We start from the raw sequence: 57,671 nt of genomic DNA on the forward strand, positions 1-57,671 counted from the left end.
CTGTATCTGCGGCTCGTCCGGATGGACAAGCCGATCGGCAGCCTGCTGCTGCTGTGGCCGACGCTCAACGCACTGTGGATCGCGTCCGACGGCCATCCGCGCTGGCCGCTGCTCGTGATCTTCTCGCTCGGCACGCTGCTGATGCGCTCGGCCGGCTGCGCGATGAACGACTATGCCGACCGCGATTTCGACCGTCATGTGAAGCGCACGGCCGACCGGCCGCTGACTTCCGGCAAGATCCGCGCGTGGGAAGCGATTGCGATCGCCGTGGGGCTGGCTTTCATCTCGTTCCTGCTGATCCTGCCGCTCAACACGCTGACGAAGCAGCTGTCCGTCGTCGCGCTGTTCGTTGCGGGCTCGTATCCGTTCATGAAACGCTTCTTCGCGATTCCGCAGGCGTATCTCGGCATCGCGTTCGGCTTCGGCATCCCGATGGCGTTCGCGGCCGTGCAGGACACGGTGCCGGCGATCGCGTGGGTGATGCTGGTCGCGAACATTTTCTGGTCGGTCGCGTACGACACCGAATATGCGATGGTCGATCGCGACGACGACATCAAGATCGGGATCCGCACGTCCGCGCTGACGTTCGGCCGCTTCGACGTCGCGGCCGTCATGCTGTGCTACGCGGTGACGCTCGGCATCTACGTGTGGATCGGCGTGACGCTCGGCTTCGGCCTCGCGTACTGGGCCGGTTGGGCGGCGGCGGTCGGCTGCGCGCTGTATCACTACACGCTGATCAAGGGCCGCGAGCGGATGCCGTGCTTCGCGGCGTTCCGCCACAACAACTGGCTCGGCGGCGTGCTGTTCGCCGGGATCGCCGTGCATTACCTGCTGGCGGGCAACTGAACGAAGGTGTGTGTCGGCGTGCCTAGCCAACAAAAAAGCGGCCAGTTGGCCGCTTTTTTTTCGTCCGGTACCCGAGCAGCAGGCACCGCCGGCGCGCTTACGCGCGACCGAGCTCGTCGCCCATTTCCTTCGCACGCGCTTCGGCCGCAAGCGCGCCGCGCACGATCGCATCCTTCACGCCTTGCGCGTCGAACGACGCGAGCGCGGCGGCCGTCGTGCCGCCCTTCGACGTCACGCGCTCGCGCAGGACGCTTGCCGGCTCGCCCGATTGCGCGGCGAGTTGCGCGGCGCCCGTGAACGTCGCGACCGCGAGTGCGCGGCCCTGTTCGTCGTTCATGCCGAGTTGACGCGCGGCTTCCTGCAGCGCCTCGATGAAATAGAACACGTACGCGGGACCGCTGCCCGAAATGGCCGTGACGGCGTCGAGCTTCGACTCGTCGTCGAACCACACGATCTCGCCGACCGCGCCGAGCACGTTCGATGCGAGTTCGCGGCCTGGCGCGTCGACGCCCGGCAGCGCGGCGAGGCCCGTCACGCCCATGCCGACGAGCGCGGGCGTGTTCGGCATCGTGCGCACGACGCGTGCGTAGTCGCCGAGCCAGCGCGCGAGATCGCTGCCGCGGATGCCGGCCGCGATACTGATCACGAGCTGCGACGTCAGATGCGGCGCGAGCGCCTGCGCGACGTCCTTCAGCACCTGCGGCTTCACCGCGAGCACGACCGCGTCGTAGTCGGCGAGCGTCGCGTCGACGGTCGCGCCGGTGCGCACGCCGAACTGCCGGGCGGCGCGCGCGCGCACCTCTTCGTTGACGTCGATGGCATACAGGCCGTCAGCGGCAACGCCGCGCTTGATCAGGCCGCCGATCAGGGCCGCGGCCATGTTGCCGCCGCCGATGAATGCGATTTTCATGATGTCCGATTGAACGAGTGAGTGAACGGTAGGGCGGAAAGGGCGCGGCATTCAGTGCGCGTAATCGCGCGCGCCGAAGATCGCGGTGCCGACGCGCACGATCGTCGCGCCTTCGAGCACGGCCGCGTCGAGATCGGCGGACATGCCCATCGACAGCGTGTCGAGCGGCAAGCCGTCGGCACGCAACATGTCGAACAGCGCACGCAGCGCACGATGCGGCACGCGTTGCGCGTCAATATCGCCGGCCGGCTCGGGAATCGCCATCAGGCCGCGCAGCCGCAGCGACGGCAGTGCGGCGACCGCGCGCGCGACTTCGGCCACGTCGGCCGGCGCGACGCCGCTCTTCGACGCCTCGCCGCTGATGTTCACCTGCACGCACACGTTGAGCGGCGGCAGGTGCGCGGGGCGCTGTTCCGACAGGCGCTGCGCGATCTTCAGCCGGTCGACCGAATGGACCCAGTCGAAGCGCTCGGCAACCGGGCGCGTCTTGTTCGATTGCAGCGGCCCGATGAAATGCCATTCGAGGTTCGCGCGTAGATCGGCGAGCGCGTCGATCTTGTCGATCGATTCCTGCACGTAGTTCTCGCCGAATGCGCGTTGTCCGGCCGCGTACGCGGCGCGCACGTCATCGGCGGGAAACGTCTTGGACACGGCGAGCAGCGACACGGTGGCGGGATCGCGGCCGGCCGCGCGGGCGGCGTCGGCGATGCGGCGATGGACGGATTCGAGACGGGCGGCGAGATCGGACATGACGGGCACGGAAGCAGGCACGGAAGCTGGCATGTAGCGGATGCGCCGCGGCGCGCGACGCATCGATCCGCCCATTATACGGACGCCGCGCGCGAGGCCCAGCGCCCTCCCGTCATTCGCACGAGCAGTCCCTATCCGTACAGCAGATGCTCGACGAGCTGGATCCAGTGGGCGACCGGAATCTGCGTGCCGCTCTGCAGGTGCGCGATGCAGCCGATGTTGCCGGAGACGATCATCTGCGGTTCGAGCGCTTGCAGCTTCAGCAGTTTCTGCTTGCGCAACCGGTACGACAGCGACGGCTGCGTCAGCGAATAGGTGCCGGCCGACCCGCAGCACAGATGGCTGTCGGCCGGCAGCCGCACGTCGATGCCGAGCGTCTCGAGCAGGCGTTCGACCTTGCCGCGCGACTGCTGGCCGTGCTGCAGCGTGCACGGCGGGTGGTACGCGACCGTATGGATCGCGCGGCGCCGCGCGAGCGTCGCGAGCTCGGCCTCGAACGCGAGCAGCACGTCGGAGATGTCGCGCGTGAGCGACACGATGCGCTGCGCCTTCTCCGCGTAGGCCGGGTCGTCGCGCAGCAGGTGCGCGTATTCGAGCACCGTCGCGCCGCAGCCCGACGCGTTCATCACGATGGCCTCGACGCCCTGTTCGACATGGGGCCACCACGCGTCGATGTTGCGGCGCGCGTCGTCGAGCGCTTCGTCGTGATAGTTCAGATGCAGGCGGATCGCGCCGCAGCAGCCGGCATCGGGCGCGACGACCGTCTCGATGCCGAGCGCGTCGAGCACGCGTGCGGTCGCGATGTTGATGTTCGGCAGCATCGACGGCTGCACGCAGCCGCCGAGCATCAGCATCTTGCGCGGATGCGTGCGGTGCGGCCATTCGAGCAGCCGCGTGCGCGGCGGCACCTTGTCGCGCAGCCGTTTCGGCAGCAGCGGACGCACGTGCTGGCCGAGCCGCATCACCGGCGAGAACAGCGCGGCGTTCGGGACGACGCTCGCGAGCACGCGGCGCACGAGACGCTGCTGCACCGGGCGTTTCACCTGCGCCTCGACGTGCTTGCGGCCGATCTCGACGAGCCGGCCGTACTGGACGCCTGACGGGCAGGTCGTCTCGCAGCTGCGGCACGTGAGGCAGCGGTCGAGGTGCTGCTGCGTGCTGCGCGTGACGGGCGCGCCTTCGACCATCTGCTTGATCAGGTAGATACGGCCGCGCGGGCCGTCGAGTTCGTCGCCGAGCAACTGGTAGGTCGGGCAGGTCGCGGTACAGAATCCGCAATGCACGCACTTGCGCAGGATCGCGTCGGCCTCGTCGCCGTCGGGCGTGTTGCGGATGAAATCGGCGAGGTTCGTTTGCATCGTCAGAGGTCGGGGTAGAGCCGGCCGCGGTTGAAGATGCGCGCGGGATCGAACGCGGCCTTCAGCCCGCGGTGGATTTTCATCATCGGGGCGGGGAGCGGCGTGAACACGCCCGCGCTGCGATCGTACGCGTCGCCCGCGCGGAACAGCGTCGCGTGGCCGCCGGCCTGCTTCGCGCTCATCCGTACGGTCTGTGCGTCGGCGTCGGTGATCCACCAGCGCTGCGCGCCGCCCCATTCCATCAGCTGGGTGCCGGGCAGGTGCATCGGTTCGGTGATCGACGGCAGCGCGAGGCGCCACAGCGCATAGCCGGGCGGGATGCCGTTGAAGAACGGGTCGGTATGCTCGCGCAGGCCGGCCCAGAAGCGCTCGGCCTCCACCGCGTCGACGACTTCGCCGCCGAGCAGCGTCTTCGCGGATTTCACGGCTGCTTCGGCGCCCGACAGGCGCAGCACGAGCGTGCCGTTGCGCCATCCGCTCGCGCTGACGGGCAGCGGATGGCCGCCCCATTCGTTGAGCTTGCGCACCGCGTCGGTCGCGGTCATCTCGAACTTCAGCGTGACTTCGGCGACGGGCATCGGCAGCACCTTGATCGACAGGTCGAGCATCAGCCCGAGCGTGCCGAGCGCGCCGGCCATCAGTCGCGACACGTCGTATCCCGCGACGTTCTTCACGACCTGTCCGCCGAAACGCAGCATTTCGCCGCGGCCGTTCATCAGCGTGACGCCGAGCACGAAATCGCGCGGTGCGCCGCAAGTGGCGCGGCGCGGGCCGGCCAGGCCCGCCGCGATGCAGCCGCCGACGGTGGCCGCACGGCCGAAGTGCGGCGGCTCGAACGGCAGCATCTGGCCGCACTCGGCGAGGACGGTTTCAAGCTGCGCGAGCGGCGTGCCCGCGCGGACCGTGACGACGAGTTCGGCCGGGTCGTACGACACGACGCCCTGAAACGCGCGCGTGTCGAGTATTTCGCCCTCGAGCGCCTGGCCGTACCAGTCCTTGGTGCCGCCGCCGCGAATCCGCAGCGGCCGGCCGTCGGCACTGGCGGCGCGGATGCGCTCGGCCCATCCGGCGACGATGTCGTCCTCTTCCATGTTCTGTCGCTGCCTCGACTTGTTGTTCGGTCGATTGTACCGGGGTGGCGCGATTCCACATCGCGACTATCCCTAAGCCCCGTATTGCCGGCCGCATGCTTGCGCGGTCGCGCGAACGACCGACGCGGGCGTCGCCGTCCGCCGCGGCCCGGCCGCCGGCACGGGCCGCGTAGTGCGCGATGCTCAGAAGCGCGGCAGGTCGGGGTGCGGCAGCAGGCCGCCGCGCACGTGCTGGCGACCGTACTCGGCGCAGCGTGCGCGGGTCGGGATGCCCTTGTCCGGGTTCAGCAGCCCCGCCGGATCGAAGGCGCGCTTGACCGCGAAGAACGCATCGCGCTCCTGCGGCGAGAACTGGACGCACATCGAATTGAGCTTTTCGATGCCGACGCCGTGCTCGCCCGTCACGCTGCCGCCGAATTCCACGCAGCATTCGAGGATTTCCGCGCCGAACTGCTCCGCGCGGTGCAGTTCGTCCGGATCGTTCGCGTTGTACAGGATCAGCGGATGCATGTTGCCGTCGCCCGCATGGAACACGTTGATGCAGCGCAGCCCGTAGCGCGTTTCGAGCTGCTCGATGCGCGCCAGCAACGGGCCGATCGCGCGGCGCGGCACGGTGCCGTCCATGCAGTAATAGTCGGGAGAAATGCGTCCGGCGGCCGGGAACGCGTTCTTGCGGCCCGACCAGTAGCGCAGCCGCTCCTGTTCGTTGCGCGATACCTGGATGCGCGTCGCGCCGTGTTCGCGCAGCACGGCAGTCATCCGCACGATCTCTTCCGCGACTTCCTCCGGCGTGCCGTCCGATTCGCACAGCAGGATCGCCTTCGCGTCGAGGTCGTAGCCCGCGTGCGTGAACGCCTCGACGGCCTGCGTGGCCGGCTTGTCCATCATCTCGAGCCCGGCCGGGATGATGCCCGACGCGATGATCGCGGCGACGGCCTCGCCGCCCTTGACGACGTCGTCGAAGCTGGCCATCACGAGCTGGGCCGTTTGCGGCTTCGGGATCAGCTTCACCGTGACCTCGGTGACGATCGCGAACATCCCTTCGCTGCCGATCATCACGGCGAGCAGGTCGAGGCCCGGCATGTCGAGCGCGAGCGAGCCGAACTCGACGATCTCGCCGTCGATCGTCACTGCGCGCACGCGCATCACGTTGTGCACGGTCAGCCCGTATTTCAGGCAGTGGACGCCGCCGGAATTCTCCGCGACGTTGCCGCCGATCGTGCACGCGATCTGCGACGACGGATCGGGCGCGTAATACAGGCCGTACGGCGCGGCGGCTTCCGAGATCGCGAGGTTGCGCACGCCGGGCTGCACGGTCGCCGTGCGCGCGTAAGGATCGACTTCGACGATACGCGTGAAGCGCGCAAGCGACAGCACGACGCCGAGCGCGATCGGCAACGCGCCGCCCGACAGGCTCGTGCCCGCGCCGCGCGGCACGATCGGCACTTCCATGCGCCGGCAGATCTGCACGATCCGCTGCACCTGCGATTCCGTTTCGGGCAACGCGACCGCGAGCGGCAGGCGGCGGTACGCGGACAGGCCGTCGCATTCGTACGGCGCCGTGTCTTCGTCGCGATACAGCAGGCAGTGCGTCGGCAGCACGGCCATCAGCGCCTGCACGACTTCACGCTGGCGCTGCGCGCGTGCCGCGCTCGACAGTTCGACGGGAGCGTTCATGGGGTCTCCTGCGGCAGGCGGCATGGTGTCGCGCCGCCGTGTCAGCACGTGAAAATCTTGCCCGGATTCATCAGGTTGCGCGGATCGAGCGCGAGCTTGATCGCACGCATCGTGTCGATCGCATTGTCGCCGTGCTCCTTGGGCAGGAAGCGCATCTTGTGCAGCCCGACGCCGTGCTCGCCCGTGCAGGTACCGCCCAGGCGCAGCGCGCGCTCGACGATCCGGTCGTTGATGCGCTCGGCTTCGGCGAGTTCCTCGGGCTTGTCGGGGTCGATCAGGATCGCGACGTGGAAATTGCCATCCCCGACGTGGCCGACGATCGGGCAGGGCAGCGACGACGCGCGCAGGTCGACTTCGGTTTCCTCGACGCACGCGGCGAGCTGCGAGATCGGCACGCACACGTCAGTCGTCACCGCACGGCAGCCGGGTTTCAACTGCAGCATCGCGAAATACGCGTTGTGGCGGGCGGCCCAGAGCCGGCTGCGGTCTTCCGGGCGGGTTGCCCATTCGAAGCCCTGGCCGTCGTTCTGGCCGGCGAGCGCCTGCACGAGCTCGGCCTGTTCCTTGACGCCGGCCTGGGTGCCATGGAATTCGAAGAACAGCGTCGGCGCTTCGGTGAGCGTCAGGTTCGAATGGCGGTTGATCGAGCGCACGGCGAGCGCATCGACGAATTCGACGCGCGCGATCGGCACACCGATCTGGATCGTCTCGATCACGGTGCGCACCGCGTCGCCCATCGACGGGAACGTGCAGACCGCGGCAGATACGGCTTCGGGCAGCGGATGCAGGCGCAGCGTGATCTCGGTGATCACGCCGAGCGTGCCTTCGGAGCCGACGAACAGGCGCGTGAGGTCGTAGCCGGCCGACGACTTGCGGGCGCGCGAGCCGGTTTTCACCACGCGGCCGTCGGCGAGCACGGCGGTCAGGCCGAGCACGTTCTCGCGCATCGTGCCGTAGCGCACGGCGTTGGTGCCCGATGCGCGCGTGGCGGTCATCCCGCCGATGCTGGCGTCGGCGCCCGGGTCGATCGGGAAGAACAGGCCGGTGTCGCGCAGCGCTTCGTTGAGTGCCTTGCGCGTGATGCCCGGCTCGACCGTCACGGTCAGGTCTTCGGCGTTGATCGACAGCACGCGGTTCATTTCCGACAGGTCGAGCGATATGCCGCCGCGTACCGCGAGCAGGTGGCCTTCGAGCGACGAGCCGGCGCCGTACGGGATCAGCGGGACGCTGTATAGCGAGCACAGCGACACGACTTCGCGCACGTCGTCCGCGCTGTGTGCAAACACGACGGCGTCGGGCAGTTGCGGGTCGAACGGCGATTCGTCGCGGCCGTGGTGCGCGCGGACGGCTTCGGCAGTCGACACGCGCTCGCCGAAGGCGGCGCGCAGCGCATCGAGCATGGCGGGGGGAACGGGGCGGCGTGTGGCGGCCGGCTGGGCAGGGTGATTCACGTACGTCTCCTTGTCGATCCGGGTGAGCGTGTTGGCGCCGGCCCGGCTCCCGTGCTGCAGGGTTTCGGCCCATTCTACGCTGTAACGCCCGCTGCGCCCGCCGCTGCGGGCTGCGATAATCGCGTTCGAACGCAACCGGGCCGCGTCGCGGCCGCGCACGAGAGGACATTCGCATGGGCAACCGCTTGAGCAAGATCGCCACGCGCACGGGTGACGATGGCACCACCGGACTCGGCGACGGCCGGCGCATCGGCAAGGACGACGCGCGGATCGCCGCGATCGGCGACGTCGACGAACTGAACTCGAACCTCGGCGTGCTGCTCGCCGAGGCACTGCCGGACGACATCCGCACGGCGCTCGTGACGATCCAGCACGACCTGTTCGATCTCGGCGGCGAATTGTGCATTCCCGGCCATGCCGTGCTCGACGACACGCATCTCGCGCGTCTCGACCGCTGGCTCGCCGACTACAACGCGACGCTGCCGCCGCTGAAGGAGTTCATCCTGCCGGCCGGTTCGCGCGCGGCGTCGCTTGCGCACGTGTGCCGGACCGTGTGCCGCCGCGCGGAGCGCTCGATCGTCGCGCTCGGGCGCACCGAGACGCTCAATGATGCGCCGCGGCGCTACGTGAACCGGCTGTCGGACCTGCTGTTCGTGCTGGCGCGCGTGCTGAACCGCACCGGCGGCGGATCGGACGTGTTGTGGGAGCGCGGCCGCGTCCGCTGACGTTTTGCCCCTTTGGCGCACTGCGACAATTTGTCCAGGGAGCATCGATTTTTTAAAATGTATTGTGTGTGCATGTTTAACGGAGAACGAACATGACCCACATCACCGCTGACCAGATGGCTCGCGTGAAGGCCACTGCCCCTGTCCTCGCCGTGCACGGCGCGACGATCACGAAGCACTTCTACCAGCGCATGTTCGCGCGCCATCCGGAACTGAAGAACCTGTTCAACCAGACGCACCAGAAGACGGGTAGCCAGCCGGAAACGCTCGCGAAGGCCGTCTACGCGTACGCGGCGAACATCGACAATCTCGGCGCGCTCGGCGGTGCGGTGTCGCACATCGCGCACAAGCACGCGAGCCTTAACATCCGCCCCGAGCATTACCCGATCGTCGGCGAGAACCTGCTGGCGTCGATCGTGGAAGTGCTGGGCGACGCGGTCGATGCCGACACGCTCGAGGCGTGGCGCGTCGCGTACGGCCAGCTCGCGCAAATCCTGATCGGTGCCGAGGCCGACCTGTACGCGGGTGCCGCGTGGAGCGGGTTCCGCCCGTTCAAGGTCGAGCGCAAGGTGCGCGAAAGCGACGAGATCAAGTCGTTCTACCTGACGCCGGCCGACGGCGGCGCGGCGCCGATGTTCGAGCCCGGGCAGTACATCACGGTGAAGCGCTTCGTCGGCGACCTCGGCGTCGACCAGCCGCGTCAGTACAGCCTGTCCGACGCGCCGCACGGCAAGTGGCTGCGCATCTCGGTGAAGCGTGAAGCCGGCCAGCCGGAAGTCATTCCGGCCGGCAAGGTGTCGACGCTGATGCATGACGGCGTGGAAGAGGGGGCGATCGTGGAGGCGACCGCGCCGATGGGCGAATTCTCACTGAAGCGTGGCGTCGAGACGCCGGTGGTGCTGATCTCCGGCGGCGTCGGCATTACGCCGATGATGTCGATGGCGTCGGCGCTGATCGCCGAGGGCAGCAAACGCGAAGTGCGGTTCGTCCACGCTTGCCGCTCCGGCGCGGTGCACGCGTTCCGCGACTGGCTGAACGATACGGTGCGCGACCATGCGAACGTCAAACGCGCGGTGCTGTACGAGCGGGTCGGTCCGAACGATCGCGCCGGCATCGACCACGACCAGGAAGGGCGCCTCACGCCGCAACGCGTGCAGCAATACGCGCTGGTGCCGGACGCTGATTACTACATCTGCGGTCCGATCGGGTTCATGAAGGCGCAACGCGACGCGCTCGTCGCGCTCGGCGTCGCGCCGGAACGCGTGAATACCGAAATCTTCGGCTCGGGCGCACTCGAGTGATGCGTTGACGCCGATTCCCCAGGAACGGAAAAGCCCGGCATGAGCCGGGCTTTTCCGTTTGTGCCTGCGCCGACAGGCGCCGCGGGGTCAGTTGCCGCTGCCGCGCGCCACGCGCCGCGCCTTGACCGATTCCGCGAGCCCTTCGAGAACTTTCACGCTGTCGTCCCACGCAATGCACGCATCGGTGATGCTCTGGCCGTAGGTCAGCTCGCAGCCTTCCTTCAGGTCCTGGCGCCCCTCGACGAGATGCGATTCGATCATCACGCCGACGATCCGCTCGTCGCCCGCCGCGATCTGGCGGCCGATATCCGCGCACACCGGGATCTGGTTCTCGTGCTTCTTCGAGCTGTTCGCGTGGCTCGCGTCGATCATCAGGCGCGCGGCGAGGCCGGCCTTGCCGATGTCTGCGCACGCGGCGTTCACGCTGTCGGCGTCGTAGTTCGGCGCCTTGCCGCCGCGCAGGATCACGTGGCAATCCTCGTTGCCGGCCGTCGACACGATCGCCGAATGGCCGCCTTTCGTTACCGACAGGAAATGGTGCGGCTGCGATGCGGCCTTGATCGCGTCGACCGCGATCTTCACGTTGCCGTCGGTGCCGTTCTTGAAGCCGACCGGGCACGACAGCCCCGACGCGAGCTCGCGGTGAACCTGCGATTCCGTCGTGCGCGCGCCGATCGCCCCCCACGAGATCAGGTCGGCGATGTACTGCGGGCTGATCATGTCGAGGTATTCGGTCGCGGCCGGCAGCCCCATCTCGTTGATCTGGAGCAGCAGCTCGCGCGCGGTGCGCAGCCCTTCGTTGATCTTGAAGCTGTTGTCGAGGTGCGGATCGTTGATGAGACCCTTCCAGCCAACCGTCGTGCGCGGTTTCTCGAAGTACACGCGCATCACGATTTCCAGTTCGCCCTTGAAGCGCTCGCGCTCCTTCACCAGCCGGCCCGCGTACTCGATCGCCGCCTTCGTGTCATGGATCGAGCACGGCCCGATCACGACGATCAACCGGTCGTCCATCCCGTGCAGGATGCGGTGCATCGACTGGCGCGAGTTGTAGATCAGCTCGGACGCGGCTTCGGAGCACGCGAATTCGCGGATCAGGTGGGCGGGCGGCGTCAGTTCCTTGAGTTCGCGAATGCGGACGTCGTCGGTGTTGTGCGGGGGCATGCTGTTTCTCCTTGGTTCCGGGCGCCGTTCGGTCAGTGCGAGTGCGCGTGCGGCAGATTCATCAATTCAAGCGATTCAGTGGTGTCGGTCGGGGCTGCGGGACCGCTGCGGCGGCGACCGGGTGGCGAAGGGCGAAAAAAAACCGCCGGGTTCGCCGGCGGTTTTTTCGGGAATTTCGGTTGCGCTCTATGCGCCATCAACCCTCTCGATCCGCCAGCGGTCTGAGATACCAAAAAAAGTAAAAGTAAAACTTGGCGGACATGACGGAGATTCGGTTCGTCAAAAAAAGTTGATTCGGAATTTATACCCCGTCGCCGGGCGGCTGGCAACCGGGAAACGTCGAAAATGCGGACATTCCGCGCGTTTTCTTCAAAATGCGCGGAATGTATGCGCCGCGATGCGGTTATGCCGTGCCGCCGACCGTCATCCGGTCGATCCGCAGGGTCGGCTGGCCGACGCCGACCGGCACGCTCTGGCCTTCCTTACCGCACACGCCGACACCCGAGTCGAGCGACATGTCGTTGCCGATCATGCTCACGTCCTTCAGCGATTCGGGGCCGCTGCCGATCAGCGTCGCGCCCTTCACCGGGTAGGTGATCTTGCCGTTCTCGATCATGTACGCCTCCGACGCCGAGAACACGAACTTGCCGTTCGTGATGTCGACCTGGCCGCCGCCGAAGTTCACCGCGTACAGGCCGTTCTTCACCGACGCGATGATTTCCTGCGGATCCTTGTCGCCGTTCAGCATGTACGTGTTCGTCATGCGCGGCATCGGCAGCGCCGCGTACGACTCGCGGCGCGCGTTGCCCGTGACCGGCATCTTCATCAGGCGAGCGTTCAGCGTGTCCTGGATGTAGCCCTTCAGGATGCCGTCCTCGATCAGCGTCGTGCACTGCGTCGGGTTGCCTTCGTCGTCGATGTTCAGCGAGCCGCGGCGGTTCGGCAGCGTGCCGTCGTCGACGACGGTCACGCCCTTCGCGGCGACCCGCTCGCCGATCCGGCCGGCAAATGCCGACGAGCCCTTGCGGTTGAAGTCGCCCTCGAGACCGTGGCCGATCGCCTCGTGCAGCAGCACGCCCGGCCAGCCCGGCCCGAGCACGACCGTCATCGCGCCGGCCGGCGCGGGGCGGGCGTCGAGGTTCACGAGCGCCGCATGCACGGCGTCGTCGACGTAGCGCGACAGCACGTCGTCGGTGAAGTAGCCGTAGTCGAAGCGGCCACCGCCGCCGCCGGAGCCGATCTCGCGGCGGCCGTTCTGCTCGGCGATCACCGTGACCGATACGCGCACGAGCGGGCGGATGTCGGCCGCGAGTGCGCCGTCGCTGCGCGCGACCAGCACGACGTCGTATTCGCCGGCGAGGCCTGCCATCACCTGCGTGATGCGCGGGTCGCGGCCGCGCGCCATCTGCTCGATGCGCTCGAGCAGCTTGACCTTGGCCGTCGCGTCGAGCGACGCGAGCGGATCGGACGGCAGGTACAGGTCGCGGCCCGAGATGCCCTTCAGTGACGTTGCCGCCTTGATCTTCTGGCGGCCGCCGCCGGCCGCCGCGATCGCCTTGGTCGCTGCGGCGGCTTGCGCGATGGCTTCCGGCGACAGGTCGTCGGAATACGCGAACGCGGTGCGGTCGCCCGCGACCGCGCGCACACCGACGCCCTGGTCGATGCTGAAGCTGCCCGATTTGACGATGCCTTCCTCGAGGCTCCACGCTTCGCTGCGGGTCGCCTGGAAGTACAGGTCCGCGTAGTCGACGCGATGCGTGAAGATGTCGGCGATCGTGCGCGTGAGCAGGCTTTCGTCGAGGCCGTACGGCGTGAGCAGGATGTCCTTCGCCAGCGCGAGGTTGCGGATGCCGGGTTCGATGATGTTCATGCGGATATCGGGGTTTCTCAAAAAGTTGTCGGGTGCTTCTGGGCAGATGGGTTGGCCGCGCGGCGTTTCAAGCGGCGCGGCGGATTCAGGTCAGCACGCGGTGCCGCCACGCGGGCAGGCTCTGGCGCACGTCGGCGATGCGTTGCGGATCGATCGCGCCGAGCACGACGCTGGCGCCCACGTCGCGGACCGCGACGATCTCGCCCCACGGGTCGATCAGCATGCTGTGGCCCCAGGTGCGCCGGCCGTTCTCGTGCTTGCCGCCTTGCGCGGCCGCGAGCACGTAGCACTGGTTCTCGACGGCCCGCGCGCGCAGCAGCGTTTCCCAGTGCGCGCGGCCCGTCGTATACGTAAACGCCGACGGTACGACGATCAATGCGCAATCGCCCATCCTGCGATACAGCTCCGGAAAGCGGAGATCGTAACAGACCGACAGGCCGACCCGCCCGAACGGCGCGTCGAACGAGACGACCGTATCGCCCGCGCGGATCGTGCGCGCCTCGTCGAACGACTCGTCGCCTTTCTCGAAGTTGAACAGGTGGATCTTGTCGTAGCGCGCGGCTTCGTTGCCGGACGGATCGAACACGAGCGTCGTGTTGAGCACGCGATCGGGCTCGGGCGCCTTCAGCGGCAGCGTGCCGCCGATCACCCAGATGCCGTGGCGGCGCGCGGCGTCCGCGAGGAAGTGCTGGATCGGGCCGTCCCGGTAGGGTTCGGCGAGCGCGAGCTTGTCGGTGTCGCGATGGCCCATGAAGCAGAAATACTCGGGCAGCAGCACGAGCTGCGCGCCTTCGCCGGCGGCCTCCGCGATCAGGCGGCGGGCTTCGGCGAGATTGCGTGTGACATCCGGCGTGCTCACCATCTGCAGCGCGGCGACCTGGAAGGGCGTGGCGGAACGGGTGTGGTCGGTCATCGCGGGATCGGTTGCGTCATAAATGGGGTGCGGCCCGGCACCGTGCGCGGCGCGGCGTGCGGCTCAATGGCTTGCCGCATCGGCCGGACCGTGATTCATCTTACCCTGATCGCCCCGCACCCGCTCGATGTGCGGGTGCGCCCACGAGCCGGTGATTGCGTAGTCGAGCGCGAACGCGCGCGACAGCGTCTCCGACAGCGCGTAGTTCGCGGCCAGCACGCCGACGCCGAGCAGCGGGTTGATGATGGCCGCCCCGATTGCCGCCGCGCCCGCGCTGATTTTCGGCGCGACGTGCGCATGCAGGTCCTGCGTCTCGGTACCGAGATCGACCGCGCCGCGCACGGTGACGTTCGCGGGCCCCGTCATCATCGAGAAGTCGTCGGTGCGGGCGATCCCGTTCGAGATCTGGCCGGTGCCGGTGATCTTGTCGAACGGCAGCCCCTTGCCGATCACGTCGCGGAAATTCAGCGTCAGGAAACGGGCGAGGCTCTGCAGGCTCAGCACGCCGAGCAGCTTCGCCGCGCCCGGATCGACCTTCAGGATCTGGCCGTGTTCGAGATCGAGCGCGATCTGGCCGCCGAGCGACGGGAAGTCGAGCGCGGTCGGGCCGCCGCGCCAGCCGACCTTGCCGGTCACCGAGCCATGGCCGTCCGCAAGCGTGCGCGGCAGGCCGACGCGGTCGAGCAGCGCGCCCGCGTTGCCGATGTCGAGCTTGAAGTCGAACACGGTGCGGCGCGGCGCGTCGTTCTCGTCGGCGCCGCGGGCGAGCGCGCGGCGCGACGTGCGCCAGTTGCCGGTCGCCGTCAGCTTCGCGTCCGGGTTCGAGAGCTCCAGCTTGTCGAGCTGCCAGACCGGTGTGCCGGCTTCGTCGATATTGCGCGCGTTGACGACGAGGCGGCCGATGTCGTGGTCGCGCGCGACGACCTGGTCGACGATCAGGTCGATCGACGGCATCGGGCGGTCGGTCGGCGTCGGCAGGTTCATCGCGCGGCCGACGAGATCGTGCTGCGCGCTGTCGGGCACCACGAGCTTCGCGAGCCGCGCGTTCAGCACGCCCGCGCCGTTGTGGCCGCCGCCCGGCGCCCACGACAGGTAGCCCGACACCTGGTTCGACGCAATGTTCGCCTGCCACAGCTCGTCGACGTGCGACGCGCCGACGATCACGTTTTCCCAGTTGCGCTTGAGCAGCTTCAGCGTGCCGAAATGGAACGCGAAGCGCTTCGGCGCGAAGCTCGCGAAATCGACGCGCGGCGCGGCCTGCGGCGCCTGCGCGCGCGGCGTGTCGGACTTCAGCGTACGGGCCAGCGCGAGCCACGCATCGGCGTCCAGTTCGTTGACGTCGACGGCCGCGCTCACGCCGTCCTGAGGCATGTCGGGCATCCGGTGGATGCCCATCGCGCCGCGCACCGCGCGCAGCGGCTGGCCGCGCGTCGCGTCGAGCAGATAGGTCGCGGACACGGGGCCGAGCGTCAGGTCGGCATGTTCGAGGCGCTTGCCGTCCGCCTGCGGCGCCGGTTGCAGCGTGAAGCTGAACGGCATCGGCGTGCCGGCCGCCTTTGCGAACGGCGCGGGGAAATTCAGCGCGACGCCGGTCAGGTCGGAATGCGCGCTGATGTCGGGCAGGCGGCCCGGCGTGCCGCGCACGGCGACCTTGTACGGTGCGTCGCCCACCACGTGCTCGAGCAGCGCGGCGGCCGGGCCGTGCAGGTTCAGGCCGCGCGCCGCGTCGAGCGCGAGCCGGCCGTCGACGTCCACCGTGTAGGGCCCGTGCGACTGGAAGTTGCCGTTCGCGCGCACCGGGCCGCCGAGGAAGCGTCCCGACAGGTCGTGCAGCGACGCGCCGGCCTCGGTGAACCGGACACTGCCGCGCAGCGCGGACAGCGGCGGCACGCCGCTGGTCGTCAGCGTGTTGCCGCCGAACGCGAGCGCGCCTTCGACGTGCGTGTGCGGATGCGCGACGTGCTGCGGAATCGTGATCTTGAGCGCGAGCGACGCGGGCCCCTGCGCCTCGATCCGCTGGCCGATATGCCCGCTCATCGTGCCGAGCGAGCTGTTGTCCGCGTAGTCGATCAGGTCGGCCAGCGGGCCCTGCGCATGGCCGTCGATGATGAGCGGCGAGTGGGTCGGGTTGCCCAGGTCGTCGATGCGGCCGGCGACCTTCGTCAGCGCGACGCGCTTGTAGTGTGCGCGCTCGATGTCGAAGCGCAGCTTGTTCTGCGCGAGCTCGAACACGCCGTCGATCCCGTCGAGCGCCGGCCAGACGCTCGGCGTGCCGTTCGCGAGCTTGCGCGGCGGGTACGGCGTCGGTTCGAAGCGGCCGCCGGTGAACGGCGCGACGATGTGGAACACGCCGGCGCCGGGCTCGTGTTCGAACGGGAATTTCTCGAGCGGGCCGCGGGCGACGATCGATGCGCCCTTGGTCACCTGGCCGTCCTGCAGCGCGTGGCCGAGATAGTCGCGCAGGTGTTCGGACATCCCGGTCGGCAGGTAGCGCGGAATGCGCGCCACCGACGCGCGGGCGAAATCGGCGCGCAGGTCGAGCGAGCCGCGGCCGTGGCCGGGGTTCGTGTACGAGCCGGACACCGCGATTTCGGCATCGGGGTTCGAGACGAGCAGGTCGGGCAGCGTCACGTCGACGCGTGCGTGCTTGTCGCCGGCCGCGGGCGTGATCACCCACTTGGCGTTGCCGCGCAACCGGTCGAACGTCAGGCGCGGCTCGTCGAATTCACCGGGAACCGTGACGGCCGCGTTGACCGTGTCGAAATGCGCGCTGCCGCCCGTCTCGTTCGCATCGACGCGGCCCCACAGGTTTTCGACGCCCGGCCAGCCGGCGCGCGGGTGGCCGCGTGGCGACAGGCCCGGCGGCGGCTCCTGCGCGGCGAAGCTGATGCCCTGGAGATCGCCGAGGAAACGGTAGCGGACGATCGGCGCGGCGCCCATGCGCCGCTCCTCGTCGGCAAGGTCGGCTCGCGCCGGCTTCGCGCGTTCGACCTCGATCTGATAGTTCGACACCATCCCGCGCGGGTCGATCTTGATCAGTTCGTTGCGCAGGCGCGCCGGCAGCGGCAGCCCGCGAATGAACTCGCTGAGGATGCCGAGATCGACGCGGTCGCCGACGACGCTCAACAGCTGCCCCTGGCTCGCGGTCGGCACGCGGTAGCGGGCCGTCAGCGTCGACAGTGCCAGCGAGCGGGCGAGCGGCGTGCCGTCCGGCAGCGGCGGCTGGCCGAGCTCCGCGTTGAAGCGCGTCAGGTGCAGCGTGTAGTCGTGGCCGGCGTCGAGCTGCATGTCCCAGCCGAAGCCGACCGTCGGCACGTCGAGCCGCGGCTGCGTCGGGCGCACGCGCAGCGCGACGTCCGCGCCCTGCAGGTCGCCGCCCGCCGAATGCAGATGGCCGTCGCCGAAGGTGGCCCAGATCGCGTTGTCGATCCGGCCCGCGTGGATCGTGAGCGGCATGTCGAGGTAGCGCGCCAGCGTTTGCAGGTCGACCGGGCCGGTCGACAGGTACGCGTCGCCCGTCCAGTTCGACGGCTTGCCGACCGGGGCGAGCGGCTTGTGCTTGAAGCGCGCACGGAAATCGAGCGGGCCGAGCAGCAGCGTGCCGTTCGCGGGCGCCTGCAGCGCGGCCTTGTGCACGCGGCCGTCGTTGAGCACCGCGAGCCGGATGCCCGACAGCACGAGCTCCGGCGCGTCATGCTGCGCGTCGCGCCAGCGCAGCGTGCCGCCGCGCAGCACGATCGCCTCCTGCTTCAGCAGCCACGTGCCGAACGTGTCGTTGCCGCCATGGGTGGTCGCCACGCCGACGCCCGCGATGCTGAGCGAGCCGTCGGCCGCACGCGCGACAACCAGGTCGGGCTGGTCGACGATCAGGCTCGACAGCGCGGGCGACAGCCGCAGCAGCGACATCCAGGATAGCGCGGCCGTCGCATGCGGCACCGACAGTGCGACCTTGCCGTCACGGCCGCGGATCGTCAGGTTCGTGAGTTCGACGCCCGGCTGCATGCCGGACCAGTTCGGGGAAAGCTTGCCGATCGAAAGCTGCGCGTGGAGCTTGTCGGACACCGCGCGCTCGATGCGCGGGCGGAATTCGTCGATGCGCGGCAGCAGGACGTAGCGCAACCCGAGGAACGCGCCGGACGCGACGAAGTAGGTGCCGATCCCGACTGCCAGCGTCACCCTGAACACGCGACGCAGGACCGGATGATCGTGCTTCGGAGGTCCCGCTTCGGGCGCAGCTACGGCGGATTCCTGACGGTCGGACATGCGGCGGACGGGCGGCGATATGGTAGTTTTGCAGACTGACGTTGAAATGTATCACACGGGTTCGTGCCGGCGGCCGTTGCGGCAGCGCGGCACGGGCTTTCCGGCGCGCGGTTTCGCGACGGGCGCACACGCCCCGCGATGCCGCGCCGAGTCCATGGGGCCGGTCGGGAGCGGGGCGCGCACGCGTGTCCCGCGCCGCCGGCCTTTCCGCCAGGCCCGCTTCTCGATGACCGACGCTTCCGCCCTGATCTGCACGTCCTATTCCCGTTACTTGGCCCGCGCGGCCGCCGCGCGACCCGCGCTCGCCGACCAGGTCGCCGCGTGGGCTGCCGCGCCGCTCGGTCGCGCGCAGCTCGACGCGCGCCTCACCGAACTGCTGGCGACTCAGGCCGGCACGGGCGCGCCGACCGAGGAGCAACTGAAGCGCGCGCTGCGGCAACTGCGGGCCGAGGCATTCGGCGCGGTCGCGGAACGCGACCTGCGCGGGCTGGCGGACGTCGCCGAAGTGACGGGCGCGATGACCGATCTCGCGGAAGTGGCCGTGCAGCGCTCGCTTGCGCTGCTGTCGGCCGAACTCGAAGCGCTGTACGGCGAGCCGCGCGGCGCCGACGGCCAGCGCGTCGTGCTCGGCGTGGTCGGGATGGGCAAGCTCGGCGGCCGGGAGCTGAACGTGTCGTCGGACATCGACCTGATCTTCGTCTACGAGGACGACGGCGAGACGACCGGCGGCGCGCGTTCGCCGCTGCCCACGCAGGAATACTTCACGCGGCTCGGCCGGAGGCTGATCGGCGTGTTGTCGGAAGTCACCGCCGACGGCTACGTATTTCGGGTCGACATGCGGCTGCGTCCGAACGGCGATTCGGGGCCGCTCGTCTGCAGCCTCGGCATGCTCGAGGAGTATTTCTACGTGCAGGGCCGCGAGTGGGAGCGCTATGCGTGGATCAAGGGGCGGCTCGTGTCGGAAGGCGACAGCGACGCGGCGCGGCGGCTGGAGTCGCAGCTCGAGGCGATCGTCAAGCCGTTCGTGTACCGCCGCTACCTCGACTTCGGCGTGATCGGCGCGATCCGCTCGCTGCACCAGCAGATCCGGCAGGAAGCCGCGCGTCGCGCGTCGATGCGGCCCGACAAGGCCGACGACATCAAGCTTGGGCGCGGCGGGATCCGTGAGATCGAGTTCAGTGCGCAAGTGTTCCAGTTGATCCGTGGCGGGCAGGATGCGGAATTCCGCGTGCGGCCGACGCTCGCGGTGCTGCGCCATGCGCAGGCGCGCGGGCTGATCGGCGAGGACGTGCGCGCGCGCCTGACCGATGCCTACAATTTCCTGCGCACGCTCGAGCACCGGCTGCAGTACCGCAACGACGCGCAGACGCATGCGATGCCGGTCGAGCCGGACGAACGCGCGGCGCTGGCCGCGTCGCTCGGCTTTGCCGACTATGCGGCGCTGATGACGGTGCTGGACGAGCACCGGAACTTCGTCGAGGCGCAGTTCGACCAGATCTTCGCCGACAAGGTGAACGGCGCGCCCCGCGGCGCGGGCGAAGAGACGGCCGCCGCGTGGATCTGGAGCAGTGCGCTCGCCGATGACGGCGAGGACGATGCGCTCGCGGCCCGTCTCGACGGCCTCGGCTTCGCCGATCCGGCGACGGTGCTCGCCCGGTTGCGCGCGGTCTGGCAGTCGTCGCGCTACACGGGCTTGCCGGAAAAGAGCCGGCATCGCTTCGACCGCGTCGCGCAGCGCGCGCTGGAGGCCGCGCCGCGGATCGACGCCGCGCGCCGCGACGAAACCATCATCCGCCTGTTCGACCTGCTCGAGACGGTCAGCCGGCGCGGTGTCTATCTCGCGTTGCTGACCGAATATCCGGCCGCGCTCGACCGCGTGCTGTCGGTGCTCGGTGCGACGCGCTGGGGGGGCGGCTACCTGATCCGCCATCCGCAACTGCTCGACGAACTGCTCGACGACGAGGCGATCGCGAGCCCGTTCGACTGGCCTGCGTTCAAGGATGCGCTGCGCGCGCGCCTCGCCGCGGCCGACGGCCCCGAGCAGCAGATGGACCTGCTGCGGCACGCACAGCACGCGGAGGTGTTCCGGATCCTGCTGATCGATCTCGCCGGGCAACTGTCGGTCGAGCATGTGAGCGACCGGCTGTCCGAACTGGCTGACGCGGTGCTCGACGTGACGATCGAAGTCGTCTGGTCGCAGCTCGCGAAGCGCCACCGCGACGTGCCGAAGTTCGCGGTGATCGCGTACGGCAAGCTGGGCGGCAAGGAGCTCGGCTACGCGTCGGATCTCGACCTGATCTTCCTGTACGACGACCCCGACGAGCGCTCGGCGGACGTCTACACGACCTTCACGCGGCGCCTGATCACATGGCTCACCACGGCGACCGGGGCGGGCGCGCTGTTCGACATCGACCTGCGGCTGCGGCCGAACGGCGAGGCAGGGCTACTGGTCACCGATCTCGACGCGTTCCGCCGCTACCAACTGCGCGAGGGCGACGCCGCGAATACCGCGTGGGTCTGGGAGCATCAGGCGCTGACGCGTGCCCGCTACAGCGCGGGCGACGCGCAGATCGGCGCGGACTTCGAGGCGATCCGCCAGCAGGTGCTGACGACGCCGCGCGACGGCGGCGTGCTCGCGAAGGAGATCGTCGACATGCGCGGCAAGGTGTTCGCCGGCCACCCGAACCAGACCGAGCTGTTCGACCTGAAGCACGATCGCGGCGGGATGGTCGACATCGAGTTCATCGTCCAGTACTGGGTGCTGCTGCACGCGTCGAGCGACGCCGAGCTGATCCGCAACACGGGCAATATCGCGCTGCTGCGCGAGGTCGCGCGCTTCGGGCTGATGGGCGAGGACGAGGCCGAGCGGGTCGGGGCGGCGTACCGTAAGTACCGGAAGCTGCAGCACAAGCTGCGGCTCGACGGGATGGAGAAGGCGCGGGTCGATCCGGCCGTGGTGGCCGACGAGCGGGCGGCCGTGACGGCGCTGTGGACGCGCGTGTTCGGGGCGGTTGAAACGGATAGTTGAAACGACCGTTCGATGCGGTGCGGCAGGGGGAGCGATCGCGCCGCCGTGCCTAAAAAAGACCGGCGCGTGCGCCGGTCTTTTGCATTCGATGAACGGCTAACGGGTGGCCGGCGTCAGGCGGCCAGCATTTCCTTCGCGTGCTTGCGCGTCGTGGCCGTGATCTCGAGCCCGCCGAGCATCCGCGCGACTTCCTCGATCCGGTTGGCGCGGTCGAGCGCGACCACGGTCGACACCGTGCCGCCGCGGTCGTCGGCGCCTTTTGTGACCTGGAAGTGATGGTCGCCGCGCGCGGCGACCTGCGGCAGGTGCGTCACGCACAGTACCTGGCGATCGCGCCCGAGCTGGTGCAGCAGGCGGCCGACCACTTCGGCGACGCCGCCGCCGATCCCCGTATCGACTTCGTCGAAGATCAGCGTCGGCGTCGGGCTTGCCGCGCTGGCGATCACGGCGAGCGCGAGGCTGATGCGTGCGAGCTCGCCGCCCGACGCAACCTTCGCGAGCGGCCGCAGCGGCACGCCAGGGTGCCCGGCGACCCGGAATTCGACCTGTTCGAGCCCGTGCGGGCCGCCGTCGGCGAGCGGCACGAGCGCGACTTCGAAGCTCCCGCCCGCCATCGACAATTCCTGCATGCCGGCCGTGACGGCCGCGCCGAGCGCCTTGGCGGCCTGTGTGCGCGCCTTGGACAGCTGTTTGGCGTCGGCGAGATAGGCTTCCCGCGCCTTGGCCTGCACCGCCTCGAGCGCGCCGAGATCGGCGGCCGCGTCGAGTGCGGCGAGCTGCGCGCGGCGTGCCGCGTGTTCTTCGTGCAGCGTGTCGGGCGGCAAGCGGAACTTGCGGGCGGTCGAGTGCAGCGCATCGAGGCGCGTTTCGACCTGCGCGAGCCGTTCGGGATCGAGATCGATGCGCTGTGCATAGTGCGACAGCGAGTAGACCGCTTCCTGCAGCTGGATCTCGGCCGGTTCAAGCGACGCGAGCGCGTCGCCGAGCGTGGTGTCGTAGTCGGCGAGGCTGCGCAGCTTCGACACGATCGCGCCGAGCTGCGCGAGCATCGCGTCGTCGGACTCGGACAGCGCGTTGAGCGCACCGCGCACGCCTTCGATCAGGTTCGCCGAATGCGACAGGCGCTTGTGCTCGTTGCTGACTTCGTCCCATTCGCCGGGCTGAGGGGCGAGCTTGTCGAGCTCGGCGAGCTGCCAGGCGAGCTTTTCGCGTTCGAGCTGCAGCTCGCGCTCGTGCGCTTTTGCCGCGTCGATCGCCTGCGTCGCGTCACGCCACACGCGCCATGCGCGTGCGACGTTCGCGGCGTCGGCAACGAGCCCCGCGTGCGTATCGAACAGCTCGCGCTGCGCGTCGGGCCGCATGAGCAACTGGTGCGCATGCTGGCCGTGGATGTCGACGAGCATTTCGCCGAGCTCGCGCAGCTGCGCGAGCGTCGCGCTGGTGCCGTTGATGAATGCGCGCGACCGGCCGTTCGCATCGATCACGCGGCGCAGCATCACGGTGTCCTCGGTGTCGAACGCGTGTTCGTCGAGCCAGCGCGCGACGCGGTCGTGCGGCGTGAATTCGGCGGTGATGTCGGCGCGGCCGCAACCGGTGCGCACGACGCTCGCGTCGGCACGTTCGCCGAGCGCAAGGGCAAGGGCGTCGATCAGGATCGATTTCCCGGCGCCGGTTTCGCCGGAAAAGACGGAAAAGCCGCTGTCGAATTCGAGATCGAGCGCGGCGACGATGACGAAGTCGCGGATCGAGAGGTGGCGGAGCATGGTGTCGGGCGGAGCGGCGTCAGGACGCGTTGTCGTCTTCGTTCGAGGCGTGTTCGTTCCAGTGCAGCTTCTTGCGCAGCGTCGCGTAGTAGCTGTAGCCGATCGGGTGCAGGAACGGCACCGTGTGCTTCGAGCGGCGCACCTCGATCGTGTCGTTCAGTTCGAGCGCGGTGAACGACTGCATGTCGAAGTTCACGTTGACGTCGCGCCCGCCGACGATCTGGATCGCGATTTTCGAATCGTCGGGCAGCACGATCGGCCGGTTCGACAGCGCGTGCGGCGCGATCGGCACGAGCACGATACCCGCCAGCTGCGGATGGAGGATCGGGCCGGCCGACGACAGTGCGTAAGCGGTCGAGCCGGTCGGCGTGGCGACGATCAGGCCGTCCGAACGCTGGTTGTACATGTATCGGCCGTCGACCGACGCGCGCAGCTCGACCATCCCGGAGAAGCCGCTGCGGTTCACGACGACGTCGTTGAAGGCGATCGCATGGTAGATCGGTTCGCCGTCGCGCATGATCCGGGCCTCGAGCAGCGCGCGCTCCTCGCGTTCGAACTTGCCCGACAGGATCACTGGCACGAGCGCCTGCATGTCGGCCGCCGCGATATCGGTGATGAAGCCGAGCCGCCCGTGGTTGATCCCGATCAGCGGTGTCTTGTACGGCGCGAGCTGGCGGCCGATGCCGAGCATCGTCCCGTCGCCGCCCAGCACGACCGCCACGTCGGCGCGCGCCCCGATTTCGGCCGGGGTCAGCGCCGGGTAGCCGGTGATGCCGATCTCGCGCGCGGTCTCGGCTTCGAAGACGACCTCGAAGCCCTGCTTGGCGACGCAGGCGGCCAGTGTGGCGAGCGGCTCGGCGATGTTGGGCGTGTTGCTCCGGCCGACGAGCGCGACAGTGTTGAACTGATTACCGGTTTTCATGCCGGCATTACACCATAGCTCGTTGACGAAAAGAACCGGCCGCGCACGGGCGGGGCCGGATCGGGCCAACCCGCGCAACGGCAGCCGACGCCACTCGCCGCGGTCGCGCGGTTGCGCTAAAATTTTCCACCATGCTAGATCCTCGCGCACGAACCCTCCTGAAAACCCTGATCGAACGGTATATCGCCGACGGTCAGCCAGTCGGATCGCGCACGTTGTCCCGTTACTCCGGGCTCGAGCTGAGCCCGGCGACGATCCGCAACGTGATGTCCGACCTGGAGGAGCTCGGCCTCGTGTCGAGCCCGCACACGTCGGCCGGCCGCGTGCCGACGCCGCGCGGCTACCGGCTGTTCGTCGACACCATGCTGACGGTCGAGGTGCCGATCGACGCCGAAGCCGTCGCGCGGCAGGTGCAGAACACGTTGCAGGCCGGCGAGCCGCAGCAGCGGGTCGTGGCGGCCGCCGCGAGCGTGCTGTCGAACCTGTCGCAGTTCGCGGGCGTCGTGCTGACGCCGCGCCGCAGCCACGTGTTCAAGCAGATCGAGTTCATGCGCCTGTCGGACAAGCGCATCCTGCTGATCATCGTCACGCCCGAGGGCGACGTGCAGAACCGGATGCTCGCGACGCCGCGCGATTACTCGCCGTCGCAACTGACCGAGGCGTCCAACTACATCAATGCGCATTTCGCCGGACTGTCGTTCGACGAGGTGCGCCGCCGCCTGCGCGACGAGATCGACCAGCTGCGCGGCGACATGACCGCGCTGATGCATGCGGCCGTGACGGCCAGCACCGAGGTGCCCGACACCGAGGACACCGTGCTGATTTCCGGCGAGCGCAACCTGCTCGAAGTGGCGGATCTCTCGTCCGACATGGCGCGGCTGCGCAAGCTGTTTGACGTATTCGACCAAAAGACGGGCCTCCTGCAACTGCTCGACGTGTCGAGCCACGCCCAGGGCGTGCAGATCTTCATTGGCGGCGAATCGACGCTCGTGCCGATCGAGGAAATGAGCGTCGTGACCGCACCTTACGAGGTGAACGGGCAGATCGTCGGCACGCTCGGCGTGATCGGCCCGACCCGCATGGCGTACAACCGCGTGATACCGATCGTCGACATCACCGCGCGCCTGCTGTCGCTCACGCTGAGCCAGCAGTAGCCTGCCGTCGCCGGCCCGATCCCGCCCCGTCATCTTGCCGCGGCACCGCGCGTGCCGGCAGTCGGCCGAACGATAGGGCCTGGTTCCGCTCATGACGCGCTTGCGAACGAGCGTTGCCAGTCGCCGTGCAGGAAGCAAGGCGCACCGTCTAGCCGAGCCAAACAAGCGACGCGCGCCGCCGCTATGCGGCCGGCAACGCTCGCTCCCCTGATTGGAATCGATCTTTTGCGGGGCTGGCCGCCAGAAGCGCCGATCGCGGCGTCATGCGCGTTGCGCTCGGCCTTCTGGCGTCCAGTGCAAGCTCGTCATGAGCGGGAGCAGGTCCTGGCCGACCGGCGCGGGGCGGCCGGCTATAATTGAGAGCCGTCCGGTTCCGTGCCCCGAGCACGTTATTGCCCATGCGTTTCGATCTTGAGCCGTCCTCGAGCACCGCGGCTGCCCATCGCATCGGTGTGCTGCTGATCAATCTCGGCACACCCGACGCCCCGACGCCGCGCGCGGTGCGGCGCTACCTGGCCGAATTCCTGTCGGATCCACGGGTCGTCGAGATTCCGCAGGCCGTCTGGCAGGTGCTGCTGCGCACGCTGATCCTGCCGCTGCGCGGCCGCGCATCCGCGAAGAAATACGCGGCCGTCTGGATGCCCGAGGGCTCGCCGCTGCGCGTCTACACCGAGCGCCAGACCGATGCCGTGCGGCACCTGCTCGCGTCGAACGGCTATCAAGTGCAGGTCGACTACGCGATGCGCTACGGCAGCCCGAACATTTCGCACGCGCTCGCGCAGTTCAAGCGTGCGGGCGTCGAGCGCGTGCTGCTGATGCCGATGTATCCGCAATACTCGTCGTCGACCACGGCCACGGCCTTCGACGCCGCATTCAACGCGCTCGCGCGCATGCGCAACCAGCCGGAGGTGCGCACGGTGCGGCACTACGCCGACCATCCGGCCTATATCCATGCGTTGGCCGAGCAGGTGCGCCAGTATTGGGCGCAGCACGGCCGGCCCGACTTCGCGGCCGGCGACAAACTCGTGCTGAGCTTTCACGGCGTGCCGAAGCGCACGCTCGACCTCGGCGATCCCTACCACGACCAGTGCCAGCAGACAGGGGCGCTGCTGATGGCCGCGCTCGGGCTGTCGACGACCGAATGCCGCATCACCTTCCAGTCGCGGTTCGGCAAGGCCGAATGGCTGCAGCCCTACACCGCGCCGACGCTGCGCGAGTTCGGCGAGGCCGGCGTGCGGCGGGCCGACGTGTTCTGTCCCGGTTTCACGGCCGATTGCCTGGAGACGATCGAGGAGATCGGCATGGAGGTGCGTGACGAATTCCTCGCCGGCGGCGGCAAGGCGTTCCACCGGATTCCGTGCCTGAACGGCGCGCCCGCGTGGATCGGTGCGCTCGGCGAGATCGTCGCCGAGAATCTGCAGGGCTGGCCGGTCAAGGCCGCGCAGCCCGAAATGGTGAGTTAAGCGCGATGAATTACAAGATCTCGACCGAACCGGGCGCGAAGCTGCGCATCGACAAATGGTTGTGGGCGGCGCGGTTCTTCAAGACGCGCTCGCTCGCGACCGATGCGGTCGACAAGGGGCACGTGAAGATCGGCGGCGCGGCAGTCAAGCCGGCGAAGGAGGTGCGCGTGGGCGACGAAGTCGAGATTGCGATCGACGGCATCGTCTGGCACATTGCCGTGCTTGGCGTGTGCGACGTGCGCGGGCCGGCGAGCGTCGCGCAGACGCTTTACGAGGAAACGGAAGCAGGGCGGGCCGCGCGGCTCGCCGAACTGGAGCGGCGTCGCACGTATCGCGAACCGGCAGCCGAATTGCACGGCCGGCCGACGAAGCGCGACCGGCGCATCATCGACAGATTTTCTGGTGGGAGCTGAACATCTGGTCGAACGTCGCCCGCGCGCTCCCGTATTCGGTCGTGCGGTCGGTAACGGCTCCCGACAGGCAGATGGTGGTGGTGCCGGCAATGAGTACCAGCGCGACCACCGATATCGCAAAGGTCAGTTTCACGGTACTCCCCTCGAGAAGACGGGTGAAAGCGGCGCCAGGTGGATGTCAGGCGGCGGTCAGCTAGGGGTAAACACGCTTTTCCTACGCTTGAGTGCAGTGTAGTGCAGCGGGCCTGTGCCAAGCTAGTACTTGCCAGGTAAGCGTTGTTACAGCCCGTTTCGCCTGATCTGGCGGACTATGCGGGCGATGCCCCGGCGTGACGCGCGGTTGTTTCGCTGCATTGGAGAATGCCGGCGAATCACCCCCTTGAAATCGTCGTATTCACCCTTATTTGCACCAGCAATGTGCGGTGCCGCCGGATATACGGTCCGGCGGTTGCCGATTTGGCTTTAACCTCTAATCGACTTTCAGCGACATGGAAAACACGCAAGAGAACCCGGCACCCCAATCGGCCGAAGATATCGGCAGCGAGAAGCAGGCGGCGCAAGGCGCTGCCCCCGCCGCCGAAGCAGCCGACGCGGCGCTCGCGGAGGCTCAAGCCAAGGTCGCCGAGCTGCAGGAGAGCTACCTGCGGGCGAAGGCCGAGACCGAGAACGTCCGCCGCCGCGCGCAGGACGACGTCTCGAAGGCGCACAAGTTCGCGATCGAGAGCTTCGCGGAGCACCTGCTGCCCGTGCTGGACAGCCTGGAAGCGGCCGTCAACGATACGTCCGGCGACATCGCGAAGGTGCGCGAAGGCGTCGAACTGACGCTGCGCCAGCTGACGAGCGCGCTCGAGAAGGGCCGCGTCGTCGCGATCAACCCGGTCGGCGAGAAGTTCGATCCGCACCAGCACCAGGCGATTTCGATGGTGCCGGCCGAGCAGGAGCCGAACACCGTCGTCACGGTGCTGCAAAAGGGCTACACGATCGCCGACCGCGTGCTGCGTCCGGCGCTCGTCACCGTCGCGCAGCCGAAGTAAGGCCGTCGCGATGCTGCCTGCCGGCGTCGATCCGGCCGCGTTCGACGCGTTCGACATGCGGGCACTGGACGCCGGCACGTTCGACGCGGCGATCGACGGCGCGGGCGATGCGCTCGCGGTGGTGTTCTTCTGGGGCGTCGACTGCTTCAACTGCGAGATCGCGAAGAAGGCGATGCTCGCCCAGCCCGACGCGATCCGCGCGCTGGACTTGAAGTGGTTCCATTGCAACGTGTACGAACACCACCAGCTGGGCCGCCGCTTCGGGCTGCATGGCGTGCCGACGTGGTTCTTTTTCCACCGCGGCAAGCGGCTGGGCCGCGCGACGGGCTGGCATGGCCTCGCGCAGTTCCAGGCAGCGGTGTCGGCGGCACGCGCGAAAATCGCCGCGGCAGGTGGCGATCCGCTAGCCGGCGGCGATTGAAAAAATTTAATATCCGCATCGCTCGTCGGGTCTTGAAAACGGATCGGACGGACGCATTTCGGGAACAGAGTTGAATTCTGGCGCGCGAAACCGCCCCAAAACGCGGGGTTTTGCGCAGCAAACAAGCATTTCTGGAGATTAGGAAAAATGGGAAAGATCATCGGTATTGACCTCGGCACCACGAACTCGTGCGTCGCCATCATGGAAGGCAACCAGGTCAAGGTCATCGAGAACTCGGAAGGCGCGCGCACCACGCCGTCGATCATCGCCTACATGGACGACAACGAAGTGCTGGTCGGCGCGCCGGCCAAGCGTCAGTCGGTGACCAACCCGAAGAACACGCTGTTCGCGGTGAAGCGCCTGATCGGCCGCCGCTTCGAAGAGAAGGAAGTCCAGAAGGACATCGGCCTGATGCCGTACACCATCATCAAGGCCGACAACGGCGATGCATGGGTTGAGGCACACGGCGAAAAGCTCGCGCCGCCGCAGGTTTCGGCGGAAGTGCTGCGCAAGATGAAGAAGACGGCCGAAGACTACCTCGGCGAGCCGGTCACGGAAGCCGTGATCACGGTGCCGGCGTACTTCAACGACAGCCAGCGTCAGGCAACCAAGGACGCCGGCCGCATCGCGGGCCTCGAAGTCAAGCGGATCATCAACGAGCCGACCGCGGCCGCGCTCGCGTTCGGCCTCGACAAGGCCGAGAAGGGCGACCGCAAGATCGCCGTGTATGACCTCGGCGGCGGTACGTTCGACGTGTCGATCATCGAAATCGCGGACGTCGACGGCGAAATGCAGTTCGAAGTGCTGTCGACCAACGGCGACACGTTCCTCGGCGGCGAAGACTTCGACCAGCGCATCATCGATTACATCATCGGCGAGTTCAAGAAGGAGCAGGGCGTCGACCTGTCGAAGGACGTGCTCGCGCTGCAGCGCCTGAAGGAAGCCGCTGAAAAGGCGAAGATCGAGCTGTCGTCGAGCCAGCAGACCGAAATCAACCTGCCGTACATCACGGCGGACGCATCGGGCCCGAAGCACTTGAACCTGAAGATCACCCGCGCGAAGCTGGAAGCGCTGGTGGAAGACCTCGTCGAGCGCACGATCGAACCGTGCCGCATCGCGATCAAGGACGCAGGCGTCAAGGTGTCGGACATCGACGACGTGATCCTGGTCGGCGGCCAGACGCGCATGCCGAAGGTGCTGGAGAAGGTGAAGGAATTCTTCGGCAAGGATCCGCGCCGTGACGTGAACCCGGACGAAGCCGTCGCAGTCGGCGCGGCGATCCAGGGCCAGGTTCTGTCGGGCGACCGCAAGGACGTGCTGCTGCTCGACGTGACCCCGCTGTCGCTCGGCATCGAGACGCTCGGTGGCGTGATGACGAAGATGATCAGCAAGAACACGACGATCCCGACGAAGCACGCCCAGGTGTACTCGACGGCGGACGACAACCAGGGCGCCGTGACGATCAAGGTGTTCCAGGGCGAACGCGAAATGGCGGCAGGCAACAAGCTGCTCGGCGAGTTCAACCTCGAAGGCATCCCGCCGGCACCGCGCGGCGTGCCGCAGATCGAAGTGACCTTCGACATCGACGCGAACGGCATCCTGCACGTCGGCGCGAAGGACAAGGCGACCGGCAAGGAAAACAAGATCACGATCAAGGCCAACTCGGGTCTGTCCGAGGCTGAAATCGACCAGATGATCAAGGACGCGGAAGCGAACGCAGCGGAAGACCACAAGCTGCGCGAGCTGGCCGATTCGCGCAACCAGGGCGACGCGCTGGTCCACAGCACGAAGAAGGCGCTGACCGAGTACGGCGACAAGCTGGACGCGGGCGAGAAGGAAGCGATCGAAGCGTCGCTGAAGTCGCTCGAGGACGTGCTGAAGGATACGTCGGCCGACAAGGCTGCGATCGACGCGAAGGTCGAGGAACTCGGCAAGGTTTCGCAGAAGCTCGGCGAAAAGATGTATGCCGACATGCAGGCCCAGCAGGCGGGTGCGGCCGGCGCAGCGGGTGCGGCGGAAGGCGCGGCCCACGCGGGCGGTGCGCAACAGGCTGCCGACGATGTCGTCGACGCCGAGTTCAAGGAAGTGAAGAAGGACTAAGCCGGGTTGCCCCGGTGCCGCACGCCGCGCGCGCAACACGCGCGCGGCGCGGCTGACGGGTTGGCTGACAAGCGGTCTGTCTTTCCTTCCGGATAGCCGGATCGACTCCACGCCTGGCGGGCTTCGCGGCCCTCCGGGCACATTTGTTTTTTGGCGGGTGCTGCACGCGCCGTCCGCGGACGGGCGCAGCGCCAGACGAGTCGAGAGACTTTACTGCGAGCGAAAGGAGCCGCCGCGCGCATGTGGTGCGGACGGCACAGTGAATCGATATGGCGAAACGGGATTACTACGAGGTTCTGGGCGTCGCGAAGAATGCGAGCGACGACGAAATCAAGAAGGCGTATCGCAAGCTTGCGATGAAGTATCACCCTGACCGCAATCCGGACAGCAAGGATGCGGAAGAGCATTTCAAGGAGGCGAAGGAAGCCTATGAAATGCTGTCGGACAGCCAGAAGCGGGCCGCGTACGACCAGTACGGCCACGCGGGCGTCGATCCGAACATGGGCGGTGCGGGGGCACAGGGCTTCGGCGGCTTCGCGGACGCGTTCGGCGACATCTTCGGCGACATCTTCGGCCAGGCAGCAGGCGGCGCCGCGCGCGGCGGCCGCGGCGGCCCGCAGGTGTATCGCGGTGCCGATCTGCGCTACAGCATGGAAATCACGCTCGAGCAGGCCGCACACGGCTACGACACGCAGATCCGCGTGCCGAGCTGGGTGTCGTGCGAGGTGTGCCACGGGTCGGGCGCGAAGCCCGGCACGAAGCCGGAAACCTGCCCGACCTGTCACGGCCAGGGCACGGTGCGCATGTCGCAGGGCTTCTTCAGCATCCAGCAGACCTGTCCGAAGTGCCATGGCACGGGCACCTACATCCCCGAGCCGTGCGTGCATTGCCACGGGTCGGGCAAGGTGAAGGAAACCAAGACGCTCGAAGTGAAGATCCCGGCCGGGATCGACGACGGGATGCGGATCCGCTCGGCCGGCAACGGCGAGCCGGGCATCAACGGCGGGCCGCCGGGCGACCTGTACGTCGAGATCCACATCAAGCCGCACGCGGTGTTCGAGCGCGACGGCGACGATCTCCACTGCCAGATGCCGATCCCGTTCACGACCGCCGCGCTCGGCGGCGAGATCGAGGTGCCGACGCTGGCCGGCCGCGCGTCGTTCCCGGTGCCGGAAGGCACGCAGTCGGGCAAGACGTTCCGCCTGCGCGGCAAGGGCATCAAGGGGCTGCGTTCGAGCATCGCGGGCGATCTGTACGTCCACGTGCAGGTCGAGACGCCCGTGAAGCTGACCGACAACCAGCGCGACCTGCTCAAGCAGTTCGAGAAATCGCTGGCCGAGGGCGGCGCGCGTCACAGCCCGCAGAGCAAGAGCTGGTTCGACCGTGTGAAGAGCTTCTTCGAGTAACTCGAGTAACAGCATGACTGAAGGCAGCGAGAGCGCGTCGTTCGCGCTCTTGGACGATTGCGACTCGACCGCGCTCGCGCGGTCGAGTCGTTTGTATTCGGGGTTCGTGCGCGAACGTGTGTGCACGGATCCGGCCCGGCTCGACGAGGTCGACGCGGCCGTGGCGCAGGATCTGCGCGACGGGCTGCATGCGGTCGTCGTCGGCGATTACGAATTCGGGCGCAACCTGCAACGAGCGCAGCCGGGCCATGCCCCGCTGCGCTTTTTGCTGTATGCGCGCTGCGAGCGCCTGTCGCGCGATGAAGTCGACGCGTGGCTCGCGCAGCAGGACGGCGGCGGTACGCCGTCGATCGCGGGCGTCGCGCATGTCGAGAAGAGCGTGTCGCGCGATGCGTTCGACGCGGCGATCGCCGCGGTGCACGACGCGCTGCGCGCGGGCGATTCGTATCAGGTCAACTACACGTACCGGCTGAACTTCGACGTGTTCGGCACGCCGCTCGCGCTTTACCGGCGGTTGCGTGCGCGCCAGCCCGTGCGCTACGGCGCGCTGATCGCGTTGCCCGACGGTACGTGGGTCGTGTCGTGCTCGCCCGAACTGTTCGTCGAGAAGCACGCGGACGTGCTGCGCGCGCGGCCGATGAAGGGAACGGCACCGCGCTCGGCCGACCCTCGCGACGATGCGGCGGCGGCCACGTTCCTCGCAAACGATCCGAAGAACCGCGCGGAAAACGTGATGATCGTCGATCTGCTGCGCAACGACGTGTCGCGGATCGCGCGCACCGGGACGGTCCGCGTGCCGGCGCTGTTCTCCGTCGAGCCGTATGCGTCGGTGTGGCAGATGACGTCGACGGTCGAGGCCCGCTGGCGCGACGGGACGACGTTCGCGCAGATGCTGCGTGCGCTGTTTCCATGCGGATCGATCACGGGCGCACCGAAGCACAAGACGATGCAGCTGATCGATGCGATCGAGTCGACGCCGCGCGGGCTCTACACGGGCGCGATCGGCTGGCTTGACGCGCCGAAGGAAGGCGCCGATTCCGATGACGGCGCGAGCGGCAGTCGCGTGGCGGGTTGCGGCGATTTCTGCCTGTCGGTCGCGATCCGCACGCTGACGCTCGATGCGGCCGACGAAGGCGGGGGCGCCGAAGCCGCTACCGACGCGTGCAATCCGGCAACGGTGACCGCCGGCCGGCGTCGCGGCACGATGGGCGTCGGCGCGGGCATCGTGCTCGACAGTGTCGCGGCCGACGAATATGCGGAGTGCGAATTGAAAGCGCGATTCCTGACGGACGCCGATCCTGGCTTCCAGTTGTTCGAAACGACCGCCGCCACGCGTGCGGACGGCATCCGGCATCTCGATCGCCATCTCGCGCGGCTGCAGCGTAGCGCGGATGCGTTCGGCTTCCGCTTCGACGCCGATGCGTTGCGTCGCGAGATCGGCGCGCGCTGCGCGGCGCTCGACGGTGACGGCGCGTACCGGATGAAGCTCGCGCTCGCGAAGGACGGCACGGTCGAGATCGTCGCGGCGCCGCTCAAGCCGCTGCCGGCGGGGCCGGTTGGCGTGCTGCTGGCGTCCGCGCACGGCTTCGCACCGACGCGTGCGGGCGATGCGCTGCTTTTGCACAAGACGACGCACCGCGCCGAGTACGATCGCGCGTGGCAGGCGGCCGAGGCGCTCGGCGGCTTCGACATGCTGTTCGTCAACGAACGCGGCGAGGTGACGGAAGGCGGGCGCTCGAACCTGTTCGTGAAGCTCGACGGCCAGTGGGTGACGCCGCCGCTGGCATGCGGCGTATTGCCGGGCGTGATGCGCGGCGTGCTGCTCGACGATCGTGCATTCGGCGCGACGGAGCGAATCGTGACCCGCGACGATCTTGCGCGCGCGCAGGCGCTGCTGCTGACCAACGCGCTGCGGGGAGCGATCGACGCGGTGTTGAAGTGACGTAGCACGTGACGAAGCGACGGCTCGGACACCGCGCTCGCGCCGGTGTCGAGAAGTCGTGCGCCGATGCGGCGTGCCAACAAAAAGCGCGGCGCCCTTTGCGGGGCGCCGCGCTTTTTCGCATTCGGGGCCGGCGAACCGGCAGCCGGCGCTGCGTCAGAACGAATGTTCCGGGCCGGGGAACGTGCTGTCCTTCACCGCGCTCACGTAGGCCTCGACGGCTGCCTGGATATTCGGCTGCCCCTGCATGAAATCCTTCACGAAACGCGGCCGCTTGCCGGGGAAGATGCCGAGCATGTCGTGCAGCACCAGCACCTGGCCCGAGCAGTCGACGCCCGCGCCGATGCCGATCGTCGGAATCTTCAGCATGTGCGTGACTTCGGACGCGACGAGCGTCGGCACCGCTTCGAGCACGACGAGCTGCGCGCCCGCGTCCTCGACCGCGCGCGCGTCGCGCAGCAATTGCGCGGCGCCGGCTTCGGTCTTGCCCTGCACCTTGAAGCCGCCGAACGCATGCACCGATTGCGGCGTGAGGCCCACGTGCGCACACACGGGCACCGCGCGCTCGACGAGGAAGCGGATCGTCTCGGCGAGCCATTCGCCGCCTTCGAGTTTGACCATCTGTGCACCGGCGCGCATCAGCTTGACGCTGCTTTCGAATGCCTCGACCGGCGTGCCGTACGTGCCGAACGGCAGATCGGCGACGACGAGCGCGCGCGGCTGCGCGCGGGCGACACAGGCGGTGTGATACGCGATGTCGTCGAGCGACACGGGCAGCGTGGTGGTGTGGCCCTGCAGCACGTTGCCGAGCGAATCGCCGATCAGCAGCACGTCGGTGCCCGCGCGATCGAGCAATGCCGAAAAGCTCGCGTCGTAGCACGTGAGCATCGCGATCTTCTCGCCGGCGTCGCGCATTGCCTGCAGCTTGGGCACCGTGACGGCAGGCCGGCTCGATTCCTGGAGATAGGTCATGGGTAAATCCGGTTCGATGAATGAGGAACGGCAGGCGCGGCGCGTCAGCGCGCCGTTTCGCCCTTGACGAAGAATTCCTTGCGGCCGCGCATCGTCTCGATGCGCTCGACCAGCAGAGCGAGGTCTTCGGGGGAATCCAGCGGGTTCAGGTGTTCCGCGGCGACCGTCAGCACCGGCGTGCGGTCGTAGTGGTAGAAGAATTCGTTGTACGCGTCGACAAGCGAGCGCAGGTACGCATCGCTGATCTGCAGTTCCATCGGCAGCCCGCGCTTCTGGATGCGCGAGAACAGCACTTCCGGGCTCGCCTGCAGGTAGACGACGAGGTCGGGCGACGGCGCCTGCGGCACGTCCACGTGCGTCGCGACCGAGCGATAGAGCTGCCACTCGTCTTCCGGCAGGTTCAGCCGCGCGAAGATGTCGTTCTTCTGCGGCATGAAATCGGCGATCACCGGGCGGCCCGTTTCGAGCGCACCGATCAGCTCGCGCGCCTGCTGCGCGCGCTGCAGCGCGAACGACAGCTGCACGGGCAGCGCGTAGCGCGCGGTGTCACGATAGAAGCGTTCGAGGAACGGGTTGTCCTGCGGGCGTTCGAGCAGCGTCTGCATCGACCAGCGTTCCGCGAGCAGGCGCGCAAGCGTCGTCTTGCCGACGCCGATCGGGCCTTCGATCACGAGATAGCGGTGCGGGGCGCGCAGGTCGGGTGCGGTGACGGTGAGGGGAGTCGGGGTCATCGGCAGCGGTTCTTGTCGGCGTCTTCGCTGGCAGCGAGCGCCTTCTGCATCAGGCACTGGCAGGTCTGCACCTTCTCGACACGCTGATCCGCGACGGCGGCGAGAAAGGCGTCGGCCCGGCCGCGCGCGGGGATGTCGAGCGCCGGCTCGATCTCGACGAGCGGCACGAGCGCGAACGCACGGTCGGTGAGGCGCGGGTGCGGGACGATCAGGTCGGGCTCGTCGATCGAATCGGCGCCGAACAGCAGGATGTCGAGGTCGAGCGTGCGCGGCGCATTGCGATACGGGCGTTCGCGCCCGAAGTGATGTTCGATCTTCTGGCACAGCGCGAGCAGTTCGCGGGCCGACAGCGTCGTGTCGAGCTTGACGACACAGTTGTAGTAGTCGTCGCCGCCCGCTTCGAAAGGCGCCGTGCGATACAGGCTCGATTTGCCGAGGATCGAGATGGTGCGCTGCTGCGCGAGGCACACCACCGCGTCCTTCAGGGTCTGGCGCGCATCGCCGAGATTCGCCCCCAGTCCGATATATGCAACCGTCATGGCATCACTTCCTACGTCGTTCGCCGGCGTGCGCGTCAGTCGTCGGAACCGCCCGAGGTGTCCGATGCCTGCTCGGCGGCACCTTCACCCGGCTTGCGGTTTCGCACGCCGCCGCGGCGGCGCCGCTTGCGGGGCGATTTTTCCTTCGAGCCGCCCTGCGTGAGCAATGCCTCGCGAGCGGCCGCGTCGCCTTCGATGAAATCCGTCCACCACTGTCCGACTTCCGCATCGAGCTCGCCGGATTCGCAGCGTAACAGGAGGAAATCATACCCCGCTCTAAACCTTTGGTGTTCCAGCAGCCGCATCGCGCTGCGGCCCGAGCGTTTCTCGAGGCGCAGCTGCAGGCCCCAGATCTCGCGCATGTCGGCCGAATAACGCTTGTGGATCGCGAGTTTCTCGGTCTGCATGTCGAGCACGTCGTCCATCGCGCGATGGAGCGCCGGCACCGGGATTTCGCCTTCGGCCGTGTATTGCTCGAAGCGCTGGCGCATGTCGTGCCACAGCAGCGTCGCGAACAGGAAGCCCGGCGAGACCGGCTTGCCGGCGCGCACGCGCGCATCGGTGTTGTTCAGCGCGAGCGTGATGAACTTCTCGCCTTGCGGCTGTTCGAGCACGACGTCGAGCAGCGGCAGCAGCCCGTGGTGCAGGCCTTCCTTGCGCAGCCGCTGCAGGCACGCGAGCGCATGGCCCGACAGCAGCAGCTTCAGCATTTCGTCGAACAGGCGCGCGGCCGGCACGTTGTTGATCAGGTCGGCGAGCGCGTTGATCGGTTCGCGCGTATGCGGCTCGATCTCGAAGCCGAGCTTTGCCGCAAAGCGCACGACGCGCAGCATCCGCACCGGATCCTCGCGGAAGCGCGTGGCCGGATCGCCGATCATCCGCAGCAGGCGGGCGCGCACGTCGGCCATCCCGTCGTGGTAGTCGAGCACCGTCTGCGTCGACGGGTCGTAGTACATCGCGTTGATCGTGAAGTCGCGGCGCGCGGCGTCTTCGTGCTGATCGCCCCACACGTTGTCGCGCAGCACGCGGCCGCTCGCGTCGACCGCGTGCGTGCGGCGATCGAGTTCGTCGCGCTTCAGGCGCCTCGGCGGCTCGGCCGACGCGGCGGCCTCGGGCGGCGCATCGACCAGTGCGCGGAACGTCGACACCTCGATCAGCTCCTGGCCGAACTGCACGTGGACGATCTGGAAGCGGCGGCCGATCAGGCGCGCGCGGCGGAACAGGCGCTGCACCTCGGTCGGCGTCGCGTCGGTCGCGACGTCGAAGTCCTTCGGCGCGATGCCGAGCAGCAGGTCGCGAACCGCGCCGCCGACGATGAACGCGCGAAAGCCTGCCTGCTGCAGCGTGTCGGTCACGCGCACGGCATTCCTCGAGATCAGCGACGGATCGATCTGGTGCACGCTGGCCGGCACGACGGTCGGCTCATGGTTGCTGCGCGGTTTCTTCGCGCCGCCGCCGCGGGTGCCTTTTGCGGTGCGCGGGGCAGCAGGGGCCGCTTCGTCGGCCGGAGCCGCTTCAGTGGGCGTTTGCTGGGCTTCGTCCTGGCCGAGCAGCTTGCGGATGAATTTTTTGATCACGACGTTCAGAATAAATCGAGGATACGCCAGCCGCGGGTGCTTGCATGCGCACGCAGCGTGTCGTCAGGGTTGGTCGCGATCGGGTCGGTGACTTTCTCGAGCAGCGGGATGTCGTTGTGCGAGTCGCTGTAGAAGTAGCTGTGCGCGAAATCGTCCCAGTGCTTGCCGAGCGACGCGAGCCATGCTTCGGTCCGCACGATCTTGCCTTCCCGATAGCTCGGCGTGCCGGTCGGCCGGCCCGTGTACGGCGAATCGGGATGCCCGTCGGTCGTTTCGACCTCGCAGGCGATCAGCGTATCGACGCCGAACGCGGTCGCGATCGGGCGCGTGATGAATTCATTGGTTGCCGTCACGACGCAGCACAGGTCGCCCGCGTCGAGATGCTTGCGCACGAGCTCGAGCGCGGCGGGTGTCATGGCGGGCCGGATCACCTCGTGCATGTACTGCTCGTGCCATTGCGCGAGCTGCGCGCGTGAATACTTCGCGAGCGGCGTGAGCATCGCCGTGAGGTACGCGTGGATGTCGAGCTTGCCGGCCTTGTAGTCGGCGAAGAACTGATCGTTCTGACGCGAGAAGCTTTCCGCGTCGACGATGCCGAGTTTCACCATGAAGCGGCCCCATTCGTGGTCGCTATCGGTCGGAATCAGCGTGTGATCGAGGTCAAAGAGTGCCAGATTAGTCATGGAGGGGCATTTTACTCGAAGCGGTTCGGGCCCGTGCCCGGTGGTGTGATGTCGTCGCCGGGACGCGCGAGCATCCGGCGCAGCAGCGGCAGCGTGACGGCGCGTTTCTGCTCGAGCGAAAAGCGGTCGAGCGCGTCGAGCAGCGCCATCAGGCTCGGCATGTCGCGGCGGAAATGGGTCAGCAGGTAGGCGGCGATGTCGTCGGTGAGCGCGATCCCGCGCTCCTTCGCCGCGAGCTTGAGCACGGCGATCTTGCCGGCGTCGGACGGCGGCGACAGGTGGAACACGAGCCCCCAGCCGAGGCGCGTGCGGAGATCCTCGCGCACGTCGAGCGCGAGCGGCGCCGCGGGGCCCGCCGCGACGAACGCGCTCGACGGGTGCGCGCGCACTTCGTTGAACAGGTTGAACAGCGCGACCTGCTGGGTATCGCTCATCCTGTCGCAGTCGTCGATCGCGTAGATGCCGATGCGCGGGTCGAACGTGAACGCGCCGAGCGGGCTCTGCGGCGTCAGGTAGCGCGCATAGCCGTACGACGCGTCGCTCACGAGCGCCTGTAGCAGATGGGTGCGGCCGCAGCCGGGCTCGCCCCAGATGTAGAACGACCGATCCGGCACGGGGCCCGCCGCGAGGGCGAGGTCGAGCTTCTGCAGGCGCGAGATGAGCTCGTCGTTCTCCTCGTTCATGATGAAGTTGTCGAACGTGGCGGGCGGCGGCGTGCCGAGATCGAGCGTCAGTTGACGGGACACAACAGTCACAATGCGGGTCGGTTGAAAATACGCGTGCCGTACGCCGGGCACGCGCCGGGAACTGCGTCTTCACGGGCTTCACGCGCGATCGCACGCACGACGCCACGCCGGTTTCGGCGCGTCTCGCTCGGCGATGAAAACGGGGACGTGTTGACCAAGATGCAATCCCTGACGATTCGGTGCTGGGAATTCCGGCCAACGGGCCGGCTTCGGGTAAAATCGCATTTTACCGACCTTCTCGCATTCCCCCATGAATCCTCCGAAATCCGCTCCCGACGCTCAGGGTCTGTCCTATCGTGACGCAGGCGTCGACATCGACGCAGGCGACGCGCTCATCGACAAGATCAAGCCTTTTGCGAAGAAAACCCTGCGCGACGGCGTGCTCGGCGGCATCGGCGGGTTCGGCGCGCTGTTCGAAGTGCCGAAGAAGTACAAGGAACCCGTGCTCGTGTCGGGCACCGACGGCGTCGGCACCAAGCTCAAGCTGGCGTTTCATCTGAACAAACACGACACCGTCGGCCAGGATCTCGTCGCGATGAGCGTGAACGACATCCTCGTGCAGGGCGCCGAGCCGCTGTTCTTCCTCGACTACTTCGCGTGCGGCAAGCTCGACGTCGACACCGCTGCAACGGTCGTCAAGGGCATCGCGCAGGGTTGCGAACTGTCGGGCTGCGCGCTGATCGGCGGTGAAACGGCCGAAATGCCGGGCATGTACCCGGACGGCGAATACGACCTGGCCGGCTTCGCGGTTGGCGCGGTCGAGAAGAGCAAGATCATCGACGGCAGCACGATCGCCGAAGGCGACGTGGTGCTGGGCCTTGCGTCGAGCGGCATCCACTCGAACGGCTTCTCGCTCGTGCGCAAGATCATCGAGCGCGCGAACCCCGACCTGTCGGCCGATTTCCATGGCCGCTCGCTGGCCGACGCGCTGATGGCGCCGACCCGCATCTACGTGAAGCCGCTGCTCGCGCTGATGCAGAAGCTGTCGGTGAAGGGCATGGCGCACATCACGGGCGGCGGTCTCGTCGAGAACATTCCGCGCGTGCTGCGCGAAGGCCTCACCGCCGAACTCGACCAGAACGCGTGGCCGCTGCCGCCGCTGTTCAAGTGGCTGCAGGAGCACGGCGGTGTCGCCGATGCGGAAATGCACCGCGTCTTCAACTGCGGCATCGGCATGGCCGTGATCGTTTCGGCGGCCGATGCCGACGCAGCGATCGCCGACCTGACCGCCGCCGGCGAACAGGTGTGGAAGATCGGCACCGTGCGTGCGACCCGCGAAGGCGAGGCGCAGACGGTCGTGGTCTGACGCCGGTTGTTGTGATCGTGATCCGGCAAATCGCGATATCGCTTGGCTTCAGCCATCAGGAAACCCGGCATGCGCCGGGTTTTTTTATGCGCTGGATGGGGGGAGAGATCGGCTGCAAAGCTTGCGTGCCGGAGGGGCAGGGTTCCCGAGCGGTTCGCGGATAGTCCATGCGGCTGCTCGTCTCGGCGCGTCAGCGGTGCGGTTCCTCTTGGTTATCCATGATGATTCGGTGGTACCGCGTGGCACGATTTATTGCATTTGGTCGATCCGCATTGCTGGTAGCGACCTTGATGGGGCGGGGGGCGATGGCGGAGCCGTCGGGGCCCGCTGCGTCGACATCGGGACAAGATCAAGCGGGCGAGTCGTCGGCGGCTTCGGGGGAGCGGGTGATGGGCGTGGCCCTCGTGGGGCGGGATGCCAAGTCTCGGCATGCGAAGTCGATGGGGATCGTCGCGGGCGGCACGCTGGCAGGCGACCGGGGCGCAGCGAATGGTCAGTCGATGTACAAGGGCATCTGTGCCGGCTGCGTGTCGTTCGATGCCTATCAAACGACACTCACGATTCCAGAGGGTACGACGGTCACGGGCGTGACCGGCTACGCGAGCTATCTGGAGAACCGCAATCCGTCAACCGGCCATGGCACATCCGGAAACGGTATCAATTTCTTCAGTGTGCAGATCTGCGGGGTATATGAAGCCGCGTGCTGGGCAGGCAACCACATTCTGATCGACAGCGACGCATGGAAAGTCTCGAACGTGAAGGGTGTGCAACTGAATGCCGTTGAATACGACTTCAATGTCACTTCGCCGGATACGAATGTCCAGGGGCCGACTCTTACTGGAAGTTCACTGGTTCAGCCAAAGGCGGCGGTAGGATTTACCGTGGGATCGCTGTCCGTGCAGGATCGGGCGCTTGCCAAATGGACCTATGCGTTTGCGACTCAGGATGGTGTGGCGGCTAACGCATTTCATATCGGCGCGCTGGCAGTCGACGGCGCCAACGTACCGAGTCAGCCGGTCACCTTCGACTATTTCGATACGCGCGGCGTTGTGAGGGCATGGCGCCAGCAAGTGCTTGCGAACGGCGATTTTTCGATCAGTGACGGTTCCGATTCTCACGCGATCGAACTGCAAAATGCGACCCGCATTGGGCGACGCACGGGGCCGGCGCTGCTGGAGATTGATGGCGCGGCCGGGCAGCCGGGGACGTTGCAATGGAGTGACGGCGGGGCCGGCAAGTGGCAGATCGGGAAGCAGCGCTCGAATTGTTTTTTTGCCTATGACGTCGCGGCCGGCAAGGACATCTGGCAAATGTGCAGTAACGGAAGTTTTGTGTTTCATGCGCCGGTCGCACACATGGCCCAGACGGTCGACAAGTCCTATTCATACAACACGCCAGTGTCTGGTGGCGTTGTCACGATTGCGAAAGGCTCCGAGACGGCAGTCGTCGATCCGCGTGCGCCACTCAAGTTGCTGACGATCGTGCTGCCGGCATGTGACGGCGAATATGATGGCTCGATCGCGAGATTTTCTTCCACGCAACCGATCGGGGCGTTGACTGTTCGCGCCGCGTCAGGGAAGATTGCAAACTGTCCTAAATCGCTTTTGCCAGGGCTGGGACACGGATTTCTGTGCCGGGGATCCGATACTACTTGGTACATGCTCTATTGAGGCGACGTTGAAGCAGGTTGCCATCATGCTTGATTTGCAAGTCGGATTTCGTCTCGATCCGAGCAAATTTGCTATGGGCGCAGGATAAGCATTTGCGCTTTGTGAGATAACTGCCCCGGGTTTTCCCTTATTGCCGAGTTGAGGGAGGGCGTGTGATCGACATCGGGAATTGCATTCGGGTGGGGCCGAGCGATTTCGTCGATGTGCCGATCAAGATAATTCATGTCGCGCGTGCCGGCGATGTGGATTGTGACATGGTAATTGCCAGTGCTAATTCTAGTGCGGACACGAATGTCTGCGCGCGCCCATGACCACTTTCTCGGAGAAATGGCCTGGTTTTACCCTGCTCTATTTGCAATTGAAATTCACCCGATGCACTAGACTGTTGCGGAGCGGCCGGAGGATATCGAGTATCGATGCTGGCCAGGGCCGGCAAAAAGGTGATTGGTGCAACCGCGGGCGCAAACGTGCCAAAACGTCGGCGGTTGATCCAGATCTCCGAAATGAGAACGTGTCGAGATTTTGAGCGCCGGGCATCGGCGTGACGGAATCGTCGCGTGATGCGATATCGCGGCACGTCGCGAAGCATTGGGCTTCGTACTGATTTTGTTCGTGTCTATCCATGAAAAATATTCTCAATAAATTTCTGAGGCAATGCGAAGCTGCCCCGGATCAATTGCTCTACACGATAGTCAACAGTGGCTCGGAGGAGGCCTTGACATATCGCCGGATCATGGATGGGGCGCTCCGTTACGCCTCACTCCTCAAGGAGCGGGGGGCATCTTCCGGTGATGTCGTTCTGATTTCGCTGAAGCTCGAGCCTGACCTTGTCTTCGCTTTTCTCGGGGCGCTGATGGCCGGGTGCGTTCCGTCGATGATGCCGTTTCCGTCGGTCAAGCAGGATCCAGGGCTGTTCTGGTCGAGCCATGACCAACTGTTCCGTCATATCGGCAGTGGGTTCTTCATTACGTTTGAGGAAAACGTCGCGCAGGTCGAGGCGAATATCACGCCTGATTTGCTGGTCGTCCTGACGCCCGCGGATGCGGCGAATGCACCGAACCGCGTCGACATCCACGAGTGGAACGATCGGGAAATTTGTTGCCTTCAGCACAGCTCCGGTACGACTGGGCTGAAGAAAGGCGTGACGCTGACTTCGCGCGCGATCGTGGATCAAGTTGCAAGCTACGCAACGTCTCTTGGTCTCGAAGATGGCGACACGATCGTGTCGTGGCTGCCTCTGTACCATGACATGGGGTTTGTAGCGACATTTCTGATGCCGCTCGTGCGCGGTAACCATTCAGTGATCATGAGCCCGTTCGAATGGCTCGTGGATCCGTTCGAATTATTCCGCCTGATTCAGCGTTACGACGGCAAATTCATCTGGCTGCCGAACTTCGCGTTCAATCACCTCGCTCGCAGTGCGCGAGATACCGATAGCGCAGACCTGTCCGGTGTGAAGGCGTTCATTAACTGCTCCGAGCCATGCAAGGTCGAAACGTTCGAGAATTTCCTCGTTGCATTCGAACGATTCGGAGTCCGCCGAGAACAATTGCAAGTTTCGTATGCGATGGCGGAGACAGTATTTGCGGTGACGCAAACGACCATCGGCGCGCCGGTGCGCAGCATCGCCGTGTCGCAGCGTGCGTTGCGTGAGCGGCAGCAAATTTCGTTCGATGATGCGGATCCCGTTCGTCTTCTGAGCGCAGGCAAGCCCATTGATGGAATCGAGGTGACGATCATGGGCGGAGAGGTCGGAGAAATCGCCCTCAAGGGAAAATTCGTATTTGACGGATATTACAAACTCGACAACGCGAAGTCGTTTCGGGATGGCTATTACCTCACGGGCGATCTCGGTTTCATCTTCGACGACGAGCTTTATGTGCTTGGTCGAACCAAGGACATGATCATCGTGCTTGGCAAGAATTTTTTTGCCAGCGAGATCGAAGCAATCCTGAATACTGTAACCGGTATCAAGCCCGGGCGCGCGGTCGCGCTTGGAATCTACAACGCGGAGATTGGTAGTGAAGATCCGATTATTGTCGCGGAGTTGGATGGTTCGACGGAGGTCAGGGCGATACGGGCGGAAGTAAAGAGAACGCTGGAAAGCACTATTGGCCTGGTTCCGAAGAAAATTGCTTTTGTCGAACCTGGTTGGCTGGTGAAATCCACGAGCGGGAAAATCAGTCGGTCTGAAAATATTTCAAAATACATCAACGAGTTTGTCAATGAATAACAAAAATATCGAGAGCAGGGTCATCGAAATCGTCGCGCGCACATTCGACGTCGATCCGTTGGAAATCACGATGGACACGATCGCTGCGGATGTGGATGGCTGGGATTCGCTCGCGCATGCGACGTTGGTGATTCGGTTGGAAAAGAACTTCAATACGACGTTGGACCTCAAGAAAGCCAGCGCAGCGCAGAGCCTGGGAGATATCGTATCCCTAATCGAGGCAAATACTAAATGACAGAACTCTCGAAGTCTGAATTGCTGGCGCAGACCGTCATACGAGGTAAAAACGGTTTTCTGTTCTTTACGGATCACGAAGCAGTCGAGCAGGTGTCGGGTGCGGCGCCGCTCGATGCAGAGGAGCTTGATGTCTGGACTCACACGTTGACCAGTCGGTACGAATGGTGTCGGCAGCGTGGAATCGAGGTGCGCTTCCTATTCGTGCCGGAAAAGCATGTGGTGTATTCGGACTATCTGCCGGATATCGAAATGTCGGAGCATCGACCGGTCGTGCAGATCCTGAACAGCCTGCCCGAGCCGGTGCGAGAAACCTGTATGTATCCGGTCGACCAACTCAAGGCGGCGCGGCAGGCGCGAGAGTTGTACTACAAGACGGATACCCATTGGAACAATTGGGGTGGCTTTCTCGCGTACGGTCTTCTGATGGATTCGCTCCCGGCGCATCTTGATCTAAAGAAGGTCACTGAGGACGATCTCAAGGTTACGCAGCGCAAAATCATCGGCGACCTCGGGGTGCGGCTCGAACCCGAGGAGGAAGAGCGGTCGGACGTCCTGGCACATGCCACCGAGTTGGCATTCAAGCGCATTTACGACAATAGCGTATTCAGTCGCGGCAATACGTCGGTATTCATCTCGCCGCGCGTCACAGCGCCCCGCGTCGTGGTGTTTCGCGATTCTTTTTTCAACTACATCCTGCCGCACATGATTCCGGTGTTTTCGCGAACAGTGGCGGTGAGCTCCCTTGACATGCACTATGATCTGGTCGAATCGGAAAAACCGGATCTCGTGATCTTTGAAATGATCGAACGATTTGTCGGAAACAAGGAAAGGTCCGGCAAGCGTGTGCTGCCGACGGATGGCGAAGGAACATTTTCCGATCTGGCAGGTGTGACGCTCGACGAGCTTCGACCCGGGGTGAACTGGCTGAATTGCGAAGAAGTGGCAGCCGAGCAGTAAGCAAAGTTCGCGGATCGTGAGTACCAGTCGCGTGACCGGGCGACTTCGGTAGGTGGCGCGTATTGTTTGACACGGCGGTGTAGTGCGCGCCGTGTTCGACATGCGTGACGGACGGAGGAGAGTCTACGTCGACCGAAGACGAACGCGCGATCCGCGAGCGCGTGGACAACCGGTTCGTGTCGAGCCGGCGCGGCGACCTGGCGATCGTGCTCTCCCAGAGATCTCCGACGACACGATCTTCATGCAAGCCGGCGTTCGACAAGGTGGCGTTTGCGGCTGCCGGCAGCTCGTGCGCGGCGGTCCAGGCCGACGCTCATGCGGATGGCCGCGTCGCACGCGCTGGCCGCGCGCCGGCCAGCAGCGGCGGCACGAGCAGATAAAGCAGTGCGGCCGCGGCCCAGACGAGCCCCGGCCACGTCGCGCGCGTCGCCGCGTAGGTGGCGGTGACGACCAGCGGCCCGGCGACGCCGATCAGGCTCGACACGCTCGCGAGCGTGCCTTGCAGTTCGCCCTGGCGCGCGTCGTCGACCTGCCGTGCGAGCATCGCCTGCAGTGTCGGCAGTGTCATGCCGCCGGCCGCGAACAGCGGCAGCAGCGCGAACGGCACCCATGCGGCGGTCGCGAACGCGATTATCGCGAGCCCGATCGCGTCGCCCGCGAGGCCCAGCGCAAGCGCGCGACGCTCGCCGAGCCGCGCGATCAGCGGCCCGATCGCGAAGGCCTGCGCGAGTGCGTGACACGCGCCGTAGCCCGCCAGCGACAGTCCCGCGATCGGCGTCGACCAGCCGAAATGTTCCTGGCCGTACAGGATCCACAGCGTCGCGGGTGCCTGCGACACCAGCGCCACGATCACGTAAATGCCGATCAGCGGCACGAGCGCCGGTGCGCCGCTCAACCGGCGCAGGCTGGAGAACGGGTTGAGTGCGCCCGCCGCATGGCCTTCGCGGGCCGAACGCGGCCGCGATTCCGGCAGCGCGCGCCAGACGAGCGCGAGATTGAGCGCGTTGAGCGCCGCGGTCGCGACGAACGGCGCGCGCAGATGCAGCGCGCCGAGCAGGCCGCCGATCAACGGGCCCGCGATGAAGCCGATGCCCATCATCGCGCCGAGCTGGCCGAAGCGTCGCGCGCGGTCGGGTTCGGCGGTGACGTCGGTCATGTACGCGGTCGCGACCGCGACGTTCGCGCCGGTGATCCCCGCGATCAGCCGCCCGACGTAGAGCCATGCGAGTGTCGGTGCGAGCGCCATCAGCAGGTAGTCGAGCGCGGCGCCCGCGAGCGACACGAGCAGGACGGGCCGGCGGCCGAAGCGGTCGCTCAGCGCACCGAGCAGCGGTGCGCACAGGAACTGCGCGAACGCGTACAGCGCGAGCAGTATCCCGTAATGGGTGTCGGTGCTGCCTGCATCGGCGAGCGCGCGTAGCAACCCGGGCAGGATCGGCATCACGATCCCGACGCCGATCGCGTCGAGCAGGACCGTGGCCAGGATGGCAATCAGGGACGGATTCAAGAGGGCAACTCTATCGGTGATAGAGTGACGATTATTCCACAGCTTCCCTATCGGTGATAGAGATGAAGGACACAGGGGCGCGGCTGACGCGCGACACGGTATTGCGCGCGGCGCTCGACCTGCTCGACGAAGTCGGCATCGACGGGCTGTCGACGCGGCGGCTCGCCGAGCGGCTCGGCGTGCAGTCGCCGACGCTTTACTGGCATTTCCGGAACAAGGGCGAACTGCTCGATGCGATGGCCGAGGCGATCATGCTCGAGCGTCACGACGCGTCGCTGCCGCGGCCGGGTGAAGCGTGGGATGCGTGGCTTTTCGACAACGCGCGCAGTTTCCGCCGGGCGCTGCTGGCCTATCGCGACGGCGCACGCCTGCATGCCGGTACGCGGCCGCGCGCGCTGCATTTCGGCTCGATCGAACGCAAGGTCGCGCTGCTCGGCGACGCGGGTTTCGCGCCGGACGAGGCGGTCGACGTGATGTATGCGCTGGGCCGCTTCGTGGTTGGATGGGTGCTGGAAGAGCAGGCGGAACCGGACGGCGACGCCGATGCGCCGCTGCCGGACGCCGCTGAGTATCCGCTGCTCGCGAAGGGCTGGGCCGCGCTGCGCGCGCGCGGCGGCGATGAAGCGTTCGAGCGCGGCGTCGCATTGATCGTCGACGGTGCCCGCGCGCGCCTGGCAGCGCGCGGGCGCGGCTGACGCGGTCAGCCCTGCGGGCTGCCGTCGAGCACGCGTTCGAGCGCGTCGAGTGCGCGGGCCGTCGAGTCCGGCGCGATGCAGTCGACGACGATCCGCTCCGGCATCGCGCGCAGCCAGGTGATCTGGCGCTTGCAGAGCTGGCGCGTCGCGAAGATCCCCTTGTCGCGCATCGTCCGGTAGTCGGTGTCGCCGTCGAGGAATTCCCACGCCTGCCGGTAGCCGACGCAGCGCATCGACGGCAGGTCCGGATGGAGATCTTCGCGACGGCGCAGCCGCTCGACTTCATCGATGAAGCCCGCATCGAGCATCGCGTCGAAGCGCTGCGCGATCCGGGCATGCAGCACTGCGCGATCCGACGGCTCCAGCGCGACCGGCACGAAGCGGTAAGCGGCGGCCGCGTCGTCGGTGCGCCGCGGCGCGGCCAGCAGCGCCGACATCGGCTGCCCGGTCAGCATGAACACTTCGAGCGCGCGCTGGATGCGTTGCGAATCGTTCGGCGCGAGCCGCGCGGCCGTGTCGGGATCGACTTGCGCGAGCCGCGCATGCAGCGCGGGCCAGCCGTCGCGCGCGGCTTCGGCATCGAGGGTGGCGCGCACGTCCGGATCGGCGCCCGGCAGGTCGTTGAGCCCCTGCGTCAGCGCCTTGTAGTACAGCATCGTGCCGCCCGCGAGCAGCGGCGTGCGGCCACGTGCGGCGATCTCGCCGATCAGGCGCAGCGTGTCCGCGCGGAAACCCGCGGCCGAATACGCGTCGGCCGGGTCGATGATGTCGATCAGGTGATGCGGCACGCTCGCGCGTTCTTCGCGCGAAGGCTTCGCGGTGCCGATATCCATGTCGCGGTAGACGAGCGCCGAATCGACGCTGACGATCTCGATCGGGCGGCGCGCCGCGAGCGCCAGCGCCGCGGCCGTCTTGCCCGACGCGGTGGGGCCGAGCAGGCAGGCGATCGTCGTCGGGCTGGCGTGAGGTGCCGCGCTCATTGGCCGCGCATGAAGAGGCGGTCCAGATCGTTCAGCGTGAGCTGATACCAGGTCGGCCGGCCGTGATTGCACTGGTCCGCGCGTTCGGTCGCTTCCATCTGCCGCAGCAGCGCATTCATCTCGTCGAGCGTCAGGCGCCGGTTCGCGCGCACCGCGTGATGGCAGGCGAGCGTGCCGAGCAGTTCGTGCTGCCGCTCGGTGAGCACGCGTGAACCGCCGAACGCATGAAGGTCGGCGAGCACCGCACGCGCGAGCGACTGCAGGTCGGCATCCTTCAGCAGCGCGGGGACCGCGCGGATCGCGAGCGTCGTCGGCGACAGCACCGCCAGGTCGAACCCGAGCGATTCGAGCGTGTCGCGTTCTTCCTCGACCGTGCCGATCTCGACCGGCGTGGCCGTCATCGAGACCGGCAGCAGCAACGACTGCACGGCGACCGTGCGATCGGCCAGCGCGTTCTTGAACTGTTCGTACAGGATCCGCTCGTGGGCCGCGTGCATGTCGACGATCACGAGGCCGTGCGCGTTCTGCGCGAGCACGTAGATGCCGTGGATCTGGCCGAGCGCGAAGCCGAGCGGCTGCTCGTCGTGCGCGGTGGCGGCGAGCGGCGAAGCCGCGAAGCCCGACCGCGGTGCGATCGGTGCGTTGGTCGAATCGGCCGAATCGCGCGCGATGAGCGTCGTGCCGTCCGTCGTGCCTGCGCCCGTGTCCTTGCGGCCGAACAGCGCGTCATAGAGCGCGAGCGGCTGCGCGACGGGCAGCGTGCCCTGGGTCATCCGCGCCTGGCGCATCCAGGTGTTGCCCGACGACGAGGACGACGGCGCCGAGAAGCCGCTGCCGCCGATCGCGTTGCCCTGCTGGCTCTGGCCGAGCGGTGTATCCAGGAACGACGCGGGCCCGCGCGGCGCCGGTGAGAGTTGCGCGGCATGGCCGCCCGCGGTGGTTTCCGGAGACGCGCCCGCGTGGCGCGCCAGCGCGCGCTGGACCGCGTGGAACACGTACTGGTGGATCGAGCGCGAATCGCGGAAGCGCACCTCGATCTTCGACGGGTGCACGTTCACGTCGACGGCTTCGGGCGGCAGGTCGAGGAACAGCACGTACGACGGGTAGCGGTCGCCGTGCAGCACGTCCTCGTAGGCCGCGCGCACCGCGTGCGTCAGCAGCTTGTCGCGCACGAAGCGGCCGTTGACGAAGAAGTATTGCTGGTCGGCGCGACCGCGGCTCGCGGTCGGCAGGCCTGCGCAGCCGTAGACCGCAAGCGGGCCGGCCTGCTCGTCGAGCGGCAGGTGCGCGGTCGCGAAGCTGTCGCCGAGGATCTTCGCGACGCGCTGTGCGGGCTCGGTCGCATTCCAGTGCTCGACCGCCTTGCCGTTGTGCAGCACCGAGATCGCGACGTCCGGCCGCGCGAGCGCCGCGCGGCGAATCATTTCCAGGCAGTGGCCGAACTCGGTCTGCTCGCTCTTCAGGAACTTGCGCCGCGCGGGCGTGTTGAAGTACAGCTCGCGGACCTCGATCGTCGTGCCGGTCGCGCCGGCGGCGGGCGACAGCACACCCGTCTGCGCGTCGATCTTCATCGCATGCGCGGCATCGGCCGTCCGGCTCGTGATCGACATCTCGGCGACCGACGCGATCGACGCGAGCGCTTCGCCGCGAAAACCCAGCGTGGCGACCGCCTCGAGCTCCTCGAGCGAGCGGATCTTGCTGGTGGCATGGCGCATCAGTGCGAGCGCGAGCTCGTCCGGCGGAATCCCGCAACCGTCGTCGGTGATCGAGATGCGCTTCACGCCGCCTTCCTCCAGCACGATGCGCAGCGTGCTGGCGCCGGCGTCCATCGCGTTCTCGAGCAGTTCCTTGACGACCGACGCCGGACGTTCGACGACCTCGCCGGCGGCGATCTGGCTGATCAGCTGGTCGGGCAGGGGCTGGATCGCGCGCAGTGGGCGCGGGGCAGGGGCGCGCGCGGCGCCCGCGGCCGTTTCGGTGATATCGGACATGGCCGAATTATAGCGAGGCGGCGAATGCATGCCGGGGCGACCGGCGGTTACGTTTTTTCACGGAGCCTTAAGGTAGTTTCGGTATCATGGCTTCGTAACACGCCCGGCCTTGACCGGCGGGCGCTTCCGCCATATTTGGCCGTTCCGGCCCTTTCGCCTTCGAGGAATCGCATTTGGATACGCTGCTTCATTTCGTCAATCTTGTCCTGCATATCGACGCATTCCTCGGCGATTTCATCCGGCAGTACGGCGCATGGGTCTATCTCGTGCTGTTTCTGATCGTGTTCTGCGAGACGGGGCTCGTCGTGTTCCCGTTCCTGCCCGGCGATTCGCTGCTGTTCATCGGCGGCGCGTTCGCGGCGACGGGCGAGATGAATGTCGGCTTGCTGATCGTGCTGTTGCTCGTCGCGGCGATCACCGGCAACACGGTCAATTACATGATCGGCCGCTGGGTCGGCCCGAAGGTGTTCAACACCCATATCCCGGTGCTCGAGCGCTTCCTCGATCGCGCCGCGCTGCAGAAGACCCACTCGTTCTACGACAAGCACGGCGGCAAGACGATCGTGCTCGCGCGCTTCATCCCGGTCGTGCGGACGTTCGCGCCGTTCGTCGCGGGGGCTTCGTCGATGAGCGTCGCGCGCTTCCAGCTCTTCAACGTGATCGGTGCGTTGGTGTGGGTGCTGCTGCTCGTGCTGCTCGGCTATTTCTTCGGCAATATCCCGTTCATCCGCCAGTACCTGAACGTGATCGTGCTGGCCGGGATCGGTGCGGCGGTCGTGCCGGTCGCGCTGGGGGCGGTGTGGAAGCTCGTGCGAGGGCGGCAGTCGGATAATGCGCAGAAGACGGGCGGGCGTTGAGCGATTGAGCTTCGTTTCCGTTTCGGTGCAGTAAAAAAGCGTGGCGGGTGCCACGCTTTTTTTTCGTCCGATGTCGTCGTTACGCGTTGCGATGCGAGATCGGGGTTTCGGGCGTCGGGTATTGTGCGTCGCCGGGCGCCGGATCGAGGCGCGGGGAGATGTCGTAGTTGCGAGCCTGCTCGACCGTAGGTGCCTTCGAAACGGACGATGTCGTCTTCGCCGAGTACGAGCCAGACTGGACAGGGCAGCGGCGCGAGGTCGTCAGTCAGGTCCCGGCAGGCACGGGCTTCGTCGGGATGGGTTCGTCAAGCGCGGCAACATGCCCGCTTCTTGCGAGTCCCGTCGCCCCGGTACGACCTAAAAGTCCTGCTGCATTCACCTTCCACGATTGCTCTGAGGCGATTTCTCAACGTGCGCTCGCTTGTTGCAAAAGACTCTGTGTCATTACCGGAGCGAATAAGGGGCTCACTTGCGACGCAACGCCATGTGCAGTTTTCGGAGTGGATCTGTAATCCGCCAAGAGGCTGATGTAAGGATTTCCTCGATCATTGCATTCTTTTCAGTCATATCGGACGCCAAGCGATCCCGGTCGCTTACGACTTCTTCCAGTTGCTGCAGATGCGCGCGCTGCATGTCCGAGACCTGGCTTTCATGTTGCCGGCGACTTTCCTCCAACTCCTGTTCCATACGGACGCGATGCGCGCTTTCTTGTGCGGCCTGTTCCTTCCAGTGATCGCGGTCCTGGATGTTTTCTTCGAGCCTCTGCTCTACAGCGACGATGGCGGATCTCAAGTCGGAAATCGCACGATCCCGTTCGCCAATGACTTCTTCCAGCTGCTGCAGATGCGCGCGTTGCATGTCCGAGGCCTGGCTCTCGTGCTGCCGGCGGCCTTCGTCCAGCTCCTGTTCCATACGGACGCGATGCGCGCTTTCTTGTGCGGCCTGTTCCTTCCAGTGATCGCGGTCCTGGATGTTTTCTTCGAGCCTCTGCTCTACAGCGACGATGGCGGATCTCAGGTCGGAAATCGCACGATCCCGTTCGCCAATGACTTCTTGCAGTTGCTGCAGATGCGCGCGTTGCATGTCCGAGGCCTGGCTCTCGTGCTGCCGGCGGCCTTCGTCCAGCTCCTGTTCCATACGGACGCGATGCGCGCTTTCTTGCGCGGCCTGTTCCTTCCAGTGATCGCGGTCCTGGATGTTTTCTTCCAGCCTCTGCTCTACAGCGACGATGGCGGATCTCAAGTCGGAAATCACGCGATCCCGTTCGCCAATGGCTTCTTCCAGCTGCTGCAGATGTGCGCGTTGTATGTCCGAGACCTGACTCTCGTGCTGCCGGCGGCCTTCGTCCAGCTCCTGTTCCATACGGACGCGATGCGCGCTTTCTTGTGCGGCCAGTTCCTTCCAGTGATCGCGGTCCTGGATGTTTTCTCCCAGCCTCCGCTCCAGATCGGCGATCACGGATCTCAGGTTTTCCAATTCCGTTCGATGGATATCGCGATCGCGCCGTGCGTTGGTAATCTCCCGGTGAAGCGCGACCCGATCCAATGCGTCAAAATCCGGGAAGAGATCACCCTTCGGGATGTTCGTTGAATTCGCGAGCTCCCCGCCGATCCTCACTTTGTTCGGCTGGGCGGTTTTGGCGTGCGCGAGCATTGCGGTGGAAAGGTCGATCCCATTGAGGATCGGTCGCAATTGTTCGTAGAGGTATTCGCCGTCGGCGATGAAGCGGGGGAACTCCAAAAAGATCAGCGGCACGCGCTTCTTTACGCAGGCATGGATTACTCGGTGGAACCCCATCGACAGCAGGCGAGCCTGATCGATCGGATTCAACGAATAGACGACGCCTCCCGGTGTAGATCCCCACGTATGCCAGCGCGTCAATTCGCCGGGAAGCGCTTCGTGCCCGAGACGCGCACGCAATTCGTTGGCTACTCTACTCGCGGAGGCCTCCACAAGATCCCGCATGGGGATGATGACGGCGTCGACTGCGATATTGTCGCGCGCGAGCAGTTCGTCGACAAATTCATAAAGCCATGGGGATTTGATGACGTAGGGAAGATCGGCATTGTCCGCCGGGAAGTCCTCAAGGCCGGCATTGGCATTCTCATCGAGTTGATCTTCAGGATTTCTCGCGAGATGCGTGTCGAGGCCGCACGCCGCAAGGTATTGGACCAGGAAGCTTGTTCCGGCACGACCGGTGCCGGCGATGAGAAGGTGATGTTTCAATTTTTGTAAGGTACCTTAAGTAAGGCCGTGATTGCCAACTTCACTTCTGAGGCAGCGGTCGTTTGTCGGCACGTTGTGATGACAACGACGACATAGCTGCCTCAGAGTCCCGTTTCATAAGCCAGTGCGAAGGATCCGACTGGTGACCAAGGAAGTCAGGGCCACTGGCTTCCAATAACGACGGGTTTTACAGCAAACTTAAGTGGCTGTGCCAAGCATTTTTCGTGCGTCGATGAATCGTGCCGTCAGGCCGTACGATGCGAGATCGGGGTTTCGGGCGTCGGGAATTGCGCGTCGCGGAACGTATCGAGGATCACGCGGTTGGTGTCGCAGTACACCTGCCAGTAGTTCTCGGGTGCCGTGGACGGGCGCACGAACAGCAGCGGGCCTTCCGGCGTGAACTGCAGCACGCCGACGTCTGGCGCCGGGGTGGTCAGCACGTTCGGGATCTGCTGGATCGACGTCTTCAGGCGGTTGATCGCGTCGACCGCATCGACGCCGTTCGCGATCTTCGCGGTCAGGTCGACACGACGGTACGACGTCGCGCTGTAGTTCGCGATGTTGTCCGAGAAGATTTTGTTGTTGCCGACGATCGTCACGATGTTGTCGGGCGTGATGATCGTCGTGCCGAACAGACCGAGTTCCTTCACGGTGCCCGTGACGCCGCCGGCATTGATCACGTCGCCGATCTTGAACGGACGCAGCACCTGCATGAACACGCCTGCGGCGAAATGCGCGAGCAGGCCGCCCCAGGCGGTACCGATCGCGAGGCCGAGGCCGGCGAGCAGGGCGGCGAACGAGGTCGTCTGCACGCCGAAGATCTGCAGGATCGCGAGGATCAGCAGGATCGTCAGCAGCACGCCGACGACGGAGGTCAGGTAGTCGGTCAGGGTCGGGTCGACCTTGCCGCTTCGGCGCACGACCTTGCCGAGCAGGCGCGTGCCGATGCGGATCGCCCAGCGACCGACGAACCACAACACGATCGCGGCGAGGAGGTTGAGGCCGAAGTCGAGACCGCGGGTCATCAGGAATTGCTGGGCTGTGGCGAGATCGATCATGCGTTCTCCGGGAAAGTGGGAAGAGGCGGGTGCGAGGAGAGGCGTCGCGGCGATTTTTATACCGCGACATGTGTTCGCGGGCAACCGGAAGACGGATTTGCGACTGGTGGCAGTGCAACAAACCGGTGCCCGGGTTCGGATGCATGCCTAGGCCGGATCTTGGCGTGCCGAGTTCTGCCGATAATGCCAGGAAAGGTGGCACAGGGCGTTGCGAGTCCACCGAAATGCCTTCAGGTAGGGGCGCCAGCGGTCCTGGGCGACGGTTTTGAGCGGGCGCGCAGCGTCCTCCGACAACTGGCTGACGACGGCTTCGGGGGTGGTAAAGAGCCGGAGTTGCCAGTCCCAGTAAAGCGGATAGCGCAGCAAGGCGCCCGCCACCAGCATATCGAGCGACAAAGTCCGCTCGCGCCAAGGCAGCGGTGCGAGGTTGTCGTCCGTCAAGCCCCAGCCAGCGTAGAACGGTAACCCGTATGTGCAGACTGTCTTGCCACGCAGCAACGCGTCGAATCCGGCGAGGGACGACAGCGTGTGTACTTCGTCGGCTGCCTCGATCAGCGAAATCATGTCCGACTCGGAGTCGACGATGTTTGCTAGCTGGGCGGCGTTGACGAGGCCGCTCCGGTTTCCGGAGAGCACGTCCGGATGAGGCTTGTACACGATGAATGCGTCGGGTTGACGTTCGCGCACGCGGCGCAGCAGCGTATCCAGGCTGTTGATGCCACGTGTGCCAAGCCGAATCGACGCGTCGTCGGCGACTTGGCCGGGCACCAGAATGACGGTTCTCCCGTCGGGCGCACGCCATGTCGGTGCCCGGCGACCCAGGTTGTATTTGGTCAAACCTGCGTCGACGATCTTGAGCCGCAGTGCTGCTGCTCGCGCCAGCTCAGCGTCGTCAAACGTCTCGTGATTCAACAGGTCGGTCAGGTCGCTGGGGGCGCTGGCGTCGAAATAGATGCCCCGGAGGTCAACGACCTGGCTGCGTGGTGGCGACATATCCGATCCCAAGCCGGTGGAATGGATGAAACCGTCTTCGATTCTGACGTGGGGGGCAGTGGACAGCTTGTCAGCTGTGCGCGCACCCCAGAAGGCAGCAAATTCGCCCTGTCGCACGGGATGCGTTCCATCCGTCCAGCGAAGTCGCCCGCCGCCCGCAGTCAGAAAGGGGGTGGCGTACGGCCGTTTCCACCATTGAAAGCGGACGCCTGCGAGCTGATCGACGCGGGCGAATCTTCGTGCCACCGCGTGTTGCACATCGATGAAGTCGAGCAGCGCGCCAAGCGTGCCGGGACCGTATGTTATCGGGTCAAGGTAGTGCATGTGCTCCACGAACAGGGATTCGAACAACGCCGCGATTGTCGGGCGTGCGACACGACCGGGCAGCGGCCGGGCGTCGTTGGTCAAACCCCATCCGGCATAGAGCGGGCGACCGAACACATGCAGCGGTACGTTCGCCAGCAATGCACCAATGCCTTCCGACGCAGTGACGACATATACGCGGTCGACGTGGCGAAGGATGTCGCCTAGCGACGTGTTTGTGTGAAGAAGGCGCGTGTTGTCCGGCAATGGTGCGTGCTCCGATAGCCAGGGGCCGCTTCCTGGATCGTTGCTGCGTAGTATCCAGATGGATGCACCGTGCTCCAGCGCGCAGATTTGAGCAACCATTTCGCGAAACTGTCTCGCGCGCTGCGTCGGGCGTGAATCAGGATCGACCGCCGAATGCGTTCGTTCGTCGATCACGAGGACGGCGGGGTGCGCTGCATCGTGTTCCAGTTCGCTCGGCAAAGGGGTAATCCTGGTGCGCATGTGCAGCGCATCCGACGTCAGTACACGGGACATCAGCGCTTCTATTGCCGGCGACGTATCTGTTTGGGACGCGCATAGCAGTCTCGTGTTCAGTGTGGCGACGAGCTGGCCGGAGTCTTTGCCGGCAATCGATGGCAGCCAAGACAGGGGCGACACGCCCGTGTAGGGGCGTGCGGCGATGGGGCCCGCGGCGATGACTCCGGGTGACCAGCGGGCGATAGGGTGCGGCCTCGCACGTGTTACGTGGCGATGCCAGATCGTTGCGGTTCCGCTGATTACGCGCCGCATGTGGCTCGGGTCGCACGACAGCGGTTGAGGGGGGGTATGCGCATCGCGTCCGTCCGGGCGGAAATCAGTCGAATCATCGTTCAGTTCAGTGTGGCGAGAAATTCATCGACGCGGTCAAAATGATCAGGCCAAGTCGGTACTCGAAAGCGGGGAATGCGCGAGAGTTGGGCCGCCCGTTCCGGGCTGTTGTGCGTGGCATACGACATGATCCGCGCCTGCCATCCCGGTCCGTCCAGCGGATCGAGATAATCGGGAATGTCGTCGGCGATCTCGTGGAAGATTGCGATGTCGCTGGCCAACACGGGTACGTTCAACGCGAGCGCTTCGACGAGGGGCAGGCCGTAACCTTCCGCGAAAGACGGGAATAACAGTGCTCGCGCATGTTGCAACAGCGCGCTCAGGCGCTCGTCCGAACAGCCCGGCTCCTCGATGACAAAACCTCGCAGTTCGGCGCAGCGCTCGAGCATGTCGACGACGTTTTCGCATTCCCAGCCTCGACGGCCGACAATCACGAGTTTCGGTGCAGCGTCACCCTGCAGTTCGACCAGCCTGCGCCACACGTGCAGCATGAACCAGTGATTCTTCCGGGGTTCGATGGTGCCGAGCATGACGAAGTATGGCTTGTCCAGCGGTGGGGCGCACGTGATCCTCTG

The 57,671-nt window shown here is 66.3% G+C and carries 45 protein-coding genes (2 of these 45 running past the window's edge); 19 read left to right on the forward strand and 26 right to left on the reverse strand.

Translation table 11 applies throughout. The annotated features are described in order from the left end of the window. Positions 1-846, forward strand: partial view of a 4-hydroxybenzoate octaprenyltransferase gene (gene ubiA, locus ACPTTC_RS03775; protein ID WP_175958206.1) — the 3' portion only. 18 nt of this gene lie to the left of the window's left edge; the window shows 846 of its 864 coding nt (coding positions 19-864); its start codon lies off the left edge, out of view; it ends in the stop codon at positions 844-846. A gap of 97 nt (positions 847-943) precedes the next feature. Here the strand turns inward: ubiA and proC are convergent, their stop codons facing one another. From proC to ACPTTC_RS03805, 6 genes are all read right to left on the reverse strand, one after another. Continuing rightward, positions 944-1,756: a pyrroline-5-carboxylate reductase gene (gene proC, locus ACPTTC_RS03780; RefSeq protein ID WP_423391584.1), complete on the reverse strand. Its 813-nt coding sequence runs from the start codon at positions 1,754-1,756 to the stop codon at positions 944-946. A 51-nt stretch (positions 1,757-1,807) separates the two neighbouring features. Then, on the reverse strand, positions 1,808-2,506 hold the full coding sequence (locus ACPTTC_RS03785) for a YggS family pyridoxal phosphate-dependent enzyme (RefSeq protein WP_226195397.1): 699 nt from the start codon (positions 2,504-2,506) through the stop codon (positions 1,808-1,810). Between the two features lie 131 nt (positions 2,507-2,637). After that, a complete protein-coding gene (gene glcF / locus ACPTTC_RS03790) occupies positions 2,638-3,864 on the reverse strand; it encodes a glycolate oxidase subunit GlcF (protein ID WP_423391585.1) in 1,227 nt (408 codons plus the stop codon). Positions 3,865-3,866: 2 nt separating this feature from the next. Next, positions 3,867-4,955, reverse strand: a complete 1,089-nt coding sequence (gene glcE / locus ACPTTC_RS03795; RefSeq protein ID WP_071333943.1) for a glycolate oxidase subunit GlcE — start codon at positions 4,953-4,955, stop codon at positions 3,867-3,869. A gap of 183 nt (positions 4,956-5,138) precedes the next feature. Then, entirely contained in the window at positions 5,139-6,632 is a 1,494-nt protein-coding gene (locus ACPTTC_RS03800) for an FAD-linked oxidase C-terminal domain-containing protein (RefSeq protein WP_175958210.1), read from the reverse strand. Between the two features lie 41 nt (positions 6,633-6,673). Next, entirely contained in the window at positions 6,674-8,083 is a 1,410-nt protein-coding gene (locus tag ACPTTC_RS03805; RefSeq protein WP_423391586.1) for an FAD-binding oxidoreductase, read from the reverse strand. A gap of 173 nt (positions 8,084-8,256) precedes the next feature. Here ACPTTC_RS03805 and ACPTTC_RS03810 point away from each other — a divergent pair, with 173 nt between their 5' ends. Together ACPTTC_RS03810 and hmpA are read left to right on the forward strand one after the other, a co-directional pair. Then, positions 8,257-8,808: a cob(I)yrinic acid a,c-diamide adenosyltransferase gene (locus ACPTTC_RS03810; RefSeq protein ID WP_423391587.1), complete on the forward strand. Its 552-nt coding sequence runs from the start codon at positions 8,257-8,259 to the stop codon at positions 8,806-8,808. Positions 8,809-8,900: 92 nt separating this feature from the next. Then, complete coding sequence (gene hmpA, locus ACPTTC_RS03815; protein WP_423391588.1) at positions 8,901-10,109, forward strand: NO-inducible flavohemoprotein; 1,209 nt, start codon at positions 8,901-8,903, stop codon at positions 10,107-10,109. Between the two features lie 87 nt (positions 10,110-10,196). Here the strand turns inward: hmpA and aroG are convergent, their stop codons facing one another. The 4 genes from aroG to ACPTTC_RS03835 form a co-directional block, all read right to left on the reverse strand. Beyond that, positions 10,197-11,270 carry a 3-deoxy-7-phosphoheptulonate synthase AroG gene (gene aroG, locus ACPTTC_RS03820; RefSeq protein WP_226195401.1) on the reverse strand — a complete coding sequence of 358 codons (1,074 nt, stop codon included), beginning with the start codon at positions 11,268-11,270 and terminating at the stop codon, positions 10,197-10,199. A gap of 403 nt (positions 11,271-11,673) precedes the next feature. Then, entirely contained in the window at positions 11,674-13,140 is a 1,467-nt protein-coding gene (gene tldD / locus ACPTTC_RS03825; RefSeq protein ID WP_174913396.1) for a metalloprotease TldD, read from the reverse strand. A gap of 85 nt (positions 13,141-13,225) precedes the next feature. Continuing rightward, positions 13,226-14,053 (reverse strand): carbon-nitrogen hydrolase family protein, encoded by an 828-nt coding sequence (locus ACPTTC_RS03830; RefSeq protein WP_423391589.1) that lies wholly within the window; start codon positions 14,051-14,053, stop codon positions 13,226-13,228. Positions 14,054-14,116: 63 nt separating this feature from the next. Further along, positions 14,117-18,316 carry a YhdP family protein gene (locus ACPTTC_RS03835; RefSeq protein ID WP_423391590.1) on the reverse strand — a complete coding sequence of 1,400 codons (4,200 nt, stop codon included), beginning with the start codon at positions 18,314-18,316 and terminating at the stop codon, positions 14,117-14,119. 226 nt (positions 18,317-18,542) lie between these two features. On the opposite strand from ACPTTC_RS03835, the gene glnE reads away from it, so the two are divergent. Continuing rightward, a complete protein-coding gene (gene glnE, locus ACPTTC_RS03840) occupies positions 18,543-21,344 on the forward strand; it encodes a bifunctional [glutamate--ammonia ligase]-adenylyl-L-tyrosine phosphorylase/[glutamate--ammonia-ligase] adenylyltransferase (protein ID WP_423391591.1) in 2,802 nt (933 codons plus the stop codon). Between the two features lie 113 nt (positions 21,345-21,457). Here the strand turns inward: glnE and recN are convergent, their stop codons facing one another. Further along, complete coding sequence (recN, locus tag ACPTTC_RS03845) at positions 21,458-23,107, reverse strand: DNA repair protein RecN (RefSeq protein ID WP_423391592.1); 1,650 nt, start codon at positions 23,105-23,107, stop codon at positions 21,458-21,460. 19 nt (positions 23,108-23,126) lie between these two features. Beyond that, the gene (locus ACPTTC_RS03850; RefSeq protein WP_175958219.1) at positions 23,127-24,029 is read right to left on the reverse strand and encodes an NAD kinase; all 903 of its coding nucleotides are present in this window, start codon (positions 24,027-24,029) and stop codon (positions 23,127-23,129) included. 131 nt (positions 24,030-24,160) lie between these two features. Here ACPTTC_RS03850 and hrcA point away from each other — a divergent pair, with 131 nt between their 5' ends. The 3 genes from hrcA to ACPTTC_RS03865 all read left to right on the forward strand — a co-directional run bounded on the left by hrcA (position 24,161) and on the right by ACPTTC_RS03865 (position 27,059). Continuing rightward, positions 24,161-25,183, forward strand: a complete 1,023-nt coding sequence (gene hrcA / locus ACPTTC_RS03855) for a heat-inducible transcriptional repressor HrcA (protein ID WP_175958220.1) — start codon at positions 24,161-24,163, stop codon at positions 25,181-25,183. Between the two features lie 398 nt (positions 25,184-25,581). Next, positions 25,582-26,646 (forward strand): ferrochelatase, encoded by a 1,065-nt coding sequence (gene hemH / locus ACPTTC_RS03860; RefSeq protein ID WP_423391593.1) that lies wholly within the window; start codon positions 25,582-25,584, stop codon positions 26,644-26,646. Positions 26,647-26,651: 5 nt separating this feature from the next. Beyond that, positions 26,652-27,059, forward strand: coding sequence for an RNA-binding S4 domain-containing protein (locus tag ACPTTC_RS03865; RefSeq protein ID WP_021162216.1), 408 nt, complete (start codon positions 26,652-26,654; stop codon positions 27,057-27,059). On the opposite strand, the gene ACPTTC_RS03870 is transcribed toward ACPTTC_RS03865, so the two are convergent. Beyond that, positions 27,031-27,192, reverse strand: a complete 162-nt coding sequence (locus ACPTTC_RS03870; RefSeq protein WP_006476841.1) for a hypothetical protein — start codon at positions 27,190-27,192, stop codon at positions 27,031-27,033. The two genes, ACPTTC_RS03865 and ACPTTC_RS03870, sit on opposite strands and share 29 nt — an antisense overlap. Positions 27,193-27,547: 355 nt before the next feature. Between ACPTTC_RS03870 and grpE the strand changes: the two genes are divergently transcribed. The 5 genes from grpE (at position 27,548) to ACPTTC_RS03895 (ending at position 33,962) form a co-directional block, all read left to right on the forward strand. Further along, positions 27,548-28,093 carry a nucleotide exchange factor GrpE gene (gene grpE, locus ACPTTC_RS03875; RefSeq protein WP_226195408.1) on the forward strand — a complete coding sequence of 182 codons (546 nt, stop codon included), beginning with the start codon at positions 27,548-27,550 and terminating at the stop codon, positions 28,091-28,093. 10 nt (positions 28,094-28,103) lie between these two features. Continuing rightward, entirely contained in the window at positions 28,104-28,514 is a 411-nt protein-coding gene (locus tag ACPTTC_RS03880; RefSeq protein WP_175958223.1) for a thioredoxin family protein, read from the forward strand. A gap of 147 nt (positions 28,515-28,661) precedes the next feature. Beyond that, complete coding sequence (gene dnaK / locus ACPTTC_RS03885) at positions 28,662-30,614, forward strand: molecular chaperone DnaK (protein WP_175958224.1); 1,953 nt, start codon at positions 28,662-28,664, stop codon at positions 30,612-30,614. 269 nt (positions 30,615-30,883) lie between these two features. Then, positions 30,884-32,020 carry a molecular chaperone DnaJ gene (gene dnaJ / locus ACPTTC_RS03890; protein ID WP_175958225.1) on the forward strand — a complete coding sequence of 379 codons (1,137 nt, stop codon included), beginning with the start codon at positions 30,884-30,886 and terminating at the stop codon, positions 32,018-32,020. Between the two features lie 13 nt (positions 32,021-32,033). Continuing rightward, positions 32,034-33,962 (forward strand): chorismate-binding protein, encoded by a 1,929-nt coding sequence (locus ACPTTC_RS03895; protein WP_423391594.1) that lies wholly within the window; start codon positions 32,034-32,036, stop codon positions 33,960-33,962. 156 nt (positions 33,963-34,118) lie between these two features. Here ACPTTC_RS03895 and panB read toward each other — a convergent pair whose 3' ends face one another. Genes panB through hda form a run of 6 tightly spaced genes read right to left on the reverse strand, consistent with a single transcriptional unit; the run spans position 34,119 to position 39,210 of the window. Then, on the reverse strand, positions 34,119-34,934 hold the full coding sequence (panB, locus tag ACPTTC_RS03900) for a 3-methyl-2-oxobutanoate hydroxymethyltransferase (protein ID WP_423391595.1): 816 nt from the start codon (positions 34,932-34,934) through the stop codon (positions 34,119-34,121). Positions 34,935-34,978: 44 nt separating this feature from the next. Then, complete coding sequence (locus tag ACPTTC_RS03905; protein ID WP_226195413.1) at positions 34,979-35,665, reverse strand: deoxynucleoside kinase; 687 nt, start codon at positions 35,663-35,665, stop codon at positions 34,979-34,981. After that, a complete protein-coding gene (gene folK / locus ACPTTC_RS03910; RefSeq protein WP_043189526.1) occupies positions 35,662-36,204 on the reverse strand; it encodes a 2-amino-4-hydroxy-6-hydroxymethyldihydropteridine diphosphokinase in 543 nt (180 codons plus the stop codon). Before folK ends, ACPTTC_RS03905 begins: the two co-directional genes overlap by 4 nt. Positions 36,205-36,239: 35 nt before the next feature. Beyond that, on the reverse strand, positions 36,240-37,781 hold the full coding sequence (gene pcnB, locus ACPTTC_RS03915) for a polynucleotide adenylyltransferase PcnB (RefSeq protein WP_423391596.1): 1,542 nt from the start codon (positions 37,779-37,781) through the stop codon (positions 36,240-36,242). 5 nt (positions 37,782-37,786) lie between these two features. Further along, positions 37,787-38,464: an HAD family hydrolase gene (locus ACPTTC_RS03920; RefSeq protein WP_049028593.1), complete on the reverse strand. Its 678-nt coding sequence runs from the start codon at positions 38,462-38,464 to the stop codon at positions 37,787-37,789. An 11-nt stretch (positions 38,465-38,475) separates the two neighbouring features. Beyond that, positions 38,476-39,210, reverse strand: coding sequence for a DnaA regulatory inactivator Hda (gene hda / locus ACPTTC_RS03925; RefSeq protein ID WP_006484992.1), 735 nt, complete (start codon positions 39,208-39,210; stop codon positions 38,476-38,478). 250 nt (positions 39,211-39,460) lie between these two features. Between hda and purM the strand changes: the two genes are divergently transcribed. The 5 genes from purM to ACPTTC_RS03950 all read left to right on the forward strand — a co-directional run bounded on the left by purM (position 39,461) and on the right by ACPTTC_RS03950 (position 45,613). Then, positions 39,461-40,516: a phosphoribosylformylglycinamidine cyclo-ligase gene (purM, locus tag ACPTTC_RS03930; RefSeq protein WP_006484927.1), complete on the forward strand. Its 1,056-nt coding sequence runs from the start codon at positions 39,461-39,463 to the stop codon at positions 40,514-40,516. Positions 40,517-40,683: 167 nt separating this feature from the next. Next, entirely contained in the window at positions 40,684-42,186 is a 1,503-nt protein-coding gene (locus tag ACPTTC_RS03935; protein WP_423391597.1) for a hypothetical protein, read from the forward strand. A gap of 622 nt (positions 42,187-42,808) precedes the next feature. Next, a complete protein-coding gene (locus ACPTTC_RS03940) occupies positions 42,809-44,419 on the forward strand; it encodes an AMP-binding protein (RefSeq protein ID WP_423391598.1) in 1,611 nt (536 codons plus the stop codon). Continuing rightward, positions 44,412-44,654, forward strand: a complete 243-nt coding sequence (locus tag ACPTTC_RS03945; protein WP_423391599.1) for an acyl carrier protein — start codon at positions 44,412-44,414, stop codon at positions 44,652-44,654. Before ACPTTC_RS03940 ends, ACPTTC_RS03945 begins: the two co-directional genes overlap by 8 nt. Beyond that, positions 44,651-45,613 carry an alginate O-acetyltransferase AlgX-related protein gene (locus ACPTTC_RS03950; RefSeq protein ID WP_423391600.1) on the forward strand — a complete coding sequence of 321 codons (963 nt, stop codon included), beginning with the start codon at positions 44,651-44,653 and terminating at the stop codon, positions 45,611-45,613. The genes ACPTTC_RS03945 and ACPTTC_RS03950 overlap by 4 nt, the downstream gene beginning before the upstream one ends. Positions 45,614-45,926: 313 nt before the next feature. On the opposite strand, the gene tet is transcribed toward ACPTTC_RS03950, so the two are convergent. Beyond that, on the reverse strand, positions 45,927-47,120 hold the full coding sequence (gene tet, locus ACPTTC_RS03955; RefSeq protein WP_423391601.1) for a Tet(A)/Tet(B)/Tet(C) family tetracycline efflux MFS transporter: 1,194 nt from the start codon (positions 47,118-47,120) through the stop codon (positions 45,927-45,929). 62 nt (positions 47,121-47,182) lie between these two features. On the opposite strand from tet, the gene tetR reads away from it, so the two are divergent. Further along, positions 47,183-47,815, forward strand: coding sequence for a tetracycline resistance transcriptional repressor TetR (gene tetR / locus ACPTTC_RS03960; RefSeq protein ID WP_423391602.1), 633 nt, complete (start codon positions 47,183-47,185; stop codon positions 47,813-47,815). 5 nt (positions 47,816-47,820) lie between these two features. Here the strand turns inward: tetR and miaA are convergent, their stop codons facing one another. Further along, complete coding sequence (gene miaA / locus ACPTTC_RS03965) at positions 47,821-48,795, reverse strand: tRNA (adenosine(37)-N6)-dimethylallyltransferase MiaA (protein ID WP_423391603.1); 975 nt, start codon at positions 48,793-48,795, stop codon at positions 47,821-47,823. Further along, entirely contained in the window at positions 48,792-50,786 is a 1,995-nt protein-coding gene (gene mutL, locus ACPTTC_RS03970; protein WP_423391604.1) for a DNA mismatch repair endonuclease MutL, read from the reverse strand. The genes miaA and mutL overlap by 4 nt, the downstream gene beginning before the upstream one ends. A 173-nt stretch (positions 50,787-50,959) precedes the next feature. Here mutL and ACPTTC_RS03975 point away from each other — a divergent pair, with 173 nt between their 5' ends. Continuing rightward, on the forward strand, positions 50,960-51,643 hold the full coding sequence (locus ACPTTC_RS03975) for a DedA family protein (protein ID WP_175958236.1): 684 nt from the start codon (positions 50,960-50,962) through the stop codon (positions 51,641-51,643). Positions 51,644-52,108: 465 nt separating this feature from the next. On the opposite strand, the gene ACPTTC_RS03980 is transcribed toward ACPTTC_RS03975, so the two are convergent. From ACPTTC_RS03980 to ACPTTC_RS03995, 4 genes are all read right to left on the reverse strand, one after another. Then, complete coding sequence (locus tag ACPTTC_RS03980) at positions 52,109-53,869, reverse strand: hypothetical protein (protein ID WP_423391605.1); 1,761 nt, start codon at positions 53,867-53,869, stop codon at positions 52,109-52,111. A 245-nt stretch (positions 53,870-54,114) separates the two neighbouring features. Then, positions 54,115-54,927: a mechanosensitive ion channel family protein gene (locus tag ACPTTC_RS03985; RefSeq protein ID WP_423391606.1), complete on the reverse strand. Its 813-nt coding sequence runs from the start codon at positions 54,925-54,927 to the stop codon at positions 54,115-54,117. Positions 54,928-55,074: 147 nt separating this feature from the next. Further along, complete coding sequence (locus ACPTTC_RS03990; RefSeq protein WP_423391607.1) at positions 55,075-56,763, reverse strand: capsular biosynthesis protein; 1,689 nt, start codon at positions 56,761-56,763, stop codon at positions 55,075-55,077. 335 nt (positions 56,764-57,098) lie between these two features. After that, positions 57,099-57,671, reverse strand: the end of a protein-coding gene (locus ACPTTC_RS03995; RefSeq protein ID WP_423391608.1) for a glycosyltransferase family 4 protein. 579 nt of this gene lie beyond the right edge of the window; the window shows 573 of its 1,152 coding nt (coding positions 580-1,152); the start codon falls outside the window, past its right edge — the gene reads right to left on this strand; its stop codon occupies positions 57,099-57,101.

It is taken from the genome of Burkholderia mycopellens (assembly GCF_964265025.1).
GTDB lineage: Bacteria > Pseudomonadota > Gammaproteobacteria > Burkholderiales > Burkholderiaceae > Burkholderia.

Bases quoted from the DNA above. Each gene is read 5' to 3' on its own strand.
- folK (WP_043189526.1), bottom strand. From the start codon at position 36,204: ATGACGGTTGCATATATCGGACTGGGGGCGAATCTCGGCGATGCGCGC.
- ACPTTC_RS03895 (WP_423391594.1), top strand. From the start codon at position 32,034: ATGACTGAAGGCAGCGAGAGCGCGTCGTTCGCGCTCTTGGACGATTGC.
- glcE (WP_071333943.1), bottom strand. From the start codon at position 4,955: ATGGAAGAGGACGACATCGTCGCCGGATGGGCCGAGCGCATCCGCGCC.
- glnE (WP_423391591.1), top strand. From the start codon at position 18,543: ATGACCGACGCTTCCGCCCTGATCTGCACGTCCTATTCCCGTTACTTG.
- ACPTTC_RS03850 (WP_175958219.1), bottom strand. From the start codon at position 24,029: ATGAAAACCGGTAATCAGTTCAACACTGTCGCGCTCGTCGGCCGGAGC.
- aroG (WP_226195401.1), bottom strand. From the start codon at position 11,270: ATGCCCCCGCACAACACCGACGACGTCCGCATTCGCGAACTCAAGGAA.
- ACPTTC_RS03880 (WP_175958223.1), top strand. From the start codon at position 28,104: ATGCTGCCTGCCGGCGTCGATCCGGCCGCGTTCGACGCGTTCGACATG.
- tldD (WP_174913396.1), bottom strand. From the start codon at position 13,140: ATGAACATCATCGAACCCGGCATCCGCAACCTCGCGCTGGCGAAGGAC.
- hemH (WP_423391593.1), top strand. From the start codon at position 25,582: ATGCGTTTCGATCTTGAGCCGTCCTCGAGCACCGCGGCTGCCCATCGC.
- tetR (WP_423391602.1), top strand. From the start codon at position 47,183: ATGAAGGACACAGGGGCGCGGCTGACGCGCGACACGGTATTGCGCGCG.
- dnaK (WP_175958224.1), top strand. From the start codon at position 28,662: ATGGGAAAGATCATCGGTATTGACCTCGGCACCACGAACTCGTGCGTC.
- mutL (WP_423391604.1), bottom strand. From the start codon at position 50,786: ATGTCCGATATCACCGAAACGGCCGCGGGCGCCGCGCGCGCCCCTGCC.
- hmpA (WP_423391588.1), top strand. From the start codon at position 8,901: ATGACCCACATCACCGCTGACCAGATGGCTCGCGTGAAGGCCACTGCC.
- purM (WP_006484927.1), top strand. From the start codon at position 39,461: ATGAATCCTCCGAAATCCGCTCCCGACGCTCAGGGTCTGTCCTATCGT.
- ACPTTC_RS03830 (WP_423391589.1), bottom strand. From the start codon at position 14,053: ATGACCGACCACACCCGTTCCGCCACGCCCTTCCAGGTCGCCGCGCTG.
- grpE (WP_226195408.1), top strand. From the start codon at position 27,548: ATGGAAAACACGCAAGAGAACCCGGCACCCCAATCGGCCGAAGATATC.
- recN (WP_423391592.1), bottom strand. From the start codon at position 23,107: ATGCTCCGCCACCTCTCGATCCGCGACTTCGTCATCGTCGCCGCGCTC.
- glcF (WP_423391585.1), bottom strand. From the start codon at position 3,864: ATGCAAACGAACCTCGCCGATTTCATCCGCAACACGCCCGACGGCGAC.
- ACPTTC_RS03920 (WP_049028593.1), bottom strand. From the start codon at position 38,464: ATGACTAATCTGGCACTCTTTGACCTCGATCACACGCTGATTCCGACC.
- ACPTTC_RS03785 (WP_226195397.1), bottom strand. From the start codon at position 2,506: ATGTCCGATCTCGCCGCCCGTCTCGAATCCGTCCATCGCCGCATCGCC.
- proC (WP_423391584.1), bottom strand. From the start codon at position 1,756: ATGAAAATCGCATTCATCGGCGGCGGCAACATGGCCGCGGCCCTGATC.
- ACPTTC_RS03865 (WP_021162216.1), top strand. From the start codon at position 26,652: ATGAATTACAAGATCTCGACCGAACCGGGCGCGAAGCTGCGCATCGAC.
- ACPTTC_RS03935 (WP_423391597.1), top strand. From the start codon at position 40,684: ATGCGGCTGCTCGTCTCGGCGCGTCAGCGGTGCGGTTCCTCTTGGTTA.
- hrcA (WP_175958220.1), top strand. From the start codon at position 24,161: ATGCTAGATCCTCGCGCACGAACCCTCCTGAAAACCCTGATCGAACGG.
- dnaJ (WP_175958225.1), top strand. From the start codon at position 30,884: ATGGCGAAACGGGATTACTACGAGGTTCTGGGCGTCGCGAAGAATGCG.
- miaA (WP_423391603.1), bottom strand. From the start codon at position 48,795: ATGAGCGCGGCACCTCACGCCAGCCCGACGACGATCGCCTGCCTGCTC.
- ACPTTC_RS03985 (WP_423391606.1), bottom strand. From the start codon at position 54,927: ATGATCGATCTCGCCACAGCCCAGCAATTCCTGATGACCCGCGGTCTC.
- ACPTTC_RS03905 (WP_226195413.1), bottom strand. From the start codon at position 35,665: ATGACCCCGACTCCCCTCACCGTCACCGCACCCGACCTGCGCGCCCCG.
- ACPTTC_RS03950 (WP_423391600.1), top strand. From the start codon at position 44,651: ATGACAGAACTCTCGAAGTCTGAATTGCTGGCGCAGACCGTCATACGA.
- ACPTTC_RS03800 (WP_175958210.1), bottom strand. From the start codon at position 6,632: ATGAACGCTCCCGTCGAACTGTCGAGCGCGGCACGCGCGCAGCGCCAG.
- ACPTTC_RS03990 (WP_423391607.1), bottom strand. From the start codon at position 56,763: ATGTCCCGTGTACTGACGTCGGATGCGCTGCACATGCGCACCAGGATT.
- panB (WP_423391595.1), bottom strand. From the start codon at position 34,934: ATGACCTATCTCCAGGAATCGAGCCGGCCTGCCGTCACGGTGCCCAAG.
- ACPTTC_RS03945 (WP_423391599.1), top strand. From the start codon at position 44,412: ATGAATAACAAAAATATCGAGAGCAGGGTCATCGAAATCGTCGCGCGC.
- ACPTTC_RS03810 (WP_423391587.1), top strand. From the start codon at position 8,257: ATGGGCAACCGCTTGAGCAAGATCGCCACGCGCACGGGTGACGATGGC.
- ACPTTC_RS03940 (WP_423391598.1), top strand. From the start codon at position 42,809: ATGAAAAATATTCTCAATAAATTTCTGAGGCAATGCGAAGCTGCCCCG.
- ACPTTC_RS03835 (WP_423391590.1), bottom strand. From the start codon at position 18,316: ATGTCCGACCGTCAGGAATCCGCCGTAGCTGCGCCCGAAGCGGGACCT.